This is a genomic window from [Clostridium] saccharolyticum WM1 (genome assembly GCF_000144625.1).
In the GTDB taxonomy this organism is placed as follows: Bacteria; Bacillota; Clostridia; order Lachnospirales; family Lachnospiraceae; genus Lacrimispora; species Lacrimispora saccharolytica.
Genome location: NC_014376.1, coordinates 57672 through 115342, shown reverse-complemented (window position 1 = coordinate 115342; position 57671 = coordinate 57672). Strand labels below are relative to the sequence as shown.

General features: G+C 45.4%; 49 protein-coding genes (2 of these 49 cut by a window edge). 9 read left to right on the top strand and 40 right to left on the bottom strand.

Features of this window, described 5'->3' with window-relative positions; translation table 11 throughout:
* The 8 genes from CLOSA_RS00535 to CLOSA_RS00500 all read right to left on the bottom strand — a co-directional run.
* Window positions 1-1697, bottom strand: partial view of a type 2 periplasmic-binding domain-containing protein gene (locus tag CLOSA_RS00535; RefSeq protein ID WP_013270841.1) — the 5' portion only. Its footprint begins 406 nt before the window's first position; the window shows 1697 of its 2103 coding nt (coding positions 1-1697); its start codon is at window positions 1695-1697; its stop codon lies beyond the left edge, outside the window.
* A gap of 36 nt (window positions 1698-1733) precedes the next feature.
* On the bottom strand, window positions 1734-2597 hold the full coding sequence (locus CLOSA_RS00530) for a carbohydrate ABC transporter permease (RefSeq protein WP_013270840.1): 864 nt from the start codon (window positions 2595-2597) through the stop codon (window positions 1734-1736).
* A gap of 18 nt (window positions 2598-2615) precedes the next feature.
* Entirely contained in the window at window positions 2616-3581 is a 966-nt protein-coding gene (locus CLOSA_RS00525; RefSeq protein ID WP_013270839.1) for an ABC transporter permease, read from the bottom strand.
* Window positions 3562-4140: a hypothetical protein gene (locus CLOSA_RS00520; RefSeq protein WP_013270838.1), complete on the bottom strand. Its 579-nt coding sequence runs from the start codon at window positions 4138-4140 to the stop codon at window positions 3562-3564. Before CLOSA_RS00520 ends, CLOSA_RS00525 begins: the two co-directional genes overlap by 20 nt.
* A 327-nt stretch (window positions 4141-4467) precedes the next feature.
* On the bottom strand, window positions 4468-5223 hold the full coding sequence (locus tag CLOSA_RS00515) for an IclR family transcriptional regulator (RefSeq protein ID WP_013270837.1): 756 nt from the start codon (window positions 5221-5223) through the stop codon (window positions 4468-4470).
* A 214-nt stretch (window positions 5224-5437) separates the two neighbouring features.
* Window positions 5438-6250, bottom strand: coding sequence for a MurR/RpiR family transcriptional regulator (locus CLOSA_RS00510; protein WP_013270835.1), 813 nt, complete (start codon window positions 6248-6250; stop codon window positions 5438-5440).
* 171 nt (window positions 6251-6421) lie between these two features.
* Complete coding sequence (locus CLOSA_RS00505) at window positions 6422-7069, bottom strand: N-acetylmannosamine-6-phosphate 2-epimerase (RefSeq protein ID WP_013270834.1); 648 nt, start codon at window positions 7067-7069, stop codon at window positions 6422-6424.
* A gap of 15 nt (window positions 7070-7084) precedes the next feature.
* Window positions 7085-8578 carry a PTS transporter subunit EIIC gene (locus CLOSA_RS00500; RefSeq protein ID WP_013270833.1) on the bottom strand — a complete coding sequence of 498 codons (1494 nt, stop codon included), beginning with the start codon at window positions 8576-8578 and terminating at the stop codon, window positions 7085-7087.
* 356 nt (window positions 8579-8934) lie between these two features.
* Between CLOSA_RS00500 and CLOSA_RS00495 the strand changes: the two genes are divergently transcribed.
* Together CLOSA_RS00495 and CLOSA_RS00490 are read left to right on the top strand one after the other, a co-directional pair.
* Window positions 8935-10902 (top strand): methyl-accepting chemotaxis protein, encoded by a 1968-nt coding sequence (locus tag CLOSA_RS00495; RefSeq protein WP_013270832.1) that lies wholly within the window; start codon window positions 8935-8937, stop codon window positions 10900-10902.
* Window positions 10903-11220: 318 nt separating this feature from the next.
* Window positions 11221-12900: a methyl-accepting chemotaxis protein gene (locus tag CLOSA_RS00490; protein ID WP_013270831.1), complete on the top strand. Its 1680-nt coding sequence runs from the start codon at window positions 11221-11223 to the stop codon at window positions 12898-12900.
* A gap of 83 nt (window positions 12901-12983) precedes the next feature.
* On the opposite strand, the gene CLOSA_RS00485 is transcribed toward CLOSA_RS00490, so the two are convergent.
* The 4 genes from CLOSA_RS00485 to CLOSA_RS00465 all read right to left on the bottom strand — a co-directional run bounded on the left by CLOSA_RS00485 (window position 12984) and on the right by CLOSA_RS00465 (window position 19693).
* The gene (locus tag CLOSA_RS00485; protein ID WP_013270830.1) at window positions 12984-13511 is read right to left on the bottom strand and encodes a shikimate kinase; all 528 of its coding nucleotides are present in this window, start codon (window positions 13509-13511) and stop codon (window positions 12984-12986) included.
* Window positions 13508-14146: a flavin reductase family protein gene (locus CLOSA_RS00480; protein WP_013270829.1), complete on the bottom strand. Its 639-nt coding sequence runs from the start codon at window positions 14144-14146 to the stop codon at window positions 13508-13510. Before CLOSA_RS00480 ends, CLOSA_RS00485 begins: the two co-directional genes overlap by 4 nt.
* Window positions 14147-14161: 15 nt before the next feature.
* Window positions 14162-15832: a putative manganese-dependent inorganic diphosphatase gene (locus CLOSA_RS00475; RefSeq protein WP_013270828.1), complete on the bottom strand. Its 1671-nt coding sequence runs from the start codon at window positions 15830-15832 to the stop codon at window positions 14162-14164.
* Window positions 15833-16417: 585 nt separating this feature from the next.
* Window positions 16418-19693 (bottom strand): DUF5107 domain-containing protein, encoded by a 3276-nt coding sequence (locus CLOSA_RS00465; protein WP_013270826.1) that lies wholly within the window; start codon window positions 19691-19693, stop codon window positions 16418-16420.
* 162 nt (window positions 19694-19855) lie between these two features.
* On the opposite strand from CLOSA_RS00465, the gene CLOSA_RS00460 reads away from it, so the two are divergent.
* The gene (locus tag CLOSA_RS00460) at window positions 19856-20704 is read left to right on the top strand and encodes an AraC family transcriptional regulator (protein ID WP_013270825.1); all 849 of its coding nucleotides are present in this window, start codon (window positions 19856-19858) and stop codon (window positions 20702-20704) included.
* 53 nt (window positions 20705-20757) lie between these two features.
* Here CLOSA_RS00460 and CLOSA_RS00455 read toward each other — a convergent pair whose 3' ends face one another.
* The 4 genes from CLOSA_RS00455 to CLOSA_RS22505 form a co-directional block, all read right to left on the bottom strand.
* Complete coding sequence (locus CLOSA_RS00455; protein WP_013270824.1) at window positions 20758-21834, bottom strand: arabinose ABC transporter substrate-binding protein; 1077 nt, start codon at window positions 21832-21834, stop codon at window positions 20758-20760.
* 68 nt (window positions 21835-21902) lie between these two features.
* Window positions 21903-22889, bottom strand: a complete 987-nt coding sequence (locus CLOSA_RS00450) for an ABC transporter permease (protein WP_013270823.1) — start codon at window positions 22887-22889, stop codon at window positions 21903-21905.
* Window positions 22889-24394 carry a sugar ABC transporter ATP-binding protein gene (locus CLOSA_RS00445; protein ID WP_013270822.1) on the bottom strand — a complete coding sequence of 502 codons (1506 nt, stop codon included), beginning with the start codon at window positions 24392-24394 and terminating at the stop codon, window positions 22889-22891. The genes CLOSA_RS00450 and CLOSA_RS00445 overlap by 1 nt, the downstream gene beginning before the upstream one ends.
* A 107-nt stretch (window positions 24395-24501) precedes the next feature.
* On the bottom strand, window positions 24502-24645 hold the full coding sequence (locus tag CLOSA_RS22505; protein WP_013270821.1) for a hypothetical protein: 144 nt from the start codon (window positions 24643-24645) through the stop codon (window positions 24502-24504).
* Between the two features lie 112 nt (window positions 24646-24757).
* On the opposite strand from CLOSA_RS22505, the gene CLOSA_RS00440 reads away from it, so the two are divergent.
* The 4 genes from CLOSA_RS00440 (at window position 24758) to CLOSA_RS00425 (ending at window position 28675) form a co-directional block, all read left to right on the top strand.
* Entirely contained in the window at window positions 24758-25855 is a 1098-nt protein-coding gene (locus CLOSA_RS00440; protein ID WP_013270820.1) for an aldose epimerase family protein, read from the top strand.
* Window positions 25856-25969: 114 nt separating this feature from the next.
* On the top strand, window positions 25970-26659 hold the full coding sequence (locus CLOSA_RS00435; protein ID WP_013270819.1) for a Crp/Fnr family transcriptional regulator: 690 nt from the start codon (window positions 25970-25972) through the stop codon (window positions 26657-26659).
* 118 nt (window positions 26660-26777) lie between these two features.
* Window positions 26778-27482: a DUF542 domain-containing protein gene (locus CLOSA_RS00430; protein ID WP_013270818.1), complete on the top strand. Its 705-nt coding sequence runs from the start codon at window positions 26778-26780 to the stop codon at window positions 27480-27482.
* The gene (locus tag CLOSA_RS00425) at window positions 27479-28675 is read left to right on the top strand and encodes an oxygen-binding di-iron domain-containing protein (protein WP_013270817.1); all 1197 of its coding nucleotides are present in this window, start codon (window positions 27479-27481) and stop codon (window positions 28673-28675) included. The genes CLOSA_RS00430 and CLOSA_RS00425 overlap by 4 nt, the downstream gene beginning before the upstream one ends.
* 46 nt (window positions 28676-28721) lie before the next feature.
* Here the strand turns inward: CLOSA_RS00425 and CLOSA_RS00420 are convergent, their stop codons facing one another.
* The 6 genes from CLOSA_RS00420 to CLOSA_RS00390 all read right to left on the bottom strand — a co-directional run bounded on the left by CLOSA_RS00420 (window position 28722) and on the right by CLOSA_RS00390 (window position 36644).
* On the bottom strand, window positions 28722-29666 hold the full coding sequence (locus CLOSA_RS00420) for an ROK family glucokinase (protein ID WP_013270816.1): 945 nt from the start codon (window positions 29664-29666) through the stop codon (window positions 28722-28724).
* Window positions 29667-30037: 371 nt separating this feature from the next.
* A complete protein-coding gene (gene tkt / locus CLOSA_RS00410) occupies window positions 30038-32017 on the bottom strand; it encodes a transketolase (RefSeq protein WP_013270815.1) in 1980 nt (659 codons plus the stop codon).
* Window positions 32014-33288, bottom strand: coding sequence for a DUF5711 family protein (locus CLOSA_RS00405; protein WP_013270814.1), 1275 nt, complete (start codon window positions 33286-33288; stop codon window positions 32014-32016). The genes tkt and CLOSA_RS00405 overlap by 4 nt, the downstream gene beginning before the upstream one ends.
* Before the next feature lie 73 nt (window positions 33289-33361).
* On the bottom strand, window positions 33362-34612 hold the full coding sequence (locus CLOSA_RS00400) for a LysM peptidoglycan-binding domain-containing protein (protein WP_013270813.1): 1251 nt from the start codon (window positions 34610-34612) through the stop codon (window positions 33362-33364).
* A 62-nt stretch (window positions 34613-34674) separates the two neighbouring features.
* The gene (gene yyaC / locus CLOSA_RS00395; protein ID WP_013270812.1) at window positions 34675-35274 is read right to left on the bottom strand and encodes a spore protease YyaC; all 600 of its coding nucleotides are present in this window, start codon (window positions 35272-35274) and stop codon (window positions 34675-34677) included.
* 278 nt (window positions 35275-35552) lie between these two features.
* Window positions 35553-36644 carry a hypothetical protein gene (locus CLOSA_RS00390; RefSeq protein WP_013270811.1) on the bottom strand — a complete coding sequence of 364 codons (1092 nt, stop codon included), beginning with the start codon at window positions 36642-36644 and terminating at the stop codon, window positions 35553-35555.
* Window positions 36645-36813: 169 nt separating this feature from the next.
* Here CLOSA_RS00390 and CLOSA_RS00385 point away from each other — a divergent pair, with 169 nt between their 5' ends.
* Complete coding sequence (locus tag CLOSA_RS00385; RefSeq protein ID WP_013270810.1) at window positions 36814-37080, top strand: hypothetical protein; 267 nt, start codon at window positions 36814-36816, stop codon at window positions 37078-37080.
* Window positions 37081-37170: 90 nt separating this feature from the next.
* Here CLOSA_RS00385 and CLOSA_RS00380 read toward each other — a convergent pair whose 3' ends face one another.
* From CLOSA_RS00380 to CLOSA_RS00325, 12 genes are all read right to left on the bottom strand, one after another.
* Window positions 37171-38178 (bottom strand): LacI family DNA-binding transcriptional regulator, encoded by a 1008-nt coding sequence (locus tag CLOSA_RS00380; RefSeq protein WP_013270809.1) that lies wholly within the window; start codon window positions 38176-38178, stop codon window positions 37171-37173.
* Between the two features lie 120 nt (window positions 38179-38298).
* On the bottom strand, window positions 38299-38940 hold the full coding sequence (gene pgmB / locus CLOSA_RS00375; protein WP_013270808.1) for a beta-phosphoglucomutase: 642 nt from the start codon (window positions 38938-38940) through the stop codon (window positions 38299-38301).
* Between the two features lie 12 nt (window positions 38941-38952).
* The gene (locus tag CLOSA_RS00370) at window positions 38953-39813 is read right to left on the bottom strand and encodes a DMT family transporter (protein WP_013270807.1); all 861 of its coding nucleotides are present in this window, start codon (window positions 39811-39813) and stop codon (window positions 38953-38955) included.
* A gap of 13 nt (window positions 39814-39826) precedes the next feature.
* Entirely contained in the window at window positions 39827-42148 is a 2322-nt protein-coding gene (locus CLOSA_RS00365) for a glycoside hydrolase family 65 protein (protein WP_013270806.1), read from the bottom strand.
* Between the two features lie 25 nt (window positions 42149-42173).
* Window positions 42174-45164, bottom strand: coding sequence for a glycoside hydrolase family 2 TIM barrel-domain containing protein (locus tag CLOSA_RS00360; protein WP_013270805.1), 2991 nt, complete (start codon window positions 45162-45164; stop codon window positions 42174-42176).
* Between the two features lie 97 nt (window positions 45165-45261).
* On the bottom strand, window positions 45262-46083 hold the full coding sequence (locus CLOSA_RS00355; protein WP_013270804.1) for a carbohydrate ABC transporter permease: 822 nt from the start codon (window positions 46081-46083) through the stop codon (window positions 45262-45264).
* Window positions 46084-46085: 2 nt separating this feature from the next.
* On the bottom strand, window positions 46086-47003 hold the full coding sequence (locus tag CLOSA_RS00350) for a carbohydrate ABC transporter permease (RefSeq protein WP_013270803.1): 918 nt from the start codon (window positions 47001-47003) through the stop codon (window positions 46086-46088).
* 103 nt (window positions 47004-47106) lie between these two features.
* The gene (locus CLOSA_RS00345) at window positions 47107-48345 is read right to left on the bottom strand and encodes an ABC transporter substrate-binding protein (RefSeq protein ID WP_013270802.1); all 1239 of its coding nucleotides are present in this window, start codon (window positions 48343-48345) and stop codon (window positions 47107-47109) included.
* Window positions 48346-48825: 480 nt separating this feature from the next.
* Complete coding sequence (locus tag CLOSA_RS00340; protein WP_013270801.1) at window positions 48826-49596, bottom strand: DUF6612 family protein; 771 nt, start codon at window positions 49594-49596, stop codon at window positions 48826-48828.
* A 196-nt stretch (window positions 49597-49792) separates the two neighbouring features.
* Window positions 49793-51139 carry a glucose-6-phosphate isomerase gene (locus CLOSA_RS00335; protein WP_013270800.1) on the bottom strand — a complete coding sequence of 449 codons (1347 nt, stop codon included), beginning with the start codon at window positions 51137-51139 and terminating at the stop codon, window positions 49793-49795.
* A gap of 205 nt (window positions 51140-51344) precedes the next feature.
* Window positions 51345-52286: a hypothetical protein gene (locus CLOSA_RS00330; protein ID WP_013270799.1), complete on the bottom strand. Its 942-nt coding sequence runs from the start codon at window positions 52284-52286 to the stop codon at window positions 51345-51347.
* Window positions 52287-52413: 127 nt separating this feature from the next.
* Window positions 52414-53112 carry a 5'-methylthioadenosine/adenosylhomocysteine nucleosidase gene (locus CLOSA_RS00325; RefSeq protein WP_013270798.1) on the bottom strand — a complete coding sequence of 233 codons (699 nt, stop codon included), beginning with the start codon at window positions 53110-53112 and terminating at the stop codon, window positions 52414-52416.
* Window positions 53113-53263: 151 nt separating this feature from the next.
* Between CLOSA_RS00325 and CLOSA_RS00320 the strand changes: the two genes are divergently transcribed.
* Window positions 53264-53512, top strand: a complete 249-nt coding sequence (locus CLOSA_RS00320) for a TIGR03905 family TSCPD domain-containing protein (RefSeq protein WP_013270797.1) — start codon at window positions 53264-53266, stop codon at window positions 53510-53512.
* 78 nt (window positions 53513-53590) lie between these two features.
* Here CLOSA_RS00320 and CLOSA_RS00315 read toward each other — a convergent pair whose 3' ends face one another.
* The 6 genes from CLOSA_RS00315 to CLOSA_RS00290 all read right to left on the bottom strand — a co-directional run.
* The gene (locus tag CLOSA_RS00315) at window positions 53591-53986 is read right to left on the bottom strand and encodes a cupin domain-containing protein (protein WP_013270796.1); all 396 of its coding nucleotides are present in this window, start codon (window positions 53984-53986) and stop codon (window positions 53591-53593) included.
* Window positions 53987-54001: 15 nt separating this feature from the next.
* Window positions 54002-54928 (bottom strand): transketolase family protein, encoded by a 927-nt coding sequence (locus tag CLOSA_RS00310; protein ID WP_013270795.1) that lies wholly within the window; start codon window positions 54926-54928, stop codon window positions 54002-54004.
* Window positions 54928-55728 carry a transketolase gene (locus CLOSA_RS00305; RefSeq protein WP_013270794.1) on the bottom strand — a complete coding sequence of 267 codons (801 nt, stop codon included), beginning with the start codon at window positions 55726-55728 and terminating at the stop codon, window positions 54928-54930. The genes CLOSA_RS00310 and CLOSA_RS00305 overlap by 1 nt, the downstream gene beginning before the upstream one ends.
* 26 nt (window positions 55729-55754) lie before the next feature.
* The gene (locus CLOSA_RS00300; RefSeq protein WP_013270793.1) at window positions 55755-56591 is read right to left on the bottom strand and encodes a carbohydrate ABC transporter permease; all 837 of its coding nucleotides are present in this window, start codon (window positions 56589-56591) and stop codon (window positions 55755-55757) included.
* Window positions 56592-56594: 3 nt separating this feature from the next.
* Window positions 56595-57467 (bottom strand): carbohydrate ABC transporter permease, encoded by an 873-nt coding sequence (locus tag CLOSA_RS00295; protein ID WP_013270792.1) that lies wholly within the window; start codon window positions 57465-57467, stop codon window positions 56595-56597.
* A 63-nt stretch (window positions 57468-57530) separates the two neighbouring features.
* On the bottom strand, window positions 57531-57671 hold the 3' end of the coding sequence (locus CLOSA_RS00290) for an ABC transporter substrate-binding protein (RefSeq protein ID WP_013270791.1). 1218 nt of this gene lie beyond the right edge of the window; only the last 141 of its 1359 coding nucleotides appear in the window; the start codon falls outside the window, past its right edge; its stop codon occupies window positions 57531-57533.

Here is a 57671-nt window from a genome sequence, read left to right as displayed (position 1 = left end):
ATCAGACAGCCCATCCAGTCTCTTAAGAACGTTGACAAATCTCCTTTTGCCACTTTGCCTGAGGTTTCATATACCCAGCTGGTGAATAAGGGATATTTTAATCCATCCGGTCCTGTATAATCTTTTCCTTCCTCCAGATTCATAGGTAAGCCGTAATTCTGCAATCTGCTTCCTTCCTTTGTAAAAAGGTAGTCCATAACTGCACATGCCCTGTGGATCTGATCTTCCGTAGACCCGGCTACAGAAATAGCCCAGCCATCGGGCTTAATGGCTCTCCCGTTATCCAGATAATACTGCCATGCACCATTCACCTTGGCAACCGGAGGCAGGATCACAACCGTATCAGGATTTAAGGAGTCAGAAGTAGATGAAGCAATCCAATCGTAAGTCATAAAACCAAAGGAAGGGGCTTCTCCGTCGTCAGTTCCCCATAAGGTGGAACGGTAATTGGTCTTTTCCGTCAGATCATAAGCGTCGGAATAGATCAGTCCTTCTGCTTCCATCATGGATAAATACTGTAAGACGCGGTATACGCCTTCTTCTGAATAGGAATACTGGATATGCCCGTTCTCGTCTATATACCACCTTGCGGTATAGGAGTCTGCTCCATGGACCTTCACACCGTCAAAATAGGTAGATAACCGAAGCAAATCCTCACGGTAGTTGGACTGTCTCACAAAAAGAGGCCATACAACATCAGCTTTCCCCTTGGTCAGCAGGGCTGGGTTGGCTTTTATGCAGCGCATCAGCGCAATCATCTCATCCATGTCATAGGCTGCCTTTTCCCCAAGGAATAATTCCGACGGACTGCTGTAATCGTAGTTGTCTTTGATATACTGAATCAACGCCCTGGTTAAGGTTTCCCCATTTTTTACTTCCAGTGCATTCTGAATTTCAATAATATCCTGGTCCGTTTTCTTTACAATATCGATTCCTTCTTTGGGAGTAACTGTTCCACCGTTTTCCCCTGTTCTGCGGTTGTTATCCACATAAAAGCCTTGATAATGCACATCAAAGGGATTCTTATCATAGACTGCGTCTTTCGCATCTAACAGCCCGGTCACCCAGGATTCCCGGATAACAAAGGTTCTTGCGATCTGATTCAGTTCTGCAATATAAGGCACATGATAAATGTTTCCGTCGTAAGCGGTAATTGCAGTTTTAACGTCAGGATTCTTTGATAAATATTCCTTGAAATTAGGCATATAGCCGGTTTTCATCATTTCGGTCAGATTCACGAATTTTCCTTCGGTTCCATAAAACATAAGCCGTTCTGCAATTGATTCTCCTCCAAAGATATTGGCTCCGGAAAAGTTAGATGTAGATTCTGTCTGAATCATATCGCTGGCCTTCACATCCTGTACCGTTACATCGGAAAACTTGCTGTTTAATTCCTTTTCCATATAAGACCACATTGGTTTCAGCATACCGGCGGTTACAACCGAACCATCCGGCAGGGTCAATGGAGACTCCTGATTATAAGTCATGGTTCTTGACTTATTTCCATTGGCAACGTTAAACTTCAGCTCCACCGTTTCAGTTAAATCGGTTTTATCACCTGCTGCCTCACTGGTTTCCTGCTGCGTTTCCGCTGCTGCCCTGGTTGAGGCCTGATCCACAACGGATGTACCGCATCCGGTCAATGCCGATGCAAGTATTGCGGCGCACAGGATACCCCCTGCTACTTTGTTCCTCATAAAATCCTCCTTCTGCCTTTATGGCGAATAAAACATTTATCCTTTTACTCCCCCCATATTCACACCTTTTGCAAAGTACTTCTGAATATACGGGTAAATAACTAACACCGGGATGATCGAACATATAATAATGGCATAAGCCAGACTGTCTGCGGAATATGCAAGATTAACCGGAGACTCATCATATAGTTTCTGATAATTTTCAATCAACTGCCGCAGATATACCTGAAGCGGCTGCTCGTAGGGGTTTGCCAGCAGCATCCTTGACCAGTAATAACCATTCCATCTTGAAATGGCATAAAACAAGGTTACTGTCGCAATGCTGGCAGTGGACATTGGTATGTAAACTTTTCCAAGCATCTGAAACTCATTGGCTCCATCCATGATTGCAGCTTCTTCAATTTCTTTTGGAATGCTGCTGAAATAATTTCTGAGAAGAATAATGTTATATGCTTGGACACCGAAGGCTATAATCATTCCCCACCGGTTATCCACGTGCATGGTCTTATAATTTAAATACAGAGGAATCATCCCGGCACTGAACCACATGGTAAATACCAGCAGAAAGTTCCATTGCCGTCTGAACATCAGCTTTGTTTTCTGCAATGCATAAGCACCGGTAATGGAAATTGCCATACTCCAGGCAGTACCAAGCACGGTATAGAACAAGGTATTGGTATACGCAATCCAAAATCCTTTGTTGTGCAGCACCATATCATAGGCCTGAAATGTCACTTCCTTTGGAAGGAGTACAATCTGGCCGCTTTCATACGCTACCTTTCCGCTGATTGAAACGCTGAAAGCGTACAAAACCGGATACAGGGCAAGCAATGCAAAGATGATAATCATCGTATAGGAAAACACCTTAAATATCTTTTCACTTCTGTTTAAGCGCTCCATTGTTTCCGCCTTTCTAATCTACCACAGGGATGTTTCTGATATATTTCTGCTGATCGTATTGGCACCGATCACCAGTGCAAACGCAATCAGGGAATTAAACAGGCTGACTGCAGCTCCGATTCCGTAATTGCCTGACAGAATACCGATTCTTTGTTCAAAAGTGGAGAGCACATCTGCTGTCACATAAATATTGGCATTGTATAAAAGCAAAACTCTTTCATAGCCAATGGTCAGCATACTTCCTATCCTCATGATGATCATAATGATCAGAGTCGGAGCCATACCCGGAAATGTGATAAAGCGGATTTCCTGGAATTTGTTGCCCCCATCCACTTTTAAAGCCTCATACAGTGTAGGGGAAATCCCCATAATTGCTGCAAAATAAACAATGGAATTATATCCGCTTTCTTTCCAGATCCCTACCATAATATAAAGGGGCCTGAAATAATTGGATTTCTGCATGATGGATACTCCCGGCTCAATAAGCCCTATTTGCTGGAGCAGAGAGGCGATAATTCCGGTTGAGCGGACACCGCTGTAAACCAGCATAAGGGCAATTCCAGTAATTGTAACCTCAGAAAGGAAATGAGGCAGATAGGTTGCTGTCTGCGTCAGCTTTCTCACCGTATCATTTCCTATTTCAGCAAATAATAAGGCCAGTATAATCGGTACAGGGAATCCAAAGATCAGGCTGTAAGCACTGATTATAAACGTATTTCTGAATGCCTGCCAAAACTCAACCTTATTGACTCCGGAAACAAGGTTGATAAAATTGTCAATTCCTTTAAATTCACTTCCCCAGACCCCAAATTGAGGATCAAACCGTTTAAACGCAATGAGAAGCCCTCCCATTGGCTTATAAGCCCACATCGCAAACCAGATCACCAGGGGAAGCAGAAGTACGTATAAACGCCAGTCCTTCCTCAAAGCTTTCCATATCTTTTTTGTCTGGGGCTCCCGCATTTTAATCTCTTCCGTTTCCATTCCCTTCTCCTTCCATTTCAGTAAAATAATATCTCATATCGCAAATCAGCCCTTTCCGCATTTGCAGCACACAGCATACAATGATATTGATCATCAAGGTAAAAAATGTTGCCCCAAAATAATCCTTAGCTCCTGTTGTTTCTCCGGTCAGTAAAAATATCATCACTCCCTTTCCAGCAGACAGACTGCAGTGAGAAAGAAGGATATAAAGCAGCAAAAACACATGCCCGTCGGCAATTTTGTCCCTGTTTCTGTCTCCATAAACCAGCATGGGAATTCCTACAAATGCATTTGACAGGACATAAAATAAAATTCCGGACCAAAGCGGCATATCAGAAAACAGGATACCGGGTATTCCTCCGATCATGGCTACTACAACACCCGTCGCTCCCCAGCGGATCATGGAAATGAGACAGAGGGCCATGGAAAAGCTGAAATAGAAACTGCTGTTCCAAAATTTCAAAGTCTCATAGCTCATAATCTCTGAAACAGCGGCAAGTATGGAAAAAAACAATAAGTCCAAATAGGGAAATAAAAAAAGCTCTTTTGTCTTGTTCATAATTACGAACTCCGTTCACAGTACTGTTTATTAAATGAGATCTCTTATGAGAGATCTTAAGGTTAAAAGTTCATATATAAGAACTAAGTTTTCAATATGAGCATATTATACATTTCATTTTAATTCTTGTCAACATAAATGTGCAATTTATATTGATAACCTGATTTTCAATCGGGCAGCATTGAAAAACATACAAATAAAAAAATGCGAGAATGCTCTTTGTACTGTAAACTTCATGGTAAACAAAGGATTTGCTTCTCGCATAAGAAAATCTCCGTGCAGCGGCTGGAGTTATAATCTGAAATCATCCATAAAAAAACGATTTCATTATGGATTGGGATGATATCCTAAATTTTTTGAAATGTGCAGCGCTGCTTCTTTGAGTTCTTTCGCAACCTGCTCATCATCAAGCGTTTCATCATAAATATCGGACAAAGAAACAGCCGCTACCACTTTTCCCGTATAGTCAAAAACAGGAGCTCCGCAGCAGCTGGTGATGTCCTCCAATTCCCTTTGATCCAAAGAATACCCCCGCTCCTTCGTTCTTCTCAATTCTTCCAGCAGCTGTTCTTTGGAGGTAATGGTATAGTCTGTTAATGGCTTAAAATCAATCTTATCTAAAATTGCGCTCTGTTCTTCCTTCGATAAAAATGCAAGAATTGCTTTTCCCAGGGAAGTTGCATAGGCATCCTTTCTGGTTCCAATGGCACAGGAAGCCAATCTTGCATTCTGAGCCACGTATTTATGGACATATACGATTTTGGTTCCATTTAAAACTGCAACAAAGGCTGTCTTGTTATATTTTTCAGCTATGGGCTGCAGGTTTACGGTACATTCTTTTATCAGACTCATATCATCTACATATTTCATACCTAAGGAAAAAGTCTCTATCCCTAAACAATATTTCTTATCATTCTCCCGGAGTGTTGTAATATAGTTCAACTCCAATAATGACTGCACAATGACAAAAACGCTGCTCTTAGCCATCCCCATTTCATTGGTAATCTCCTGTAAGGTGATCCCCCTTTTCCTGTCAGCGATCAACTGCAAAATCATAAATGTACGTTCTACGGTCCGATTCATTTCATACCTCCGAAAGTTTATATATACGAATCAAATTCATAATTAGATTGATTGTATTCTTTTTTTCCCCCAGTGTCAATATGTAATGCAATGTTCTGTTCAGCCAGGCACTGGACAGAAAAAACAAAACACCGCAGAAATACTGAATTCTCAGCACTCCGCGGCATATCAAAGATTCCTCTCCTCTAAACACCGGAACCGGCTATCCGATCGGCTACTTCAAATGAGACTGCTTAATGATCGTTTCCACCGTAATATTCATCTTTTTCTTCCGGGACTCATCCTTTAAAAGCACCAGGCAAAGAAGATCGATCACATAAAGCGCCGATAATTGGCTGTTTACAAATCGTTCCTGGTCAACAAAAAGAGGATTTACTACGGGGAAGCAAAAATCAGAGCACTGGGCGATGGTGCTGTTGGTAAAGCTGGTAAGGCAGATGGCCTTTGCCCCATTCTGCTTCGCTACCCTGACCGAATTGGCAACCTCGGCGGTTTCACCGGATATGGAAATTGCAATGATCAAATCTCCGGCTCCCAAAATGGAGCTGTAAATCAGCATCAAATGGGAATCTGTCACACTTTGCACATGGAATCCCATTCGTGACAGGCGAAGCATGAATTCATCGGCAGTCAGTCCTGACGACCCGACTCCAAACACATAAATATTTCCTGCCTGAACGATCTGGTCCGCCAGATTCCCCAGGGCATTCATATCCATCATCTTATTAGAGTTTTCAATTACCGTTTTGTAAAAATCATAAACCTCCGTAACAAGGTCGTTGGAGTGGGCAATTTTATTTCCAGCTCCTGCGCTCCCAAGCTGGATTTTCAGTTCTGCAAAGGATGCGCTTCCTATCTTCTTGCAGAACCGGGTGATGGTACCATCGGAAACACCCACGGTAGCCGCCAGCACAGAGATATTCATATTCCGGATGTTATTGCCCTCCTGCAGAATATAATCTGCAATGCTTCGTTCTTTATCTGTAAATGTCTGATATTCTTTTTGAATCGATGTCAGTATATCCATATTGGTACCCCTTGCACTCTTTTTGTTAATTAAAACACTATGCCCGCCAAATACTTTTCTAAATGCTCATATTATATCATAAACAAAATAAAAACACAAAAAGGTTCCGCAGAAAGACAAAAAACGCCCTTCCCAGGCTTTTTTAACAGCCATAGGAAGGGCGGCATAAATTTATTCAGAAACCTTTGACACTGCCTGGGCAAATCTTTGGGTGATGCACTGAGGGCGTGTGATCGCAGTTCCAACCACCACTGCGTAAGCACCCAGCCGGATCGCCTGAGCGGCCTGCTCCGGTGTGTTGAAATTTCCTTCTGCAATGACAGGATGTTTACACTTTTCTATCAGGGACTGAAGCACCTGAAACTTATCCAGTCCCTGGGACTGAGGCGTATATCCCAGCAGGGTCAGGCCCACAAAGTCAAATCCCATTTCATCCGCCCGCAAGCCCTCTTCTTCCGTTGAAATATCCGCCATAAATTTCTGCCGGGGATACTTATCATGGAGCTTTAGGAGAAAATCCACATCCTGACTTATGGTAGCATCCACTGCAATCACATCCACGCCGGTCCTGACTAAGGCGTCCACCTCAGTCATTGTGGGCGTTATAAAGGGCTTGCCCTCTGCGTATACTTTTTTGATAATTCCAATAATCGGGAGATCCACATTTTTTTTGATCTCTTCGATATCTTCAACGCTGTTGGCACGAATACCGATTGCGCCGCCTTCCTTTGCCGCCACTGCCATACGTCCCATGATAAATGAACTGTGCAGGGGTTCCTCCGGAAGCGCCTGACAGGATACAATTAAACCTCTATTCATAAGTAACACATCTCCTTAATCCTCACCGATTATTTCATTTATTTTTGATTTGATTAAATCTGCTTTTGCACCGAATATCGCCTGAATGCCTCCCTTTACCTCCAGCACGGCCGCTGCTCCTTCCCGCTTGATGGCGTCTTTGTCAACCTTGCTTATATCCTTTACTGCCACACGCAGACGGGTGATACAGGCATCGCAATCCTCAATATTCTCCTTGCCTCCAAGGGCTGCAAGCACACGAACCGCAGTTTCCGCTATGGTGCCCTTTGTTTCTACATTGATCTCATCATCCTCCCCCTCTTCACGGCCTGGAGTCGGGATATTAAACTTCGTAATCAGGAAACGGAACAGCACATAGTAAAGGGCCGCCCAGAATACTCCTACCACCACCACATAAATCCAGTGGGTCTTTGCATTGCCCTGCAAAACTCCAAACAGGGTAAAGTCAATAATACCGCCGGAAAATGTATTACCGATACGCACGCTGAGAAGGTCAGCGATGGCAAAGGACAGACCATCCAAAAATGCATGAACCACATACAGCCACGGAGCTACAAACAGGAACATAAACTCAATCGGTTCGGTAATACCAGTTAAAAAGGATGTCAGTGCTGCTGAAAAGAATAAACCAAATACCATCTTACGCCGTTTGACCGGTACGCTGTGGTACATGGCAAGACATGCTGCCGGCAAACCAAAGATCATGGTATCAAAACGTCCGGCAAAAAACCTGGTCCCCTCCGTATACATTCCTGTAAAATCAGGATCCGCCAGCTGGGCGAAGAAAATCTTCTGGGCGCCTGCAATCTGCTGGCCGCCTACAGTGGCAACTCCGCCTAGTTCAGTATACCAGAACATAGGATAGATCATATGATGCAGTCCAACCGCCCCGCAAAGTCTCATTAAGAATCCATACAAGAAGGTTCCAAATACTCCCATGCCAGCAATGGTCTGCCCGCTGGAGATCAGTAATTTCTGAAATGGCGGCCAGATCAGAAAGAATACCGTGCCAACAAAAATCGCTGCAAAAGAGGATATAATCGGAATGAAACGGGAACCTCCGAAAAACCCTAAAAATGCGGGAAGCTGAATGTTGCGGTACCTGTTATGGAAATAGGTAACCATACAGCCAATTACAATGGACCCAACCACTCCGGTGTCTATGGCACTGCCATCAGGATTAAAGACAGAAAGCAATGCACCGATGGACGCATTCATGACTAAAAATGCAACCGCTGCAGCCAGTCCTGCCGTGCCCTTGTCTTTTTTCGCAAGGCCTACTGCAAGACCGATACACATAATAAGTGCCAGATTTCCAAATACTACCTCTCCTGCCTTGCTCATAACGGTAAATAAGGCCTGAAGTGCGAAAATGTTCAGAAACGGATAGGCAGCCACTGTGTTTGGATTAGACAGCGCTCCGCCGATTCCCAGCAGAAGACCTGCCGCCGGAAGAATGGCGATCGGAAGCATAAATGCCTTACCCAATTTTTGCAGTTGTTTAAACATAAAAAATACCCCCTTTTCTACGTGCATATTGCACAATTAACATTGAAACTTTTTATACCATTTAGGTATTTTCATTATATTATATAAAATCATTTTAGTCAATACTGTTTTAATAATAATTATTTTAATACTTGACCCATTATCATTCTGCTGTCTCCTCATAAAATTGTGCCCTCGATCAGGTTATTGATTTGCTTCCTGAAACCTTTCATATTCATTTACTTATTGATCCCTTCCATATCCATCAGAAAAGGAATTAGACATTTTTTCCAATATAAAGTATACTCAAATCATAGTAATTCCGCTGACAGCTCCTGTTATTTCCGGCTTAAGCGAAATACGAAGGAGGAATGATAATGAAGAGTATAAAAACGAAAATATTGCTTAGTATGGCTATGACGGTTTTTCTATCCCTGTGTGCGGTTGGAGGCACAAGTATTTATTTAAACTATTCCAGTATGATCGGGACCATGAACCAGACCATGACGGAGCTGGCCCGCACCGCCTCACAGAGAGTTTCCAAAGAACTGGATATTTATACGAATATTGCCTATGAAGTGGGCAGCATCAGCCGCCTTTCCAGCTCAGAAACCAGTGTGGAAGACAAAAAAAACATCATAGACCAGAGAGCCAGGACACACGGTTTCCAGCGCGGTAACATACTGGGAACGGACGGAGTCAGTATATTTGACGGAAAAGACTATTCTGACCGGGATTATTTCCAGAAATCCATGAAGGGAGAGACCGTGATTTCCGATCCTCTGATCAGCAAGGTCACCGGACAGCTTACCATCATAATATCTGCCCCATTGTGGGACAAGGGCATTCCGGATTCAAAAGTAGTGGGCGTCGTATATTTTGTCCCCACGGAGACCTTTTTAAATGATATTGTTGCCAATATAAATATAAGCAAGGGAAGCAGCTCCTACATATTGAACAGAAACGGAGCAGTCATTGCCGATGTGGATATGGAGAAGGTAACCAATGGAATAAATATCCAGGACACTGCAAAGACAGATCCCGGGCTGGCAGCCCTTGCCGCGCTTGAAAAAGGAATGACGGAAGGAAAAAGCGGCTTTGGCCGTTACAACAGGGGCAGTGTAAGAGAATTTCTGGCTTATGCCCCCATTGAAGGAACCGACGGCTGGAGCTTCGGGCTGAAAGCACCAATGTCTGATTTTATGGGAGCTACCATGACCGGAATCGTTATTTCGTCTGTACTGCTTATTGCAGCACTGCTTGTGGCCGGAGTTATATCTGTTGTTCTGGCAGGAAAAATCGGAAATCCCGTGACTGCCTGTGCCGAACGCTTAAAAAGGCTGGTACAAGGAGATCTGGATTCTCCGGTTCCTGAAATTACTGCCCAGGACGAAACCGGTATCCTGGCAGGAGCTACCCGTGAGCTGGTGGATGGGTTAAAAATGATCATCGGTGATGTGGATCATATTCTCAATGAAATGGCAGACGGCAGCTTAACAGCATCATCTGCCTGCGAATCCGCCTATGTGGGTGGATTTGGAGGAATCCTTCAGTCCATGACCCAACTGCGGACAAGACTTAGTGAGACGCTTTTAAAGATCAGTCATTCCTCAGGGGAAGTGGCCTCAGGCGCAGAACAGGTTTCCGCAGGGGCGCAGGCTCTCTCCCAGGGAGCTACGGAGCAGGCCAGCTCCGTGGAAGAACTGCTGGCTACCATAAGCCTGATTTCTTCTCATGTGGATCAAACTGCAAAAAATGCAGAAGAGGCCAAACTCCAGGCAAAAGAAACCTCTTCTCATCTGGAAAGCGGGAAAGAGCAGATGGGGAGAATGACGGATGCCATGAACGAAATTAACCAGACTTCAGGGGAAATCAGTAAAATCATTAAAGCCATCGAAGATATCGCCTTTCAGACCAATATTCTGGCTCTGAATGCGGCGGTGGAAGCCGCCCGCGCCGGGGAGGCCGGAAAAGGATTTGCTGTAGTTGCGGATGAAGTACGCAATTTAGCATCAAAGAGCGCAGAGGCATCAAGGAATACCGCCATCCTCATTGAAAGTTCTGCCCATTCCGTACAGAAGGGAACCGATATCGCTGGAGAAACAGCGGATTCCCTGGACCGGATCGCAGCTTCCTCCGAAAAAATGGCCTCCCTGATCTATGGGATCGCCACAGCCTCCCAGGAACAGGCTGATTCCATTGCTCAGGTGGCTCAGGGTATCGACCAGATATCAAGTGTGGTTCAGACCAATTCCGCAACGGCAGAAGAAAGCGCCGCCACCAGCGAAGAGCTCTCCGGACAGGCCCAGATTTTAAAAGGGCTTATGGACCAGTTCCGGTTTTGATCCATCAGGAATAGGAAAAAAGGTGCCGCCTCAAAGCGGTACCTTTTTTCCCCCTTATTCTTTCCATGTCCCGCCGGTTTCCAGGTTTTCATTGCGCCGGAAGATACCTCCTGCAGGGATATTTTACGGAATGATCAACCGTATTGACTAAATTCGTAGAAATAACTATAATTATTAATAATTCCAAAATTTGGAATTTTACTAATAGAAGGAATATTGTATAATAATGTAATTAAATGTTTAATTTGGTAACTTTCCAAAAGTACATGGAAGCAAGCGTTTTACGGAAATATATTCTAAAATCAGGGAGGAAGCTATATGTTAAAAAAACGAAAGGTAGGGAACCGGCTGCTAGTTGCATTTCTCATTGTAGTATTGTTTGCAGGTCTGGCCGGAACCATTGGAATCCTGCTCATTCGTACCGTTAATGAGGAATATCATGCGGAGCTGCAGGATTATGGATTTGCCCAGGGGGATATCGGAAGCCTGGGACAGGCGTTTCAGGCACACCGGGCCACAGTCTTATACATCATCTTTTCAGAAGACGACGCGGAAACTGCCAAGCAGAAGGAAAACCTTACCAAACAGATCGATGTCATAAACGAAAAGATGCAGCTGGTTCAGGCAAGGATGAAAACAGCTTCAGAAAAGGAGCTTTACAGCCAGCTTACAGAAAAGATGAAATCCTATGAAGACATCCGCAGCCATACGATTGAGCTTGCATCAAAATCCCCCCAGGAGTCCATGGAATTTTTCCGAAGCTATGCAGCTCCCCTGGCAGCAGAAATCGCCAATACCATCAATACCATGCTGTCTGACAAGTCAACCGCCGGAGATATCAAGTCTGCGCATCTCTCCCGTCAGACCTCCGTATTCATTGCAATTATGGGTGCAATCATCTTTATTTCCATTGTTACATCCGTTATGATTGCAATCGCAATTACAAGGGGAATTACCCGTCCCATCGATGAGCTGAAAAAGGTTGCGGACCGTATGGCCCAGGGAGATTTGAAATGCCGGCTGGAATACCGCTCCAAGGATGAACTGGGTCATCTTGCTGACAGCATGAGGACCATGATGGAGCGTTTATCTTACTACATGGATTATATCTCTTCCACCACAAGCCAGATGGCACAGGGGAACTTTCACATTCCCCATGACCCGGAGGAGTTTAAGGGGGAGTTCCGTTCCGTGCAGATCTCCATACAGAATCTGACGGATTCCTTAAATGATGTTATGGCAAAAATAACCCAGTCTTCCGACCAGGTGGCATCAGGAGCCGAGCAGGTGGCAAGCAGCGCCCAGGCCTTAAGCCACGGTGCGACAGAGCAGGCCTCATCCATTGAAGAACTGGCCGCCACCATTAACGATATTTCCAATAACATAAACCAGAATGCGGAAAATGCGAAAGAAACCAACCAGCAGGTAAGCAATACTGCGGCAGAGCTGGAATTCGGAAAAACCCAGATGCAGGAGCTGACCAATGCCATGGCTGACATCAGCAGCGCATCATCAGAAATCGGAAAGGTAATCAAAACCATAGAAGACATCGCCTTCCAGACCAACATTCTTGCTCTTAACGCAGCCGTGGAGGCAGCAAGGGCAGGTGAAGCAGGAAAAGGCTTTGCCGTGGTGGCTGATGAAGTCCGGAATCTTGCCAATAAAAGCCAGGAAGCTTCCAAGAATACGGCCGCATTGATCCAGCGTGCTTTGGCTTCCATCGAATCCGGGAACCACATCGCCAAGGAGACTGCCACATCCATGGACCGCATAGTCCAGTCTTCCAAAATCGCGGCGGACTTAGCATACCAGATCTCCACAGCATCCAAGGACCAGGCCTTTGCAGTAGCCCAGGTGACTCAGGGAATCGACCAGATATCCAGTGTAATCCAGACCAATTCCGCCACATCGGAGGAAAGTGCTGCAGCCAGCCAGGAAATGGCCGGACAGGCCCAGATGCTGAAGCTTTTAATGAAGAAGTTCCAATTAAAGATTTAAAGAAAAGGTGTCCCAAAGCCGGAGTGTGGCTTTAGGGACACCTTTGCTATATCATCCTTATAAGCTTCTGTTGAAAACTGCTGCTATGTTGTCAGACCAAACTTTTCCTCCATAATGGATCTCAGCATGTCCACCGTTTTTCCAGCATCAAGTCCGTTCTCATCCATGATTATATCCGCATATTTCTCATAATAAGGGACTCTTTCCTCATATAAGTCTCTTAAGGTCATTCCATCCTTTAACACGACTCCCCGGTCTACCAGATTCCCCAGCCGTTCTTCTATGCTTTCATAGCTGAGCTTTAAATACACCACTGTACTGATCTTTTTTAAATGCTCCATAGCTTCTTTTCCATAGATCACACTTCCTCCCGGGGCAATGACGCTATGGTGGGCCTTTAACCCGGCATTGATCCTGTTTTCCACAGCCATAAAGCCTTCCTGGCCCTCCTCCGCGATAATTTCCTTTAACAGGCGTCCCTCCTGTTCCTGGATTACAATATCCACATCCACAAAGGAATATCCAAGGCGTTTTGCCAGCAGAACGCCCACCGTGCTTTTGCCGGAAGCCGGCATGCCGATCAGCGTAATGTTATCAAGCTTACTTATCATTTGTTTTTCCTCCTGCCAGACGGCCTTTTTTCTGCCTTTTTCACAGAATAGCCGAAACTTCCAAGTTTTTTCCCCAGTTCAAAGTATTCTCCATGGGAATAGGCGATAAGTCCTGCCTCATTCAGGCGGAATTTCCCCTTTTCATCCAAGTACCTGCTGTTTACAGACACTCCGGTCACCTCAGCCAGAAACAGGTCATGGCTTCCCAAATGTTTGATTTCCACTACCCTGCAGGCTAAACTCACCGGACTTTCCTCTATACCGGGGGCTTTGATATGTTCCAGGAAACACGGAGTCAGCTTCATTTCCTTAAATTTATCCACTTCCCTGCCGGATTTTACCCCACAGTAATCCGCTGCCCGTACCAGATCCTTTGTTACCAGATTTACCGCAAACTCTCCCGTTTCTTTTATGATCCCATAGGAATGACGCTCCGGGCGGATAGAAATGGACAGCATGGCAGGAGATGAACATATGGTTCCTGCCCATGCCACGGTAATAATATTGGGGGCTTCCCCCTCTCTCTGACAGCTTACCATGACCGCAGGAACCGGGTAAAGCATATTTCCCGGCTTCCAGGCAGTCCTGGAGCTTTTCAAAGAATTTTTATTTTCAATGGTTTCCTTCTTTTTCATGGATCCGGCCGCCCCCTATTCCTGGACTGCCAGCATGATGCCAGGTATCAGCTGTTTCTTTCTGGATACCACCCCGGGCAGGCTTACGATGTGGTCTTCTGCCCCAGACTCTTCCTCTTCTGCCCGGAAAGCTACTGCAATCATCTGCTTCGCTCCCTGTCCCTCGCACAGCAGCTCAGTGGATTCCGTCAGAATGTTGGTAAGCATAAAAAACATCATGTCCATGCCATGTTCTTCTCTGGCCTTTTTCATGTAAGGCAGCATCCGGCCCTTCAGCTCCTCCAGCTCCTTGGCGTTTAAGGAACTGATTTGTCCTACTCCGAAGGACACCTTTCCGACCATGAACTTCTTGAAATCCTGATAAAAGATCTCTGCATCTGTTTTTCCCTTTAAGTTGCTTCCTGCCGCAAACATGGAGGAAGCGTATTTCTCCACCTGAATGCCTGCTATATCAGAAAGGGTGAGAGCTGCCTGTTTGTCTGACTCCGTACAGGTAGGAGAACGGAATAACAGGGTATCAGAAATTATGGCACTGCACAGCAGTCCTGCAATCTTTGGCTCAATCTTCACCTTGTTTTCCTGATACATCTGGTATACGATGGTAGCCGTACAGCCTACCGGCTGATTACGGAAAAATACAGGGGCAATGGTTTCCACCGTCCCGAGTCTGTGATGGTCGATGATCTCCAGGATCTCTGCACTTGCCATGCCTTCCACAGCCTGTGTTTTTTCATTATGATCCACCAGTATCAGGCGTTTTCCCTTTGCGCCCAGTAAGTTCCGGCGGGAGATCATTCCCATGTACTTCCCGTCTTTATCAAGAATGGGAAAATCACGGTGGCGCTTGCTTGCCATTACGTCTTTTATGTCATCAATGTAATCTTCCTCTTCAAAGGATATCAACCCTTCTGTGGTCATGAAATAGCTTATGGGAATGCTCTGGTTCACCAGACGGGCGGCCGTATAAGTGTCATACGGGGTAGTCATAACGGTACAGCCCCGTTCCTGGGCCAGCTTTTTGATGGTCATGGATACCGCCGCACCCTCGCAGACAATGATGCAGGCCGCCTCCATCTCAATGGCGCACAGCTGGGATTCATAACGGTTCCCCAGGATCACAAGGTCGCCCTTGGAAATGTAATATTCCATCATATCTGGGTTTGCTGCCGCGATAAGTACCTTTCCATGATTAAAATATTCATTCTTCCCGCCGACTACCATGGCCCCTTCCAGGGTTTCCACAATATTTTCGTACTGGGTATTTGCCTTTGATAAAATGCTGCTGTCATATACATTCATATAGGATCTGGCAATATCTCCTACAGTGATCAGCCCTTCCAGCATTCCATCGTCGGTCACGGCAGGAATGGTCACTACATTCGCTTCCTGCATTAAATTCCACGCTTTTTTCAAGGACAGGTTTTTCTTTACGCCCTTTGTTTTACGTATTTCAATGTCACGGACCTGGGTTTTCACATTCTCCACTAGCTCCGGAGCCTCTATGCCAAAGTAATGAAGAACGAATTGCGTCTCTTCGTTGACATGACCCGCCCGGCCCGGCTGATAATCTTCTCCGGTGAGCACTCTTTTTAAATTTGCATAGCAAATGGCAGAACAGATGGAATCTGTGTCAGGATTTTTATGACCTATTACGATTGTCTTTCTGTTCTTATAATTTTCTCCCATATTTTCCTCCCTTTTTCATAATGTGTTTACAGGCCGTTCATATTCCGTTCACATATTTTTTTTATACTAAATACATAGAAAATATATGAGTCAAATTGATTAAATCGTCAAATTGCACATAGATTTTTCATAATTGCCCCGGTTGCCTGTCAACCGGGGTCTCCTCATTTTATGGCTCTTTCTTTGTTAAGTATTCCCATTATATCATAATATAGTAAATTGTAAATAAGAGGAAAGGCTGTTGCTGTCCCTTCAGAAACTTAAAGATCAGGATACAAAGGAAAAAGGGAAGAAAGGATGCCATAAAAACCTCCTCTCTTCCCTCTTCTTTTCCCTCTTCTTTTCCTTAAACCGGAACGCAAATACCAGGGCACGAAACGCCCAGTCCAGGCACATGGCAATCCATACACAAATGGCTCCTGCCTAAAACCCTCACCAGGAAATTGCTGTAATACAACCGAAAGCGCCTTACCCGGATTACCCGCAAGGAGAAGCAGCTCCTTATTTTCATCTATAAAGGCATCTATGTATTTTAAATACATGTTTTAAAACAGTACCTTTTAGCTATCATACCGCCTAGGGGGGTTATATCATGTTTAAATACCGGATTGCGTTTAAGTGAGTATGATCCAGCCTTATGGTCTCCAAGAAGGCCTCTCTTGCCTCCGCCATGTCTCCAAGACCCATTTTTCCCAACCCTATGAGATAGTTGCAATGGGCTTTGTTCTTCTTATCCAGGTCTTCTTCATAAATCAGAAAATCCGGAAGGGATACGGCGAAATATTCGATCTTCATATGATCAGGCATATGCTTTGCCCCATAATCCAGCAGCTTATCGAACCTGGCTCTGGCTTCCACCGGTTTCCCCAGCTTTTCCTTTGCCAGACCCTGGTAATAAATCATATCCGCCGGCTGGTCATTGTAATACATCATGCCCGACGGTTCATCGGTTCCTACGCAAGCCATTTCAAAATATGCTCTTGCTTCCTCTGCTCTTCCCAGGTTTTCCATAACCACGCCCAGATAGTAGTTGATATGATTATCCTTGGTGCCTTCCAGTTTCCCTTCTCCCAGGTTCTCCGGGTACTTTAGGGCCTTTGTCAGGTATTCTTTTGCCCTGTCCCATTCCTTTTCATCCATAGCCTGCCTGGCCAGCTCCACAAGGGATACCACATACTGGGCGGTCACCTTTCCTTCCCCGCCTTCCCAGGGATGGAATTTGTGGTTCATAATGAATTCATACGCCTCTCCGTAGCGGCCCAGAAGATTTAAAAGGGTCGCATATTCAATCATCAGGTCGTCACGCTTCATAAATACATCTCTTGCGGCCTCATATCTTTCCAGGCGTTCCGCTGCCGGCATATCCAGCTTTTTGTAAAGCTGATCCAGCTCCAGAAAGATCCTGGCATCGGCGGGATTTAAGCCATAGGCCGTTTCCATGGCCGTTTTGGCTCTTTCCCTGTCCTTTTCCTTGTTGTAATAAGCCAGTGATAAATTTCTCCATACCGTTGGGAACCGGGGATTTAACCGGGCGGACTGTTCCCAGTAAGAAAGAGCGGTACGGTACTGAAGCTTATCATAATATAAATTCCCAAGATAATAATAGGCATTAGCCCCTTCCGGGTTCTTTTCCGTTGCAAGCTTTAACACCAGAATGTCCTCCAGCTTATTGGGAAAACAGTAATCCGTGGAGCAGTCCTCTGCCTGCTTTAAGGCTTCTGTACTGTCTCTTCCCATAAGCTCCTGATAATAAGCCTTATAGTAATAGACCATGGGCCATTTCCGGGAACACTGATCCAGAGTCTGGACAGCGGCTTCATATGCGCCAAACTCCCCATAATGCCGGGCTGCCATTAAGTAGTTTTCGTGAAAGCCTCTGGCCAGCCGGCTGATCTTTGTCCTGATTTCCGCCTGACGGTCAGGTTCCAGATATGCAGACTCCAGCCGGGATACATAATCAAAGGAATCCACCTTCAGATTCTCCCCAATGAGGGCCCTGGCCTCTGCGGTCCTGCCCAGCCTGCGAAGAAGATAAGCTTTTAAGGCTCTGGCCTTTACATTATGGGTATTTCTCACCAGTCCCTTTTCCACAAGCTCCAGGGCGCTTTCGTAATTTCCCCTCATAGATTCAATACAGGACAGGTAATAAAAGCCCATCTCCTGCTGCTGGCCGGACCAGGTGGCCTTATAAAAAGCGTCAAAGGCTTTCTCCGTCTTCCCCTGATACAAAAGTGCAAGGCCCAGATTGTAGCAAGGTTCTGAATCGTAAGGATTGGGGTTTTTCCAGACTGCCCGTTTCAGTGCTTTCTTAAAATGCTCCTCAGCCTCCTCAAAACAGCCTCTGGCCAGAAGCAGGGAGCCGTAAGCGTTATTAATGCGCATATCCCCAGGATCCCTTTTTAAGCCTTCTATGTAATAGGGGTCCGGCCGGTAAGTGGCGTGGCGGTACTGCTCAATATGAAGCCCGGTCAGATACAGTTCTTCATTTGTCATGATTTTTTCCGGGTCACCGGCCGCCTTGGCGGGACTTGGCAGCTCTGGGACTTCTTTCTTTAAAGGCGTATAGGAAACCAGCTCCCTTCCGCCGGAAAGCACCTTAAGGGTCAGCCTTGTCTCATCCTCCACATAGGTATGCAGCGTCTTTTCATAGGTATGAACCGGAGAAAGGAGGGTAGTCTCATCTAGCAGCGTCTCCTTGCCGTAAGTCAGCAGTATTCTCCCATGAGGATACTCCTGAGTTCCGTATGCCAGGATATGGATCTCATTTTCCCTTGTCTCTAAGTTTATGACGGCGTGAATGGAGGCGTTTTTTACAGGGCCAACGGCTTTATAAGGCATGAAATACTGGGTAAAAGTTTTTTCCTCCATGGGCTTTAGCCAGGTGAAATCCGGCTGGTTATCGGTGTAGACTCCGGTCATCAGCTCAATGTAAGGACCGTCTTCATCGGTTAAATTCCGGTCCCAGGCCTTTCCGAAATCGCCGCAGCCCCAGGTCCACTGCTTCTTGCCCGGGGAAATGTGATGGTCCGCCACATGAAGTATACCTGCCCCTACCTGGTAATCATAGCCGCCTACAAAGTTAAACTCACTCTTTTCAGCCATGTAAGAGGTGGGGACCGGGATATTTTTATAACGGGAAATGTCTACGCCTTGGCTGTAGTCATGCTTATAATATACGCCCGTAGCAATGGGAAAACGGGATACATCCCGTTTTCCGTGGTCCATGACAGCATGGACATCCGGCGGGAAAACAGACTGGGTGTAATCATTGACCGGGACTGCCGGATTAGCCCACCATAAAAAGGTCTGGGGCAGCGGCGTTGGATTGTAAAGCTGGCCCTTTATTTCTATATAAGCCTTTCCCGGATACAGAGTGAAACTGGCCTCCCCCTTGGTTCCGTACATTTGGTCCACGTCGCAGACCCGGCAGGTTTTGGAACCATCCTCATTTTCTATCAGCATATAGTCCACAGGGGAAAAGGTGGTAGGCCGGTGGTGCTGGGGCCAGTTAAATTCGATCCCGCCGCTGATCCAGGGGCCGCAAAGCCCTACCAGGGCAGGTTTTATAACGTGATTGTAATAGACGAAATCATAATGGTTGGTTTTATCAAAGGCCCGCTGGATCCTTCCGCCCAGCTCCGGGAGTATCATTACCTTCAAATATTCATTTTCCAGCCATACTGCCTGATAGGCTTTATCTATCCTGGTATCATAGATCTTCTCAATGGTAGGATACGGATAAATCTTTCCCGAGCTACCCTGATAAACACGGCTTTCCAGAAACATCGGATTTTTATCTGCTTCCCCCACCTCATAGGTGGGTATGACCATGGATTCCTCCCAAATTTTTACTGCTTCCATTCTTAGACCTCCTTTTTAGTTCTTGCCTATACTATATAACCTTTTATTCTTATTTTCATTACATTTAGTTGCCTATTCATTTATAAAAATTGCTTTAATACAATTGACGAATTACCGTTTTTTTTCTATAATGGTTTCATAGAAAGAAAGGAGGGCCCATGTATGCTGTCTACAGAACGAGGGGTCATTTCAGGATCTGATTATTATGTATACACCCCCAGTGCCCTGGCCAAAAAAATCTTCTTATATCCTATCAATATGGGACTTTTCCGGTACGAACCCGGCTATTCCCTTCATCGGAATGCCTATGACAGTTTCCTCATCATGTTCATCCGAAGGGGAGAATGCCAGGTGGAGACAGGAGGACGAATCTATAACGCAGGCCCAGGACAAGTAGTATTATTAAACTGCTATGAGCCTCACGCCTACTGGACATCAAAGGGCTGGGAAGCGGAATGGCTTCATTTTGACGGCAAAGGCGGGGCAGGATATTATGAAGCAATCCTGGATGGCGGCCCTCCGGTCATCTCCTTAAGGGATACCTACCGTCTGGAAAAATATCTCCACAAAATTTATCTGCAGTTCCGGGAATGTATTTCCACAAAAGAGGCCTGGCTGAACAATTACATTGTTAATATCCTAACGGAGCTTTTGGTTAACAGAGACAATGAGCATTCCGAAAACGTCTCTTCCAGCATCATTGAGGATACCATTGCCTACATCAGCGAACATCTGACCGATCCCCTCACCCTGAAGGATATGGCGGACCAGGCCTCCTTAAGCCCCTTTTATTTCAGCAGGCTGTTTAAAAAGGAATCCGGATTTTCACCTCACGAATATGTGATCGCTGCCAGGGTCAACAATGCCAAGTTCCTTTTAAAGTCCTCTGACATCTCCATTAAGGACATCTGCTTCAGCACAGGCTTTACCAGTGAAAGCAGCTTTTGCACTACCTTTAAGAAAGAGACGGGAATCACTCCTTCCCAATACCGTTTTTCTATCAGAAACTGAAAAAGAGCCTCTGCATTGCAGAGGCTGCTTTTTTCATCACCGGGCAAATCGGTTTATTCCGCTGCTTTCCCCATCACTTCCTTGTAATTTTCGGGGGTAACGATCACTGCATCTACGGCTGTCTCCATTGGAACCTCTTTTCCGCTGACCACATCGTATAAAACATTGACCGAGCCTGCTCCTACAGAATCGGAAGAAAAGTAAGCGGCTGCCTTCATACAGGTTCCGTCAGCTCCCTTGTTGTTCCATTCATCCTTTGCCATATAAGCTCCCAGGCCTACTACCGTTGCATTGGCATCCAGGCCTGCGCTCTCTAAGGCGCGGACTGCACCGATGGTGCCTTCCTCATTGGCTCCTGTTACCAGCCATTTCTTGATTTCCGGATGGGCGGTAAAGACGGATGTGGCGGCTACATTTCCCTTATCCGTGGTTCCGTCATAATCCGCTTTGAAAATCTTCTCTTTCCCAAAATCAGGGCAGGCTTCCGTAAACTTGTCATATTCGCCTTCCGCCCGGGGAACACAGGAGGAAACCGTGTCCATGGTGAGAATCAGCAGTCCGCAGTCCGGATCTTGTGCCAGATTATTTTTATTGGCATAATCCGCCAGCCACTGGCCGTTGGCCTGTCCGATTACGTAAGCGTTAATGCCGACCCATGGAGCGATTTTTTCTCCCGCCTCCGTCTGAAGCGCGTCATCAGCCGCTATAATGGGGATGCCCGCTTCCTTGCATTTATCAACAACGGCCTGGGACATGGTTTGGTCCGGGATGCAGGTAACGATTCCCTTGGCCTTATTGGCAATGGCATTGTCAATGGCCTTTAAGTATTCTTCCGGGTTCATTTTCGCATCTACATAGATAAACTCGTCGCCCTTTTCCTCCACCACTTTCTGGGCCGCCGCCCCTTCGTCAATGAACCAGGTCTGATCCCCGGCCTTGTAAATTCCGTAAACAACGCCCTTCCCTCCTGCCTGCGCCTGGGTCTTTTCTTCCGCCTGGGTACCGGCTGCCGTTGTCTCTGTGGTACCTGCCTTTGTGGTTGCCGCCGGCTCTTCAGCGGAAAATCCGCTGCAGGCTGTCAACCCCATTGCCATTGCTGCTGCCAAAATAATGACTGCTGTTTTTTTCATGATTTGTAATCCTCCTGTTATAGTTTTTGCTTTATTGAAAGAAAACCTGCAGGTTTTCTATGGAACACCTATAAATTCTTCATGGATGCTGCCAATAAATCCCTCTCTCTTTTCTGCTTTCTCATATAATCCGTTGCCAGAGCGAATAAGAGAAGGCCTCCCTTTGCCACAAACTGCCAGAAGCTGGGGACATTTACCATGGTAAGACCCGTATTAAAGGACTGGATCAATATAATACCAAGAATGGTTCCTCCCATATTTCCCACTCCGCCAATAAAGGATACACCGCCTAAAATTACCGCTGTAATGGCGTCAAATTCCAGATTCACATTGGCTGCCGGCTGGCCGGAATTCATACGAGCCGCAAATATAATCCCGCCGATGGAGCAAAGGACGCCCATCATTACATAGCAGGTGGCAATGATCCTTTGGGGATTTAATCCGGCCAGTCTGGCGGCCTCCATGCTGCCGCCGATGGCATAGACGCTTCTTCCGAATTTGGTTTTGGACAGGATGATCCCGAAGATGATGATGCAGATCACCATAATCCATACGGAAAGGGGAATATTCAGTATCCTGGCCTTTCCCAGAATAAGAAAGGTTTTGTTGCTGATGGAAATTGGTTTTCCGCCGCATATGATATAGGCAAACCCCCTGATAATGGACTGGGTCACCAGAGTTGCAATAAATGCCTCCAGATGAATCCTGTTTACCATAAAGGAATTGAAAAGTCCCATGAGAACCCCGCCAGCAATGGTCAGAAGCACCGCAGCACCGAAGGGAACCCCTTTTCCCACCAGCAGAGCCGCCGCAACGCCGGAAAATGCTGCCACGGAGCCGGGGGACAAGTCATTTTGCCCTGCAATGATCAAATATGTATGACCCACAGCCACCAACCCCACCAGGGAAGCCGCCACCAAAATATTGATCAAGTTGGTAACCGAAAGAAAATTCCTGTTCAGAGAGGTGAAAAGCCCGAATACTACTACGATTGCTGCCAGCAGTACGATCTTGTCACCGTTAATTTTGATTCTGTTTTTGATGTTTTTTTCCATTATTCCTGTACCTCCCCAATCATACCCAGGCTCAGAAGCTTGCTTTCGGTCGCTTCCGCCGCCGCTATTTCTCCTGTGATTCTCAATGATTTCATCACAATGATCCGGTCTGACAGGCCGATCACCTCAGGAAGCTCGGAGGATATCAGAATGATCCCCAGTCCTTCCCTGGCAAATTTACAGATCATATGATAAAATTCAGATTTGGCGCCTACGTCAATTCCCTTGGTGGGTTCATCTAAGATCAGCACCTTTGGATTGGTGCTGATCCAGCGGGCCACAATGCATTTCTGCTGGTTTCCGCCGGAAAGCTCCACGATTTTTTTGTCAGGAGACGAAGTCTTGATCTTAAAGTCCCGGATTCCGTTCAAGGCCAGCTTCTCTTCCTTTTCCCGGCTGACAAACCCCAGCTTGCTGGAATTGACATCCAGCATGGCAATGTTCATGTTGTCGCTGACGCTTAAATTTGAAAGGATGCCTTGCATCTTCCGGTCCTCCGGCACCAGGACGATCCCGTGCTCCATGGCTTCATGAGGGGAACGGTTGTGAATTTTCTTTCCTTCCAGATAAATCTCACCGCTTTTTGCCTCATCTGCTCCGATAATGGCCCGCATAAGCTCAGTCCTTCCCGCCCCCACAAGGCCGGAAAAACCCAGCACCTCTCCCCTTCGCAGCACAAAGGAATTCTCTTTCACATAGTCTGAGGATAAGTTTTTCACCTCCAGAAGCACTTCGCCCATAACCTTGTTCCTGTCCAAGTTTCTGTAGATATCTCCCAGGTCACGGCCCACCATCATGCGGATCAGTTCCGCTTCCGGCACCTTTCCCGTCTCTACCGTAGCCACATATCGGCCGTCCTTGAAAATTACCGCCTTATCGGTAATCCGCCTAAGCTCGTCCATGCGGTGAGACACATAAATGATGATCTTTCCCTCTTCTTTCAGCTTCCCGATAACCTTAAACAGGGATTCAATTTCCGAATCCGACAGAGAGGCCGTAGGCTCGTCAAAACAGATCACTTTTAAATTTTCTCTGGAATAAGCCTTCATAATTTCCACCATCTGCTGATAGGCGATGCTTAAATCCTTCACCTTTGCTGTGGGACTGATGGGAAGGCCAAAATCCGCGATGATTTTTGTTGTCATCTCATTTGCCTTACGGGCATCGATGAACCCCAGCCTGGTCACAGGCATCCTTCCCAGATAAATGTTTTCCGCTACGGACAATTCCAGAAGAATCTGCCGCTCCTGATATATGACGGAAATCCCTTCCTCAATGGCCTCATGGGGGGACTGGAAATGCTTCTCAACCCCATCCAGAAGATATTTCCCTCCGGTAGGCTGGTAATCTCCATTAAGAACCTTTAACAAAGTGGACTTTCCTGCCCCGTTTTCCCCTAAAAACGCCAGAACCTCCCCGGAGTTCGCCTGGAAGGATACCTGGTCCAGCGCCTTTACTCCGGGAAAATATTTGGATATATTCTGAAATTCCAATACACTCCCCATGCCTTGCCTCCTTTTTATTCCAGCAATACGTTTTCATAGGTTAATTATATCATGTAATCAAAATTCATCATTACGTAGGCTTGCTCAATCATTGTAAAAAATTGCTTTCATCTTATACCAGCCCTCCTGCCAAAACAACAAAAGGGCTGGTATTCATTCAAAAACTTGCCATTCATTACCTCTTTTATCTTAAACCTGCCCCGAAACTTTCTTTCCATACCTGTTTTTTCTGTCAGGCCGTTTATTTTCATACGTCCATTGCTTCCTCTTGCTCTGTCATTTTGAAAAATTGCTCTTCTTATCTTTTCCTCTTCATCTTCTTAAGGAGAATCCTTATACTGGTTCTAAATGGAGGATATGCTTATGAAGATCAAAACCAGAGAATTATGGAATCAGGAGGGAACTGCTTATAAGGTTTATGACATGGTCACCAGCCTGGGCATGACGGTCACCGTAACGGCGCTGGGAGCAGCCATTCAAAAGGTAGCCATAAGGGATGAAACCGGCAGGGAGCTGCCCGTTACCCTGGGTTTTGAAGATATGGGTCAGTATGAAAGCTGCATCTGCTATGCAGGAACCACTCTTGGTCCCAATGCCGGAAGAATTGGGGAAGCCCTTCTTCCTGTAGGGTCCCGGATATACCGGCTTTCCAATAACGACGGAAAAAACCAGCTCCACGGAGGAGTTAATCATCTGTCCTCCCGCCTTTGGCAGGCAGAGTCTGTGGCATCCGGACTGGAATCGGCCTCCATCCTCCTGTCTGCCTTCCAGCCTGACGGCCTGGACGGGTATCCGGGCAACAGAACCTATCACACCAGATATACCCTGGAGGACACCAACTGGCTTACCATAGAATACACTGCCGCAACGGACGCTCCTACCTATATTAACATGTCCAATCACACCTACTGGAATCTTTCCGGTGATTTTTCCGTCTCCGGACTGGAACAGGAAATCCAGATTTTTGCCAACAACGTGTGCATAAATAATAAGGAGCATCTTCCGGCGGATCTCATTCCCGTGGCAGATACTGTCTTTGATTTCCGCTATGCCGGGCAGCTCCTTTCCCGGATCCGGTCCGCCAAAAGCCCGGTCTGCAAGGAGCAGCTTTCCATTGGACGGGGATATAATAACGCCTATATTCTTAATAGAAACCAGACGTTCCGGCCTCTGAGGTTTGCAAAACGGCCCGAAGAGCTAAAAAAGGCCTGTATCCTGCGGGATAAGAGGACGGGCCGGACCTTGAAAATAATGACGGATGCGCCTGCCCTTGTTTTATATTCAGGCGGGTTTTTGTCCCATGGAATGGCCTTGTCCGGCGGCGCACCCTCTTTCCCCTCCTGTGCCGTTGCACTGGAACCACAGGATATTCCCGATGTAATGCACCTGCTGCCTGAGAGTTACCGGCTCACCACTCCGGACCATCCCTTTAGCAGGACCATCCGGTACCATATTTCATAGTCCAGGTGTCCGAAACACGGTCAGAAGGAGAGATCCTGCCCTCTTGCCATACTCGTCCTATTTGATATAATACAGATATCCAACAAATATTCCATCACCCGAAAGGAGAATGGTATGGAACTGAAGTGTAATTTTTGCAGCAAATTGTGCACATCAAAAATCCCCCTTTTCGAGCCCCTCTCCTTAGAGGAACAGAAAGAGCTGATATCAAAGGCCCGGCATTTGGATTACAAACGGGGGGAAACAATTTTTTATGACAATGACCCGGCAGATAAAATACTGGTCATCCGTTACGGAAAGGTCAAGGTCAACCGCTATTCCCTGGAAGGAAAGGAATCTGTGCTTGATATCCTGACAGAAGGCGACATTTACGGCGAACAGAACATATTCGGCGGAACAGACTTTGATGCAAATGCCGTTGCCCTGGGAAAATGCGGGGTATGCCTTATCTCCTTAACAGACATACAGGAGCTGATATTGAAAAAGCCTGAAATAGGGGTCAAGCTGTTAAATGCAGTAGGGCAGAAGCTGTCCGCAGCAAATGAGCTGGTGCAGCTATTATCTGTGAACGATGCGAAGGCAAGAGTCGCCGGTTTTCTATTATTCAGAAGCAGCCGGATTAAGGGTGAAACCATAGAATTGACCAGAGATGACATATCCGCTTATATTAATGTCAGAAGAGAGACCATCAGCAGAAAGCTGGGGGAACTGCGCAGGGATGGAGCCATTGAGCTGGAAGGAAACCGCAGGATCCGCGTCAAAAATAGAGATATGCTAAGGGATTCGTTTGAAAACGAAGCATAAAAAATTTTAAATAATGATTCAAATCACATTTTTCCATCTCTTTCCCGGTTATACTAGCCTTACAAACAGAACAACAATTTCTGAAAAATCATGATCTTGGGAAAAGAGGAGGGAAATTATGATTACAGGTAAAATGAAAGTAACTGATGTAGTTAAAGCTTATCCGGAAGCCGTTGAGCTTTTCAATGATTTTCATATTGATTACTGCTGCGGCGGAAAGGATGAACTGGAGAAAGCCCTGCAGCAACTGGGAATCGAATCAAAAAGCTTTATTGAGGTCCTGAATAAAAAGATTGTGAATCAACCTCATAAATCAAATAAAGGACACGTGCTGGCGGTGGAACGGCTGGCGGAAATGGATATCCCGGTTCTGATCGATTATATTATTGATACCCATCATTCAAAGGAGAGAGTCCTGCTGGCAGAAATCGACGAATTGATCAATAAGGTACTTCTGGTACATTATGAACACCATCAATCACAGCTGGTTCCCTTGCACCGTCTTTTCTCAGATTTGAGAAAAGAGCTTCAGGAACATTTTGCAAAGGAAGAAAAGCTTATCTTCCCCTTTATGAAAAATAGCTTTACAGAGAGTAAGAGTACCGGATTCGTAAAAGAACTGGAGGATGAACACGAAGGTGCCGGAAACCTGATGAAAGAGATCACGGCCTGTACCAATGATTTCACTCCGCCGGAAGACGGCTGTGCTTCTTACCGAATGGTTTTTCAGAAGCTGGAGGAACTTGTTAAGGATGTATATATCCATATATTTACAGAAAACTCTCTGCTGTTTCCAAAGTATGAAGGAGGTATCGGACAATGAAAAAACTTGTAAAAAATAATGTATACTGGGTGGGCTTTATGGACTGGGAGCTGGAATCCTTCCATGGAGCGGATTATTCCATTAACCATGGCTCAAGCCAAAATGCCTATTTAATTAAGGAAGAGAAAACAGTTCTCATTGATACGGTCTGGAGGCCCCATTCCACGGAATTTATGGACAATTTGGAAAGAGAAATCGACCTAAAAGAAATTGATTTTATTGTTGCCAACCACGGAGAGGTGGATCACAGCGGTTCTCTTCCCGCATTGATGGAAAAAATACCCGGCACCCCAATTTACTGCACTGCAAACGGGGTGAAATCCCTTACCGGGCAGTATCACCACCCGGAGTGGAATTATCAGGTAGTGAAAACAGGAGACTCCATTGATATCGGCAATGGAAAGAAGCTGGTATTCGTGGAAATGAAAATGCTCCACTGGCCCGACAGCATGGCCACTTATCTGACCGGTGATAATATCCTATTTTCCAACGATGCCTTTGGACAGCATTATGCCGTAGAGGAATTATTTAATGACAAGGCTGACCAGTGCAGACTTTGGGAAGAGGCCATCAAATATTATGCCAATATCCTGACTCCATTTTCCCCTCTTGTGAAAAAGAAAATAGAGGAAATCCAGGGACTGAACCTGCCCATCGATATCATTGCTACCAGCCACGGCTCTATCTGGAGGGAAAATCCGCTGCAGATCGTTGAAAAGTATTATGAATGGTCCCAGAACTATCAGGAGGACCAGATCACCATTGTTTATGATACCATGTGGGATGGAACGAAACAGCTGGCCCATAAGATCAGTGCTGAAATTGCCCGGATATCGCCGGACACCCGTGTAAAGATCTACAATATTTCCAAAACAAATAAGAACGATATTATGACGGAGGTTTTTAAATCAAAAGCAATCGCCCTCGGCTCACCCACTGTGGGGGGCAGCATCCTTTCCTCTGTAGGGGGATGGCTTGATTTCCTGAAAGAATTGAAATACAAAGGGAAAAAGGCGGCTGTGTTTGGTTGCTACGGCTGGAGCGGGGAAGGAAATAAAGTCCTTCGGGAAAGGCTGACAGAAGCCGGGTTCTCCGTGGTGGAGGCGGAAGCCAAATGCCTTTGGAATCCGGAAGAAGAGGATTTTAACAAGGCGGCTGATATTGCCGGAGCCCTTTGTCAGAAAGAAAGTTAAAGAGCAGTTAAAAAGGCGGATTCCAAAGAATCCGCCTTTCTTTCATTTAATCCAGGATGAGCCTGGCCGCACCATATATTCCTGCATCATTTCCCAGCTTCGCCAAAACGATTCCGCTCTTATTTTGGGAAATAGGAGTGTACTTATCAAAATGCTTATAGAGTACATCTATCAGGAAGGCTCCGGCTTTTGAAACGCCTCCGCCAATGACAAAGACCTCCGGGTCTGTGACCATGGAAATCTGAGCCAGGGCAAGGCCAAGATAATGGCCTACCACATCCATGACCTCACAGGCTAGTGAATCACCCTCCTTGGCAGCATCAAGCACATCTTTTGCCGTTACCTTGTCGCCGAATGTTCTGAGAACCGAGGGCGTATCAACGGCAGCCATTTTTCTTCTGGCTTCCCGTGCAATGCCTGTGGCGCTGGAAATCTGTTCCACACAGCCAACGCCGCCGCAGTTGCAGCTTTCCGTTTCATCATCACGGATATGAATGTGTCCGATCTCTCCGGCCAGGCCATGCTTTCCGGCTACAATCTTCTGGTCAATGATGACGCCTCCGCCCACTCCTGTGCCAAGAGTGACCATCACGATGTCATCATAACCTTTGCCGCCTCCTTGCCACATTTCACCAAGTGCTGCTACATTGGCATCATTGCCGCTTTTTACAGGAATGCCGTCTAGCATTTCACTCAGTTCTTTTTCCGGATACATATCACGCCAGCCTAAATTTACGCATACCTCCACATATCCGCTGGGCATGACAGGCCCCGGAACTCCCATACCTACTCCCTTTACCTCTTCTAAGGGAATGCCAAGCTCTTCCAGGGTTTTCCGTATGGAAGCGGCAGTATCATTCAGGATGTATTTTCCTCCCTCTTCCTTTCTCGTGGGAACCTCCCACTTATGGAGGAGCTCCCCCGTCACTTCAAATACTCCGATCTTTACAGATGTACCGCCGACATCAACGCCAACACATTTCATTCCCATTTTGTATACACTCCTTTTTAACTGTCGTACCATAAATCCGCAGGGGAGCTGGTAAAAACAGTAGTTTTTCCAGTCCGCTCCTTTTATATTGCTGTATCATGACTCCGCAGTGGAGCTGGTAAAACAGCGGTTTTTCCAGTTCGCTCCTTTTATATTGCTGTATCATGACTCCGCAGGGGAGCTGGTTAAACAGCGGTTTTTCCAGTTCGCTCCTTTTATATTGCTGTATCATGACTCCGCAGGGGAGCCCTCAAATCCTTCGGCTTTGCGGGCTCACGGGCATTCGCCCTATGAAATAGGCCATGAGAAGATTTTCTTATGTGCAAGCACAACGAAAATCTTCTCCTGCCCTATTTCTCACTGCTCATTGCTTAGATGGATAATGCAGCTTCTGCTATGCGCTCTGCGGCAAATCCGAAATGTTCAAATAATAGATTTGCAGGGCCGCTGGCTCCGAAGCCGGTCATGGTTACATAGGTTCCGTCAAGGCCTACATATTTGCCCCAGCCGAAATCACTTAATGCCTCTACTGCCACGCGCCTGCGGACTGCCTTTGGAAGAACGGATTCCTTATACTCCTCTGTCTGCTCCTCAAACAGATCCATACAAGGCATGGAAACCACACGTACCTTATTACCGGTTAAAAGGGTTTTCGCTTTGACTGCCAATTCCACCTCAGAACCGCTTGCCATCAAAATAATCTCAGGTGTACCTTCGCAATCGTCGATCACATAGCCTCCCTTTAAGGCTTCCTTGCTGCTTCCTGGCATAGGAGTTAAGTTCTGCCTTGTAAGCACAAGGGCGGTAGGTGTTTTTTTAGAGGTCAGCGCTGAATACCAGGCTGCTTCTGTCTCTGTCTCATCGCAGGGACGGAATACATGGAAATTAGGCATTGCCCTTAACATAGCAAGCTGCTCAATCGGTTCATGGGTTGGTCCGTCTTCTCCTACCCCGATGCTGTCATGAGTGAATATATAGGTCAGGGGAACGCCCATTAAAGCGGATAAGCGTGCCATTGGCTTTGTATAATCACTGAACACAAAAAAGGTTGCCACATAGGTACGAAGGCCGCCATGAAGCATCATTCCGTTTCCAATGGCCGTCATACCCAGCTCTCTGACTCCAAAGTGCAGATTGCGGCCGCTGCTGTCTTCTCTAGAAAAATCACCCATGTCAGTCATGTTGGTCTTATTGGAAGGAGCAAGGTCCGCAGAACCTCCGATTAAATTAGGCATATATGTTTTTAAACGGTTTAATACCTGACCGGACAAGTTTCTGGTGGCATCCGCCTTTTCAGACCGCTTCCAGAAGTCTTCGCATTTTTCAATGGCCTTTTCTCCCGCATCCGGATCATGGTAGGCATTCCAAAGCTCTTCCATATCAGGATACTCCTGGCAGTATGCGGCAAACATCACGTTCCACGCCGCTTCTGTCTCCGCCTTTTCCTCTGCAATCTTTCTGTAATTGCGGTACACTTCTTCCGGAACGAAGAACGGCTCCATGGAAGGCCAGCCTAAGTTTTCCTTTAAGGCCGTCACATTATCGGCTCCCAATGGCTCCCCATGGGCACTGGCTTTTCCCTGCTTTGCCGGGCAGCCATAGCCGATCTGGGTCTTTATGGTAATAAAGGAGGGATGCTCCGTATCAGATTTTGCTTCTTCAATAGCCCGTCCAATGGCTTCTAAGTCGTTTCCATCTTCCACCGTAATAGTCTGGAAATGGAATGCTTCCATGCGCTTTTGAACATCCTCGGTAAATGCAATATCCGTGCTCCCTTCTATGGAAATTTTGTTGGAGTCATATAAAACAATCAGTTTCCCAAGGCCAAGAGTTCCTGCCAGGGAAAAGACCTCAGAGGAAATCCCCTCCATCATGCAGCCATCCCCGCCAAGCACATAGGTGTAGTGGTCAACAACCGGATAATTCTCCTTATTGAAAACGGATGATAGATGCTTCTCGGCAATGGCCATTCCCACCGCCATACCCATACCGGCCCCTAAAGGTCCTGTGGTTGCTTCCACACCGATGGTATGGCCATACTCCGGATGACCTGGAGTTTTGGAACCATGCTGGCGGAAATTCATCAAATCCTCTTTTGATAAATTCCCATAGCCGAACAAATGAAGCAGGGAATACAAAAGCATGGAGCCATGGCCTCCGGATAAGATAAAGCGGTCTCTGTTGGCCCAGTCTGGATCAGCCGGGTTGTGGTTCATGTGGTTTGCCCATAATTCATAAGCTGCCGACGCGCAGCCTAATGGAAGTCCCGGATGGCCGGAATTGGCTTTTTGGATGGCATCCGCTGATAGGACACGGATTGCATTGACTGACATGGTATGGATGTTGCTCATTGGTATTGTCCTCCTATTTGTAATCTTATTTCTTTCATGTTTTGGGGGCCGGTTACGATCAGAGTATTGGGAAACCTGCCGTTTCGGATCTTAGATATCGGAAAATCAAATGTACCGGCAAATTTAAGCCTTCCGGACATCTTATAGACTCTGCAAGAATCTTCATTATACAAAATTACATGGTCCCCGTCAATATCAGCATGGGTGTACTGATATTGGAAACCTTTGGAAAAGACAAGGGCTCCATTAGGTTTGTATACATCCAGCCGGTAGGGATTCTCCCCTTCCTGATTATCCACAATAAGACCCACATATTTCTCGGAATAAAACACACTCTTTATCTCCTCTTCCACCGCTACCTGCCGGATCAGTTCCGGGGAAAGCTCATTTTTGGTGGAGTAAAAGGATACGCTGTTATCAGCAAAGGCACAGGAGTATGTATTGTCCAGAAAATGGACCTGGGCAACCAGTGAGGCATCATAGGGCTCGTCAAAGCCGCCCACCAGCCTGTCCGGAATGCTCTTTCCGATTTCCGCAAAATTGTGGAACGCCACCCTGCCGTTTAAGGTTCCGTTTTTCAAATATGCGTAAGCACCGATCAGCTGGTTGCCGTCGGGAGACAGGCTGATATCCACCGGATAACCGGAATCACCGCCTAAAAGCGCCTTGATCTTCACATCCAGGACGCTGCCATCTCTTTTAAAGAAATAAATATAATTGGATGTGGAGTCCTCCAGGATAGCCGCCACCACTCCGTAGGAGGACACCGTCGCCTTTACAATAGGTAGCACGGTGGTCGCTATGCCCGTATTTCCCGTTTTATCAAAGATATAGATGGAATTCCCCTGCTGGTCTGCAATAGCCGCATAATTCCCGCTTACCCAAGCCTTGGGAGATTTCATCTCATAGCTTTGAATCCACACTTCTTTGCCCTGGGAATCCAGATAGGAGGCACCATCCTTGCTGTATTTCAGCACATTGGAGCCAAAGCTTAGATATCCCACATAACTTCCTTCATTCATCTGCTTATCCCAGACCACGCCGTATTGGGTATATTGATAAAGTGTAAAATATTCATACACCCCTATGGCTCCTGCAAAAAGCACCAGAAACAATACCAGGGCTATCTTGATTTTTCTTTTTCTGACCCTGGTGAGAGCTTTTTTAATGATCTCCTGGCTGTCTTCCACCGCCTCAGGAGAAGAGGAAACAATTTGCCGCCGAAGCTGGTTTTTCTTAATCTCTCTATTCATAGAGTCCCTGTCACTCATGCTCTTTTCTCCCAAAAATGCCCATATATATTGGTAGTATACATCATTTCAGGAAGAAACGCATTATATTTTTCTAAGGAAGAAGTAATTTCTGTCCCGCAACGATCTTATTTTCATCGTCCAGCCCGTTCAGCTCGCAAATTTCTTTCATCTTATTCATCGTTTGATATTCAGCGATACAGATCCCGTAAAGAGTTTCCCCCTCCTGAACCACGTGAACCCGCGGATCCCCGCTTACGGCTGCTTCTGTTTCCTGGCTGGCCGGCTGGGTTGCCGCCTCTGTGGCAGGCTGGGTTGCCGTCTCTTTGGCAGGCTGGGTTGCCGTCTCTTTGGCAGACTGGGTTGCCGGAGGTAAAGTCTCTGCCGCCTTGCTTTCTGCCATGGTATCCCCCTGGGCCCCCCTTGGCATGGTTTCCGACATGGTTTCCTTATTTACTGCCGTCGTAGGATAAACACCGCCCTCCGCCTCCTCCACAACCACCTTGGATTCGCCCTTGCTCTCCTTTTCTAATCCCTTTTTCCCGATGAGGATCTGTTCCGCCTTGGCCGGAATGGCTGATGCGATCACGCTTTCCATATCCCGCATCCGCTCATAGTTATTAAACATAACAATTCCGCCAGCTAATATGACGACTGACATGGCCATACACATGCCCCGGAGAAGTCCCACCGTCTGATGCCGGTCCGTCACTTCTACCTTATGCTCGTCCATCCGCTTGCGGAATTCCTCAATAACCTTATCATTTGTATCTGTTTCGATACGTTTTACATCCTTTCGCAGGACCATATAATCCTGCATCATCTGGTTTCGTTCATAATAAATGCTGTATCCCTGCAGCTTGTAAAATCCATCCTCAGATGTTATGTAAATGTTTTCCTCTCCGTCTGTACCGTTGCTTAAATACATCAGCTTGTTTGGCTCCCCAAAATACTGGATATGCTGTTTCCAATAATTAATAGGGCTTAAATCATCCCCGGGCCTGCCGCATATAAACCAGCCCTGAATGGTCCTCTTGGGAAAAAGCTGCTCCATGTTCCGGTAGGCTCTTTTCCAGGCCAGCTCGGAAAACATCACCCGCCTGCCTGCATCCGTCACATCCTCCATTTCCAAAGCTCCGTCAATGAAGATATATGGCGTTCCGTCGTTGAATTCCATACCGCCTAACAAAAGACCAACCCGCAGTTCTTGTCCACCCGCAGGATACAGACGTTTCAAATAAGTATTTACATAATCTTCCACATAAAGTTTTACAATCTGGTCCCTTTCCCCGATCTGCCTGATATTCTTCGGCAGCTTCGGGAACGGATTATATAATTCACCCATTGGCTCACCCCGCTATTCTTTTTAATCCAATGAATCATAGCATACAATGGGTGAAAATCGTGTCAAAGCAGGGCAGTGTTTTCCCATAACTTTTCGACAAGATAAATACTGTAACTGATGCAGTCAGCCATTCGCATGACAATGGAAAGCCGAATGCTCTGCAGCATCAGAGGATCGTAATTCCCGCAGCTTCCTACGATGCCGGTAATAAAAATATCCCCCACCGCACGAAGCTCCTTGCTGACTCCAAGACCCGGCTTTAAAGCTCCTTTTCCCAGGGTCACATAGCCAATGTGTTCCATGCTTCCCACGGAAGCATCCACTGCCACCACCACATGATTCGGATAACGAAGCTTTAATATCGCCTGGTATGTCTCCAGATTCATGGCGTGGACCGGCCGTTCCAGAGTTCCCAGGATCTCGATATTTTCCAGTTCCCTTTCCTTCAGCTTGTAGCCGATCAGAGGCCCAAGACTGTCCCCGGTGGAACGATCTGTTCCAATGCATAAAAACAGCACCCCCGCCGCCTTTCCGTTTTCCATTTCTGTTCGTATCATGTCGTAAAGCCTTGAAGCAAACTCCTCTGCTTCAAAGGTCTGCTTTGTGTCATAATAAAAAACGTCCCGGTTTCCGCGGATCGCAATTCTTTCCCATAATTTCATAATATCCTGCCTTGCTGTCCTTATTATGCAGGCAATGAACCAAGCGCAGGTTATTTTGTTCTGCATTTGGCGAATGCTGCAGGAGTCAAATAACCCTCAGCCGGCTATGGATTATTTGACTTTCCATGTTCTATTATAAGCCGCCATTTATGGAATTATTCACCACACACCCGGGGAAAGTTTTGAAAAAAACAGGTGCAGGGAAAAAGCACATCAATGCCTTTTCCTGCACCTTGATTCTCATGAAGCCAGCAAGCCTGGGAAAAGCGTGCTTGCCCTTATTCCTTAAGACTTTTATAAAGGGTTTTTGCTTCACTGATGGTGGAAGCCTTGCCCATCCGGATCATATCAGCCAGTTCATCAAGCCTTTCCGGAACCATAAATTCTTTTCCAATATAGGATGCATAGTTGTCATTGATAAACAATGTCTGCTCTTTTACCCTGATTTCCGCCTCCTTGGCATTGGCTGCTGCCCCTTCATAGTCTTCCTCAAGCTTTGCGATTTTCTCCCTGCTGTTGCTTGCGATCTCATCCGACAGAATGGTCCTGGTCACCTTATCAAAGGTGTTTAAGGCTTCCCGCTTCTTATCAGCAATGTCTGCTAAATCCTGGTCGATCTGGGCGATTTCGTCATCGTATTTTTCAAGATTGTAAACGGCTTCATCACGGTCCCGTTTTATGGTCCGGACAATCACCCGGATCTTTCGGTTGTTCGCCTTTATAAGATCCCTGATGGATCTTCCTTTCTTCAGGGCACTCTGATGCCTCACCTTGGTAAGATTATTAATAAGGATATAAATACCCCCGAAAAACAGGATGACAGCAAAATATATCCCCATCAGGTAAAAAGGAGATTTATTCGGAAGGAACAGATAAACGCCGCAGGGGATTGCAAGAAAGAACAGGAGTATATTCAGAAGCAGCACCATGGACTCAGTAAAACCCCTGGGAAAATACAGGGCATAAAACCAGCCGCTTTTGCAAAAACCAGGAACCCGGTCCTGCTGAAAAACAGCCTTCATCTGAAGCTTCAATTCCCGGTTGTTACCCTTAAGTTCCGCTGTCTCCTCCTCGATCCGTTCCCTGATGCCCTGGGTTTTCGCCTTCTCCCGCTTACTTCTCACCCGTTTTAAGCGCTCCTGTTCCCTGGCAATCTCCCTGTCATAGGTGTCGTTTATTTCCTCCATTCGTTTCTTCACCGTAAGGCTGATGGCATCTGTCACAGCCTTTCTCTCTGCTTCCAGTTCCTTTTCCAGACGTCTCTCCTCCAAACGGAACTTTTCCAATAAATTCCTGCTTACAGATAACTCCTGGACAGCCCTGCAGGCCTCTCCAAGAAAACCAACCTGATCCGATATGGGTTGCGCCATCTTAAGTCTTCCTCCTTCGGTTTTTCCTACAAAGATTCTATCATATTTTTCATTGTTTTACAATGTCCGGCATTTTCCTTCTTGCCTTTCTCTGTGCAATAATGCTATAATCGTTGCATTATAAAAGCAACTGACGGCAGACGCTTATTTCAGAAAGGAATTACCGTTTATGTTTCGCATGTGGGCAAAATTAATAAAAGATACGAGAATCGTGAAAGATACCGTCATCTCCATCTCAGATTACAGCCTTTCCAGGACTTCCATGGTCTTTCAGGCGCTTGATGATATCTGCCTCCAGTTTGATCTTGGGAAACCCATATGGCTGGATGCCACCATCCATGGGTTTCAAAAGCATTCCAAGGTCCGGTTTACCCAGGATAATTTTATTGAGCAGATTGAATTTGATTTTCTGGAAATCCAGGTTATTGAAGAATAGTGGCATATCCCACTATAAGGAAATTTATCTCATCCCAAAAAATGCTGTCCCTTTCGCTCTCTGCGAAGAAACAGCATCCTTAATTGGCCGCTAAGCCTGATTTTCACCCTTCCATTTACTGACACTTCCCCGGACCATCAATTTTGTAGGCAAGGAAATATGCATACTGATTTCACGGCCGGAATAAATCCTTTCCGCCAGTACACTTACCGCCTGAGAGCCCATAAAATCCATATAAATATGAACGGTGGTAAGCGGGGGAATCAAATATTTCGCTATGGAGATATCATTAAATCCGATCACGCTGATATCCTCCGGAATTTTCAGCCCTGCTTCCTGTATGGCCTTATAACAGCCGACGGCCAAAGAATCATTGGCAGTAAAGATAGCGCTTGGCTTATCTTCCATGGCTAAGAGTTCCTTTCCAAGCCGATATCCATGCTTAGGGGTATAGCCGCCTATTTTAATATATTCCTCTTTTAAAATCCCTCTATCTTCCATGAATGAGCGAAAAATAGGAATCCTTAAATCCACAACTTCTTTTCCATCCACATCTACATCACGGCCGCCAATGAATGCTATTTTTCTGTGACCTTCCTGCATAAAATAGCTGAGTACCTTCTTTACAGAGTGTGTTAAATCTGTCACCACAGAATCAAATAAATCCAGGTCGCCTAATGCATCCACAAAAACAGCCGGCTTATGAAAGGCTTTTACCTTATTTACCATGGATTCACTGAAGGTTCCCAGGCAGATCAGCCCATCTAAATTGGAAGTGCTTTCTACAGAATCCCCTATATTCACCGGGAACCTTTTAAACCCTTCTTCTTCTATTTTCCTCTCTATGGCAATGCGTACTGACAGATAAAAGGTATCTTCTAACTCCTCTTCCAGGGAATAGGAAGATATCATACCAAGCTTTAATTTCTTTTTATATTTTTTCTTGTCCCGCATCTGATATTCCAATCGTTCTGCGGCCTCAAACACCCTTTGTTTCGTCTCGTCCTGTACATTTAACGTGTCATCAAAATTAAGGACACGAGATACGGTCGCAGCAGAAACACCTGCCATTTCAGCTATTTCTTTAATTGTTGCCACTATTTTATCCTTCCTCGCTTCTTATATTGTCCTTATTTTATCATATCTGATTTTGTGCCGCAACCACCATCATAAGACTGCCGCCATCACAAGCTGGCTGATCCCCGGTCATATGATCCATTATCCTTCTACGATTTCCAGAAGATCTGAAAAACGGTCCAATTGATAGGTTGCAATGTTACATGTTTTCCCATCCCCAATAGCTCCGCAGTCCATATTTCCGGCCTTTGCAGCTTCCAGTCCTGCTTTGGCATCTTCCACCACAAGGCAGTCTATGGGGGCCTCAGAAAGAAACTGCGCTGCTTTTAAAAACACTTCCGGATCAGGTTTGGAATATGTAATATTATTTCCGTCTGAAATGGCGTCAAAATACCCGGAAAGGCCAAGGCGCTCCAGAATAAAGCCTGCATTTTTGCTGGACGAGCCAATGGCAAGCTTTAATCCTTTCAGGCGGAGGGCAGCCAGGGTTTCCTTTACTTCCTGAGAAAGATCTTTCGGGCTCATATGTTTCAGTAATTCCTTATAGACCTCATTTTTCTTTTCTGCATAAAACGTCTTTTCTTCCTGGCTCATGCTCCCATAATAATTTTCTAAAATAATCTCAAAGCTTTCCATGCGGCTTACCCCCCGCAGACGGTTATTGATTTCTTCATCAAAATAAATCCCAAGATCATCTGCAACCTGCTTCCATGCCTGATAATGGTATCTGTCTGTATGGCAGATCACCCCATCCAGGTCAAAAATTACTGCCTTATATTTCATAAGATATTCCTCCTATTCTACCTGTCCGGACTCTGAAAGGTTTGATATTACAACTGCTGCCAGGATGATCATGCTGCCTGCCAGCATGCGGGGAGTGACTACTTCCTTAAGAATCAGAATGGAAAACAAGGTTCCAAAAACGGATTCCAGAGACAAAATAATGGCCGCTTTTGTTTCATCCACATATTTCTGGCTGGCTGTCTGAAGCAGGTAACATACTGTGGTGCTGATCACTCCTAAATAAAGCACACTTAATATTCCTTTTCCAGTCACGTGGAACTGTGTCTCTCCAAAGGCGATCAGGCTGATGAAGGATAAAAGGAATGCGGTTATCATCTGAATAAAGTTCAATACAGTAGCGCGGTATTTCTTTACAAATTCACTTGTAAGAAAGATTTGAAATGCAAACCCAACAGCGCAAATAAGGGTCAGCCCGTCCCCAAGGCCTAAAGAAAAATTACGATCCAAGGACAGCAGAGCCACGCCTGCTACGGACATCACTGCCCCGGCTATCCCTCTTGCTCCTATTTTCTTTCTTAAGATCAGATATGAAATAAACGGAACAATCACTACATTTAATGCTGTTAAAAAAGCATTTTTAGAGGGTGTTGTATATTGAAGCCCCACAATCTGAAATGCAAATCCGGCAAAGAGGGCAAGCCCCATAAGCCCCCCTGCCATTACTTCTGATTTTGTGATTCCCCCCAGGGACCGGATGCTGATCAGCCCCATGAATACCGTGCCTAACAGGAACCGGACCGCCATAATCTGGAATGGCCTCATGCTCTCCAGTGCCATGTCGCTGGCTACAAAACCGCCGCCCCATATAATGGTTACTAAGATAAGCCCCCCGATTGCAAGCCTTTTTTTCATGAATATGTCCTCTCTATTCCCTTACTGCCTTTACGATCTGTCCATTCACATTTACTTCCAGAGCTTCTCCTTCCAATACCTTCACTGAGACGCTGTTATCTCTGCTGATGGTGATCCTTAACCGGGAATTCCGATGGCGGAGGCAAAAATCCAGTCCTTCCCACTCTTTTGGCATGTGAGGACGTACCGTCAGCATACCGTCTTCCCCAATGGAAACCCCGGCAAAGCCAAATACCACGGTCTGCCATACGCCTCCTGTATTGGCGGCATGAATCCCTTCCCTTGTATTTTTCTGTAAATTCAGCAAATCAAGGAAGGCTGCTCTCTTTAAATAACGGTATGCCTTGGAGTCATCTCCTACCTTTAATCCCATAACAGAGTAAATGCTTGGGCTTAAAGAAGAGCCATGAAGGGTACGTTTCTCATAATACTCGTAATTTTTCCGGATCTCATCTTCCGTAAATTCCTGTCCCATCAGATGGAGCAGCATGACAACATCCGCCTGCTTAATAATCTGTGTCTGGCTCGCTCTCTTGGTTTTCAAGGCTTCCGGGCGAACCGGCCAGTCATGTTCGTCGTATTTCTCAATCACCACATCTTCCAGCTTAAAGTAACCTTCAAACTGCTCCAAAAGGTCTGTGCCTTCTTTTCTTGGAAGATATATTTTTTCCTGGACGATCTCCCAATCTTTGATTTCCCTGGCAGTCAGCCCTGTTTTTTCCATCAGCGTATCATACTCTTTGGAATGTCCTTTCTTAAGAGTATCAATTAAAGAAATTACATACCGCAGATTCCACTTGGCCAGATAATTGGTATAAAGATTGTTATTTACCGGCTCATGCCATTCATCAGGTCCGGTTACCTGATTGATCTCATAGCGGTCCTTTTCTGCCACATATTCACACCGGCTAGCCCAAAACCTTGCTGTCTCTGTTAAGATCTCCGCTCCCTGATTCAGTAAAAAATCCAAGTCCCTGGTGATTTTCACATAATTATAAATGCCATAAGCAACTGCTGCTGTCACATGATGCTCATACACGGCCACATAGCAGCGGTAGCATGAACCATCCGGCTCAATGGTCCAGTCCGGGCACTGCTCTGTGCCGTCATCCGCAGATTCCCAGGGATATTGGGCGCCTTTAAAGCCGTTTTTCCTGGCATTTGCCTTTGCCGCTTCCAGCAGATGATACCGGTAGGATTCCAGGTTTTTGGCTGTTTCAGGGAAAATATATGCAAAAAAGGGAAGCATGAAAATTTCCGTATCCCAAAAGGCATGCCCTCCGTATTCTTCACCGGAAAGGAGCTTTGCCCCCACATTGACCCGGGAATCGTTCTCATTGCCCGTGCTCATTAAATGGAAAACATTAAATCGGATTGCACGGTCCAGTTCAAAATCTCCTGCAATACGGATATCCGCAGCTTTCCACATCTCTTCATAAACCGTCTTATGGGCTTCCAGCTCTTCTAAAAACCCCTTTACCATAAAACCATCTATTTCTTCTTTTACCTTTGTATGAAGGGTGTATCTTGCAGCCTCACGTTCCGTATACATGGACACGTATTTTATGATTTCTACGGTTTCCCCTTCTGCGGCATCAAAATCACCAAACTCCACTCCCTGTTCCCCAAAGGCATGGAACATCCTGTTTTTTAAAATACTCTTGCCGTTTTTATAAGCTTCGATCCGGCAGCCAACTCCTGTATGAAGATGGTTATCCCTGGTGGCAACCTCCATATAAATACCATCTTTATCAAGGGGTTCATTTGCTGTCATATATGTGTGCTTCACTTTAAAACGGGGGGCATCATAGAAGTTAATGATCGTGCCGTCGATGATATTTTCCACTTCTATGATCCCGCTGTAATTTAACGGTGTGACATACAGTTTGATTCCCATGCGGTGTACATTGGCACGGCTTACAAACCGGATCCCTTCCACCAGGGTTTCTCTTCCCTTTTTGTCCCGCAGTATCAAGCTTTTTGCAAGAAGGGCCTGTTTCATATCAAGAGCTCTTGAAAACTTAAGAATCTGGCAGTTCTCTATTCCTATCAGCTCTTTTTCAATAAAAAGCTTTATCCCAAGCCAGTTAGGAAGGGCAGCAAGCTCCCGCATAAAGGTCTCTGATTTATCAAATACCCCGTTAATGTATAAATAGGGAAGGGTTATTTTCCCTCCTTCTTCATGACTTCCCCGGATCCCCAGATAACCATTGGATAAACTGAATAAGCTTTCAAACTTCAGATTTTCTTCCGGATCATATTCCGGCTGCAAAATCATCCATTCATCGGAGCTTAACATCTCTTTTAATTTTCCTGAAAATCTGTCTTTTATCATACTTTGACTGCTCCTTTATCTCTTCCTAGTCCAAATAATGCTTCTTTGCTTCCTTTCTTACTTCCCCATCATCAACAACCTGCATCACAAATGCCATAGAAAAGTCCTGAAGCTTTACTTTATATTCTTCTAACTGTTCCTCTCCGCAGCTATTGCTTCCAAGTCCGGATTGCAAATAATCCAAATGGATCTCCACATGGTCTGCCCTTTGTATCTGGAATGGGTGTTTTGCCTCTTCCAGGCTTTCATCTGTATAATTCCCAAGATTCAGTCCCATAGGTGCTTCCATCTTACATAACAGGCTCTTGTTCCCGTCTCCTATCCCAAACCACTTTACTTCTTCCCTGTGGCCGTTTTCCTGGGGAAATACATAATTGGTTCCCATCTCATCCACAGAGCTGGAATAAATCCCCATAAGGCTGGCAGCTTTGCTGTCAGAATAGTTTTCACCGGGGCCAAGTCCGTACCACACTGCATTTTGCAGGGACTTATTCCCCTTCATAACCACACCGATTCTGGGAAGAAAAGAAGGTTCCAGTTTTCCTCTCTGAACCGCCTTGCCCTTCAAATCCACTTTGACCTGACCGCAGGAATAGATGGTATATTCATAGTCACATTCAAAGCCCCAGGACTGGTTTAAGCATCCAAAATACTTTCCTATAGAAACAACTACTTGATCCGCCTCTGTTTGATAAGTAAAATATTCTGTCTGTTCACTGGATTTCTGAATGAAATATTTATTCAGCCAATCCTCTTTTTTATACATGTCATTATCAATGGTGGCACGGTATACGTTCATTACCGGACCTTCATTTATATATACCTGATCTCCTGCTCCAACAGAAAGCAGTTTCCCAAATATTTTATGGAAGGTTACCGTAACCGCCCCATTTTCTACCTTAAGGAGATCCGTGGTTTCAGATACTTGTAATGGTTCTCCTTTTGGACGTTCCTCCAATACATCACAGCTTATATTCAATGGAAACTGTACTTTTGAAATTTCATGGCCGGCTTTTGCAAAATTCGTATCTTCTTTCTGGCATACCGTTATATTCAGATAGTAATCGGTATTTGCCTCAGGCAGGAACGGAAGGAAGGGTATGGTTACCTTTTCTTCTTCATGAGGGAGGGCGGTCATATGGGTAATGGTTCCTTCCTGAATATTATGTTCTTCCGTCCGGATCTCCCACTTTAATGTAACGTGACCCAGTGTCAGGAAGTCATAATGGTTCCTTACAAGAACCTCCCGTCCTGTACCTGCCCTTATCACTTCCACCGGGGCAATGACCTGTTTGTATTCCAGCATAGCGGGGGAAGGGGTTCTATCCGGCATCAGCAGCCCGTCGATACAGAAATTCCCGTTGGTAGGAAAATCCCCGTAATTGCCTCCATAACGGTAATAGGTTTCTTTGCCTTCTTCCGTATAAATTCCATGATCATACCATTCCCACAGAAACCCGCCTTGAAGCCGTTTATATTTGCGGTACAGCTCCTGATATGCCTTTAATCCGCCCGGTCCATTCCCCATGGCGTGGCCATATTCACACATAACATGAGGTTTATTCCCTTTTATATCTGATTCTCCAATCTCCTTTAACCGATTCAGCCTTGTGTACATAGTGGAATACACATCAGCCACTTCTGCTTCATAATCTCCTTCATAGTGAAGCAGCCTTCCAGGGTCCAGCTCTTTCACCGCCTCAGCGGCACTTTTAAAATTGCAGCCGAAGCTGGATTCATTTCCCATGGACCACATGATAATGCATGGATGATTCCGGTCCCGCTTTACCATGCGCACACTTCTGTCCACATAGGCTTCCTTCCAGGACGGGTCATCTGTAATCCAGTCATACCGCTCTACCCATTCAAATCCATGGCATTCCAGATCTGCCTCATCAATCACATAAAGCCCATATTCATCGCATAAATCATATAAATATCCATTGGCAGGGTAATGAGAACAGCGCAGTGCATTGATATTATTCTGTTTCATAAGCAGGATATCAGCTTCCATCTGTTCCCGAGTGACGCAGCGTCCTTCTTTTGGGTGAAAGTCATGATGGTTCACACCATTTAACAGAATCACCTGGTTGTTTACTCTGAAGTTATTATCCTTTATTTCCACCTTACGGAATCCCACACGAACCACAATTTCATGATTGCCTGCAGATACTGTTAATTCGTATAAACCAGGGGTTTCTGCCGTCCAAAGCTCTGCACCGGGAATCGTCTCTCTTACTTGTGCCTTCCCTTCTTCTGCCTGAAAGATGCCACGAGTAACCACCTGGCCATCTCTCTCTAATTTCCATATACCTTCACACGTTTTCTGTTTTGTGGTAATATTGGCTTTTAAGATCCCATTTTTATAAGTACTGTCCAGATCTCCCTCCACCGTACAATCAATGATACTGTCTTTTGGCTCATTGATTAATTCCACATCACGGTAAATCCCGGAAAGCCACCACATATCCTGGTCTTCCAAATAAGTACCATCGGACCATTTATAGACCCGAACTGTAATGTCATTGTCCCCTTCCTGTACATAGCCGGTAATATCGAATTCACTTGGAAGACGGCTGACCTTGCTGTATCCTGCATGGGTCCCGTTGACCCATACATCAAAGGCACTGTCCACACCGTGAAATTTTAAAATCGTATCCTTCTGAATCCACTCCCTGTTTAAATGGACTGTTTTTTTATAAATTCCTGTAGGATTTTCCGAAGGTACAAAAGGCGGATTGATCGGAAACAAATATAACACATCCGTATAGTGCATCCGGTCATATCCTCTTAACTGCCACACAGAAGGCACATCAATCAAATCCCAATCTGTTCCTGTTTCTCTGTTCATAAATCCTTCCGGGGACAGTTCCGGCGCTTCCAGATAGAGGAATCTCCACTCTCCATTTAAATTAATTCTGGAAGCAGAATCTTTATAAAACTCTGTACGGGCTTCCCTTCTTCCAATATGCCCCAGGGTCTGGTCTTCCCATCTCTTTTTTGTTCGCCTTGTCATCTTTGTTTCTCCTCTATGTGTTTATGTCAAACAAATATATAGCCGGGAAGAAAACAGTGCGTAGATGCACATGAAATACTCAACCCGGCTGCTCTTTCTATTTAATAGAACCACTTGTCCCTTCTACAATATACTTTTGCGCAATAATGAATATAATAATTGGCGGGATAATCATAATGATCGTAATACAAAGCATAGGGATAATCCGTGTGCTGTGAACTCCCTTAAAGGTTGCAAGTCCTAACGCAAGTGTATATTTACTTCTGTCATGAAGGAAAATCAATGGTCCCAGATAATCATTCCACACCGTAATCATATTTAAGACGCCTACCAGAATCAGGGAGGGCTTTAAGATCGGCATGAAAATTTTCCAATAAATCTGAAATGCATTGGCACCGTCAATTCGCGCCGCCTCTTCAAAATCCTTGGGAACCCCCATTAAGAATTGCCTCATTAAAAAAATATAGTAGGCAGAGCCAAACCATGCGGGTACGATCAGTGGCTTTAACGTGTTAATCCAGCCAAATAAATTAAATTCCATATATTGAGGAATCATGGTAACATCCCATGGAATCATCATCGTTGAAAGCAAAATCATAAATAACAGATTTTTTCCCTTAAATTCAAACCTTGCAAAACCGTATGCCACCAGAGAACAGGAAAGGATCTGTCCTGCAGTTGTCATAACCGTAATAATAATAGAATTTTTTAAATACGTACCAAAGGGCTGTGATTGCCATGCATTTTTAAAATTATCAAACAGCCATTTGGAAGGAAATAACCGGGGCGGATAAGCAATGGCTTCTGCTTCCGTCTTAAAGGCAGTAAAGAACATATAAATAAAAGGGGCAAGAAAGTAAACTGCAACAGCAGTCAGAAGGGCATAGATCATAACTTTTGATTTTTTGGACATCTTCATTATTATTTCCCTCCTTTTTTCTTCTTACCATTTTTTGCTTCCGTTTCATAAAATACCCATGTAGAAGAAGACTTGAAGATCAATGCCGTCAGAATTAAGATAATAATAAACATCACCCATGCATTGGCACTTGCATATCCCAGCTTATGATGCTTAAACGCATTGTTATAAGTATAAAGCCCATAGAAATAGGTGGATTTTAGCGGACCTCCTCCGGTCAGCAGCATGACCAGCGTCACCTGCTGGAACGAACTGATGACAGAAGTGATTAAATTAAACAAAATAGTAGGTGTAATAATCGGCAGTGTAATGCTGAAGAACTGTTTTACAGGACTGGCTCCATCCAAAGAGGAAGCTTCATACAAATCAATTGGTATATTTTTAATATCCGTGTAAAATATCAGCATCATGGTTCCTACGCCAAAAGCACTAGCCAAGACAACTGCAAACAGTGCCCATGCAGGATCCACCAGCCACCTGGGGCCTTTAATCCCCAGTAAGGACAATAAATAGTTTAGTACTCCATAGTCCCCATTTAAAATCCAGCCCCAGATTATGGATACTGCCACACCGGATATAACTGCGGGTATATAGAAGATGGTACGGTATATTTTTACGCCATTCACCGGCTGCGTGATCAGCATTGCAAGGAACAGGGCAATTGCCATATTTAAAGGTACAAAAATTGCTGCATATTTTAAGCTGATTGTCAGGGACTTCCAGAACTGGTTATCCCGGGTAAACATTTCAGCATAGTTGCCAACCCCTTTAAATACCGGATCAGAAGTCAATGGCCAGTCAAAAAAGCTCATGCCCAGGGACAGAATAAGCGGTCCGATTGTAAATACTAAAAAACCAATGATCCACGGAGTAATGAAGAAGTACGGAGTTGCATTCCTTATAAACTTTTTTTGCTTCATAGCGTTTCTCCCATTAAGCTGATTCTTTTTTGTAGCCTTTAAAGGAATCTGGCTGTCCGGGATCTATGAACCAGACGGCCAGATTCTTCTTTGCTATTATGTTTTACTGCTGTGCTGCACTGTTCAATACATCCGGTACGCTTTGAAGTGAACTTGGATTAAATACTTCTTCAAAGGACAGGGACAGGTTTTCTGATAATTCTGACCACTCTTTTATAATAAAGCTGGCAGAAGTATATCCGGTGCTTTGTTCCAGCATTAAGTAGAACGGCGCATATTCCGGTTGATCCATAATCTTTTCCGATTCTACAACGCTGCTCAGTACCGGTAATTCCAGACCAATACGTGCTTTGTTGGATTCTTCATTGGTCCAGAATTTTACAAATTCCCATGCTGCTTCTTTATTCTTACTGTCCTTTGAAATAGAGATACCGGAAGAGCTTAAAATGCTGACGGAATCTTTCCCCGCATTGGCAAAAGCAGGAATGGCTACCACCCCATAGTTTAATCCGTCTTCTTTCAGAGAATTAATTGACCATGCACCATAAACATACATTGCCACTGCTTTGGATCGGAATTCATCGGTTCCGCTTTTTTCCGTAGCGACTGCATACCCTTCCTTCTCCATATCCTGGAACATCTGAAATACTTCCTCTGATGCTTTGGAATTAATATTACCTTCCAGTTTTCCCTCTTTGTCACAATAGGCTGCTCCGTTGCTCCATAAATACATTTCAAAATCATATGGATCCGGCTTCATCGGGAATGCAAAGCCTTTTGCAGAAGTCTTTTCTGATATGGTTTTTGCCGCCTGCCTCAAATCATCCCAGGTCCAGTCATTGGTAGGCTCAGGGATTCCTGCTTCCTGGAATAAATCCTTATTATAGAACAGCGTATGCGTTGTAAATCCGATTGGAATACCATATACCTGTCCTTCCATGGAGTTGTAATTCCATAAGGTATCATAAAAATTTGCCTTATATGCTTCCCCTTCTTTTTCAATGAAGCCATCCAGTGGTTCCAACCCCTGATAATACGCCGGATAATTCCACATATACATGACATCGGGAGTATCTCCGGAACCCATGCCTGCACTGATTTTTGTATCAAAATCTTTTCCGTAGGCTTCCAATGAAACTTCAATGTCTTCATGTGCCGCATTAAATTTATCCACCAGTTCCTGCTGGCGGTCTACATCTTCTGCCACATCCCAGGACGCAAACCGGATTTTAGTTTTTCCGTCTTTTGCTGTGTCCTGGCTGGCTTTTCCGCCGCCACATCCACTTAATACAGCCACTGCTGTCAAAGATAGCATACACAATGCTGCCAACTTTCTTTTCATAAATTACCCTCCTGTTTACTTGATAAAATCATTATATAATTTACTAAGTAATTTTTCAATAGTTTTAGTTAATCTCTTGTATTTTCCTCTGTTTTTAACATTTTTATTCCATTGTTTTTGTGCATAATTACCCAATAGCTTCACTTGCGCATTTCTTTTTCGTTTTTTGCAAATATATAACAAGTAAAATATTTACCTTTTCTAATAAGGATAAGCTTATACTGCTTGGAACAGAATTGATGTTTTTATTTTTGTGATGTGTTTCAGACTTATCATTTGCAGATTTCAGAAGATAAATTCAGACAGGAAGGAAAGAGGCGGCCGGGTATTCCGGTTAATGCCCACAAGGAAAGCATGAAGCAGTCCATCGGACAAAAAACAGGAATCCCTCAATATAAGATGCCGCTGCCCTCCTAAAAGAGCAGCGGCATTCTGAAAGCCGGCTGGGAATCGCCTGGTATGTTTTCTGTTTGAAGCCTTTTACTGGTTCTTCAGGGCGCTGGCATCGATTTCCGTATATCCCTCCAGATCCGGGGCCGTGACTTCAACCGTCTGGCCGGGATTGTTATAGGTGGAATCTGTATCCATAACCATTGTCACCGTCTGATCCTGGTTATTCATATCAAGAGACATTTTTATCTTAGAGTTGGTAAAATACCCTTCCTTATTGACCGTGGCTTCTCCGCTGGCCTCCTTAATGGTATAGGTTACCCCTTCCATGTTGGTTCCAAGCTGGCCCATTAGTTCCTGTACATAGGCATCCATCTTTTCAGCGTCGACCGTAAAGGTTAGGACCTGGTTATCTCCATCCTTTTTTGCCGTGATGTCTTTCAAATAAGAAGAATCTACGCTTGCCCCTTCTGTGCTCTGCTTGATTTGTTTCATCATCGCATCCAGATCCATGGCATACTTGATCTTCTGTCCCATGGAATCCATATAATAATACCCGTTCTCATAATACATGAGTATATCCAGGTTCTGGCCCATCAATGAAGTGGTTCCAGTTGCCAGATACCTCATGTTCTCGGTGTTAATATCTGCCATCTTCATATCCAGGTCCATCTTAATATCCGTGGTGTCTTCCCCCTGAGTCATCTGCATGCTGACTGCAGAGACCACATCCATGGAAGCCAGCTCCGAGGTTTTTTTCGTAGCCTCATCGTAAATCACCTTAGGATCCTTTTCCCCCTTGCAGGCAGCCAATGACAGGGCTGTAGCCAGAGCAAGGAAAAGCATTAAACATTTTTTCATATCTTCCTCCTTTAATCATGTTGTTTTCAGTCATACCCTTTCAGTATACTATACTATACCGCTATTTCATATCAAAGATTTTCTTAAAAATCTCTTTATTATTTCCAAAAAAACCAAAACGTTCAAAAGCGCCGGCACCCCGGTCCGACTCTTTATAAAAGTCTGAACCAGAACACCGGCGCAGTCTGCCGACACCTTATAACCGCTTTAAAAGCTCCTCCCTTTCTTTCTCATATCCCGGTTTTCCAAGAAGTGCAAACATATTCTTCTTATAGCTTTCCACTCCCGGCTGATTAAACGGATTCACGCCCAATATATATCCGCTGATGCCGCATGCATATTCAAAGAAATAGAAGAGCTGTCCCAGACTGTACTCATCCTGCTTAGGAATCCCAACCATCAGATTGGGCACATCCCCGTCGGTATGAGCCAGAATGGTTCCGTTCATCGCGCTCTTATTGACAAAATCAACACTCTTACCAGCCAGATAGTTCATACCGTCGGTATCAACCTCTTCTTCCTTAAGAAGGATCTCTGCCGGAGATGCTTCTACATTCAGTACGGTTTCAAACATAATTCTGGCCCCATCCTGAATAAACTGTCCCATAGAGTGCAAGTCTGTGGTCAAATCCACTGCTGCCGGAAAGATCCCCCTTTGATCCTTTCCTTCGCTTTCCCCAAACAACTGCTTCCACCACTCGGAAACATAATGAAGGCTTGGCTCATAGTTTGCCACAATCTCCACTGTTTTCCCTTTGCGAAGCAGGATATTACGCACAGCCGCATACTGGAGGGAGCCGTTTGTCTCAAAATCCGCTTCCAGAGCTTCCTTCCTGGCTGCCTCTGCACCTTCCATCAATTTATCAATATCAGCGCCGGAAACTGCAATCGGAAGAAGGCCAACTGCTGTAAGCACTGAGAAACGTCCACCTACATCATCCGGTACAACAAAGGATTCATAGCCTTCCTCGTCAGCCAGATTCTTCAATGCCCCCCTTGCCTTATCCGTAGTGGCATAAATCCTTTTATTTGCCTCCTCACGGCCATATTTTTCAATCAGCATATCCTTAAATACCCGGAAGGCGATTGCCGGCTCTGTGGTAGTCCCGGACTTTGATATAATATTAACGGAGAAATCCTTTCCATCAAGCACATCCTTTAAGTCCTGGATGTATTTGCTGCTGATGCTGTTTCCTACAAAATAGATCTCCGGAGTTTTGCGTTTTCCTTTTGGCAATACATTGTAAAAGCTGTGGGATAAAAATTCTATGGCTGCCCTGGCTCCAAGATAGGAACCGCCGATACCGATGACAAGCAGGACCTCAGAATCATTTTGAATCTTCTCTGCTGCCATCTTTATTCTCTGGAATTCTTCCTTATCATAATCCACCGGAAGGTCGATCCACCCCAAGAAATCACTGCCTGCACCGGATTTGTTCATCAGCACATTCCTGGCACACATAACTGTGGCCTTCATATTCTCCATTTCCTCTGCTGATACAAAGCCTGACGCCCTGGAATAATCAAAAATTACATTTCCCATTGCTAATATTCTCCTTTTCCTTTTATTCTCGCAAAGGCAAGTGCAGAAGCCAAGCGAGCCTGACCCTGGCAACTGCCTGCAGTGTCAAATAGCTCGTAGCCTGCTATGGGTTATTTGACTTCAGGTTCCTGACCTCCTGCTTAGGAAAATTATACCACAGAATAGTTCTGAATGCGACATGATTTTCTTTCTGCCTTCCAAAGGTTCATGTCAGGTATTCCTGGAGAATTTCACCGATCAGCTTTAATTCATCAGGACTTAAATCCTTCAGCCAATCCTCTCCCTGCCTTCCTCCCCGCTCTCTTTCCCGGCTGGCGGCAATCTGTTCCAGGCTCCGTTTTAAGTAATCCACATCCCGCCTGGAATTTTTCATATCCGGCTGCCCCTGGATTTCCTTTCTTTCGGCTCCTGCCTCAGACGCTTCTGAAAACGCCTCCATAGACTGCTTTTGCGGCCGGTTCCTTATGGATTTTTCCAGGGAAACATTCCTTTGCCTTGCACTACGCCTTTCCGCCTTCTTGTCCAGCTCCGGTTCGCCTTCTGCCCCTGCCATGGTTGATTGGGGGTAAATAGATCTTATATTTTCACGGGTTTCCATATGAGGCCCCGATATTGCCTGGGATTCTTCTCGATCCATATCCAGCCTGTAAATCAACGTATTTTCCAGATAATTGTCCAGAGACGAAAACAGCTGCTGCCGTTTCTCCGCAATGCCTGCACCGTGGTCCACCAGAATGGTAAACAACCCGGCCATGATTCCTGCAGAGCCATACAAGACGATGTAATAAGAATCGGTGCGGTACCAGTAAGATGCGAACGCCAGCCCGCCTCCTGCCAAAAAGCACCATAGTGTCATCTGGTTGGAAAACATATTCCATCCGTGGAGTGTTATACCCATATGTTTAAAATCATACATCTGCCGTTCCAGATACGGCTTTACCTTTGGGATTCCCTGGTTCATCTGGTACGTAGTTTCCGTCTTCTGCTTAAACGCCCGAAGATTTTTGTTTTTCGTCAGTGTAAGGTTATCGGATTCTTTGATCAATCTTTTGTAGAGGTTACGTGTCAGCCATCTTGTGATAATGCCAATGCCGCATAGGGCTGCAAGCACGTACAGCGCTTTGCCTGTCTGTAAAAATTCCAGCATAATAATAGCTCCCCTTTCTTCCCGGTTTCGACCGGTGATAGGTTTATTATAATCACCTGGTCTGGCTTTGGGAAGATGAGAGAGCCTAGAATCGTTCGTCAAATCCTGTCAGGATTCGATTCTTAACTTAATATGAATCCTGTTCAGCCATGGCTAGAATAAGATTTACGGAGTGCCTGACCGCCTTTTCCTCAAACTCACTGTAGTCCATGTTTGCGCTGTCATCCGCCTTATCTGATATGGCTCTTATAATGAGAAACGGGATGTGGTTTAAGTATGCCGCCTGGGCAATGGCAGCCCCTTCCATTTCCGTGCAGTAACCGCCGAATGTCTCAGAAATCCACTGCTTTTTAACCCTATCAGAAATAAACTGGTCCCCGGAAACCACCCTTCCGGTAAAAACTCCAACCTCAGGATTTACCCTTCTGCAGCATTCTTCAGCCAGATTCCGAAGCCCTTCGTCGGCCCGGAAGGCAAATTCCTTCATTTGGGGAATCTGTCCTGCAGGATATCCAAAGCCAGTGGCATCCATATCGTGGTGCACCACATCCGTAGAAAGCACCACATCCCCGATATTGATCTCCTTCTTCAGGGAACCTGCAATCCCTGTATTTATGACAGCGGTTACATGGTAATGATCTGCCAGGATCTGGGTGCAGACTGCCGCATTTACCTTGCCGATCCCGGAGCGGACCACCACCGCTTCCTTTCCTTTTAAAATCCCTCTATAAAAATCCATTGCAGCTATGGTTTCAACCGTAACATCCTCCATGGCTTTTTTTACTTCTGCCACTTCCACATCCATGGCTCCGATGATTCCCAACATAGTTTTCTCCCTTTCCATGCATTTTTTTATTCTGCTTTCTATTATAACGGCTGACAGCCAGTTTGCAAAGAACTATTGACAACCTCACTGGAATTTCGCTATAATTTTATGGTTCATAATAATAAGGGCTTTTAAATCGGAGGAATCAGGAATGAAATATAAAACACATGGCGTCTGTTCCAGGGAAATTGATTTTGAGGTAGAAAACAACAAACTGGTTCATGTCCAGTTTGTCGGTGGATGCTCCGGCAATACCCAGGGGGTGTCCCGCCTGGTGGAAGGAATGGATGTAGATGAAGCCATAAGGAGACTGGAAGGGATCCAGTGCGGCTACAGGCCCACATCCTGCCCGGACCAGCTTGCGGAAGCATTGAAGCAATATAAAGACGGATTACTATAAACAGAGCGTTGCAGAATGGCGGAATCATCATTCCATCCTGCAACGCTCCTTTTATGGGCCCCGGCGATTGCACCGTCGTTAGGCCAGACTTCTTAATTCAGCGATCTGTTCTTCCTTTAATTCTAAAATATCACTGTTATTCATTGAAGTATTAGAATCTTCTATTAAAATCATTTTAGTACCCTTCCGGGTGATGGTATTATGCCACAAGGCTGCCGGAATGTTATATACCTTATTGGGCTGCATGTGAACCGCACCAAATACCAGGCCATTTTTTTCTTCATTGGCATAAACTAGAGTGCACGCCCCCTCCACAAGCACAAAAAGCTCATCTGTTTTATTATGTCTCTCCAGGCAGTCAATTCCAGTCACATCATTGGCCGGTTTCCAATTTTTGATGCCAACGGTCCATTTTTCATTCTCAAATACTCTTTGCATTCCTTCGCCCGCAAACTCGTAAACCGCGATATTCATAATTTTATCCTCCTATTAATCCAGTAAATTTCTGCAGGCTTTTGCCACGTGTCCGGCGGTGAGTCCATAAGCTTCAAAAAGTTCTTCCGGCTTTCCGGATTTGCCGAATTTATCCTGTATTCCCAATGAAGTGAATTTTGCACCCCCGTGCCCGGCCAGGACCTCTGCTACTGCTGACCCAAGCCCGCCGATCACAGAATGTTCCTCTATAGTCACAATACCTTTGCAGGTTTCATTCATTTTTAAAATAATGTCTTTATCAATGGGTTTGATGGTATGCATATTCACAACCGCTGCATGAATGCCTTCTTTTTCAAGCTCCTCAGATGCCTTTAATGCCTCAGGGATCATCAGGCCGCAGGATATGATGCAGACATCATCCCCTTCTTTCATTACATTGGCCTTTCCCGGTATAAACGGTGTCTCCGGGGTTGTAAGATCCATGCAGACCGGTCTTGCCACACGAATGTATACCGGTCCGTTTATTTCGGCTGCGGCCATCACCGCTTTCTCTGTTTCCGCCGGATCACAGGGAACAAAGATGGTCATATGAGGCATTTCCCTCATTAGTGCAATATCTTCAAAGGACTGGTGGCTTCCGCCGTCTTCACCTACGGAAAGGCCGGAATGGGAAAAACCAAACTTCACATTTGCATTGGTATAGCAGATGGAATTACGGATCTGCTCATAGGCCCGTCCTGCTCCAAATAATGCGAAAGTACTGGCAAAGGGTATGTATCCGGTATTTGCAAAACCTGCCGCAGCACACATCATATTTGCTTCTGCAATTCCCATGTTATAAAAACGATCCGGATATTTTTCCTGAAACATACAGGTCTGGGTGGCATGTGCCAGATCCGCATCCAGCACCACTACCTTTTTATTTTCCGCACCTAATTTTACAAGAGATTCTCCATAAGCAACTCTCAACGACTTCCCCATCACTCTGCCTCCTGTTCTTTCATTGCCTGTGTAAATTCTTCTTCATTCATTGGTTTTCCATGCCATCCAGACTGATCTTCCATAAAGGAAACCCCTTTTCCCTTTATGGTATTACAGCAGATAAATTTCGGCTTATCTCTTACCGGCGCCTTTAAGGCTGCTGTTATGGCTGAGATATCGTGTCCGTCCACTTCAAAGCATTCAAATCCGAACGCTTCAAATTTTTTAACAATATCTCCCAGACTCATGACCTCCGCATTGCATCCATCAATCTGCAGCTTGTTATAATCCAGCAGAAACGTTAAGTTATCTAGCTTATAATGAGCTGCCGCCATGGCTGCCTCCCATACAAGCCCTTCCTGACACTCCCCATCCCCAAGGACTGCATACACGTGATAGGATGCACCCCCATGTTTCGCCGCCAGAGCCAGACCCATTGCCAGAGATGCTCCCTGGCCCAAAGAACCGGTATTCATATCCACTCCCGGTGTTTTTGTACAATCCGGATGCCCCTGTAAGTGGCTGTCAATCTGTCTTAAGCCCCCTAAATCTTCCTTGGGAAAATACCCCCGATCCGCCAGTACTGCATACAATGCCGGACATGCATGGCCTTTACTCAATACCAGACGATCCCTGTCCGGTTTATCCGGATTCTTAGGATCCACATTCATCACTTCATAATAGAGAGCCATGAGCATCTCAACACAGGATAAGGATCCTCCTGGATGTCCGGACTGACAGGCAAATAGCATTTTAAGAATTTCTGCCCGCAGTTCCTTTGCTTTCTTATTGTATTGCATACTTTACTTTCCTCCTTATATAGAACTCAGCCTTTTACGGCTCCTGCTGTTAACCCTTCCACTAACCGTTTCTGTGCAAAAAAGAACATAATACATACCGGAATAATGGTTATGATACCTCCTGCTGTCAGCAAATCCCACTGAACTCCTAATTGCCCGATCAGGCTTTTTAAAGCGACTGGAATGGTACGTGTCTCTGTATTGGTAAACATCACAGCGAATGTGTATTCGTTCCACGATGTCATAAAAATATAAACCCCTGTGGCCACCAGACAAGGTCCGAGTATGGGAAGAATGATCCTAACGAAAGCAATGCCCCGGTTGCAGCCATCTACCAAAGCTGCTTCCTCCAGTGACATGGGAAGGTCATTTAAGAATCCTAACAGCAGCCATACGGAGAATGGAATGGTAAAGGTGGTATAAGATAAAACAAGAGAAGCAGGCGTGAACAAAAGTCCCATCTTACGCATAATAGAATACAGCGGAATCAGCAGCAATACCGTGGGAAACATATTGTTGCAGAGGAACGTGCACATGAGAAGCTTTCTGCCTGCAAACTGGTATCTGGAAAATGCATAAGCCGCAAGGGTTGATGCCGTTAAAGATACCAGAGTCGTTATTGCAGCCACCACAAAGCTGTTCTTAATGGCTGCCAGGAAATTTACCGTAGTGGTAAAAAGCTTCCGATAAGATTCAAATGTAATGGATCTGGGCAAATAGGTAACAACCATGCCGTACAGCTCATCCTGGGGTTTCAAGGATGTGACAAGTGTCCAATAGAACGGAAACAAAATAAAGAGAAGTATTACGATCAGCGGCAGATACACGCACAAAATCCGTTTGATATCCGATAGTTTTTTCATCCTTTACTCCTCTCCTTTAAAGTTCATTCTTAAATACGGGATTGCAGCAAATAAAAGCAGTACTGCCAGCAATATGGCCATTGCAGATGCATAGCCCAGATTCAGCGCATTTCCCTTGTTGAATATATAAACACTGAGCGTCTGGGTCGAATAGGCCGGCCCGCCTTCCGTCATGTTGAAAATTACATCCACTGAATTGGCAACCCAGATGACACGAAGCAGCGCCGTAACAAAAATCGTATTCTTAATGGATGGTATGGTTATATAAAAAAGTTTCTGCCAAGCCGTTGCTCCGTCTATGCTGGAAGCTTCATATATTTCCGAGGATACACCCTGCAGGGCCGCCAGAAGCATAAGTGCGAAAAACGGTATCCCCTGCCAGATGATGGTCACAATGACACTGGGAAATGCAGTCGCCACCTGGGACAGAAAAGGAATTTTATCAGAAATAACGTGAAACTTTAAAAGCAGATCATTCAGAACACCGAAGTTGCCATCATAAATCCATCTCCACATCAATCCGATTAATACTCCCGGAGTAACCCACGGTATCATGCTGACCGCCCTTACCATTCCCCTTCCGAAAAATTCCTGGTTTAAGAGGAGGGCCAGAATGAATCCGAATAAAAACTGAAAACCAACTCCGCATACCACCCATAAAATGGTTCGGACAAGAGCTCCCCAGAACAGCGGATCCTTACAGGCTGAGGCATAATTGGCCAACCCATGAAATGCAATCTCTTTCGGTCTTCGCAGATCATAGTTTTGAAAGCTCATAAGAACTGCATTCATAACCGGTATAAACACCACACACAGAATGATAATCACTGCCGGAGCCACCAGTACATACGGCCATATGGTCCGTTTTTTAACCATCTCAATTCTCCCTCCCAACTGGAAGGGGCTGCTTTTCTTTGCAGCCCCTCATTTTTCGATTCCTTATTGATATAATCCGGCCTGCAAAGTTTTCATGCACTCATCGGCAGTGATACTGCCTGTCAGAGCCTGAGAAACCGTATTGGGCCACAGCGTGGAAATCCATTCTGTAGTTGTATCAAGAATCGGTATGATACCTGCATA

What these genes read in the sequence shown, in the direction of transcription:
- CLOSA_RS00530 (WP_013270840.1), bottom strand. Translation starts at nt 2,597, where the DNA reads ATGGAGCGCTTAAACAGAAGTGAAAAGATATTTAAGGTGTTTTCCTAT.
- CLOSA_RS00525 (WP_013270839.1), bottom strand. Translation starts at nt 3,581, where the DNA reads ATGGAAACGGAAGAGATTAAAATGCGGGAGCCCCAGACAAAAAAGATA.
- CLOSA_RS00520 (WP_013270838.1), bottom strand. Translation starts at nt 4,140, where the DNA reads ATGAACAAGACAAAAGAGCTTTTTTTATTTCCCTATTTGGACTTATTG.
- CLOSA_RS00515 (WP_013270837.1), bottom strand. Translation starts at nt 5,223, where the DNA reads ATGAATCGGACCGTAGAACGTACATTTATGATTTTGCAGTTGATCGCT.
- CLOSA_RS00510 (WP_013270835.1), bottom strand. Translation starts at nt 6,250, where the DNA reads ATGGATATACTGACATCGATTCAAAAAGAATATCAGACATTTACAGAT.
- CLOSA_RS00505 (WP_013270834.1), bottom strand. Translation starts at nt 7,069, where the DNA reads ATGAATAGAGGTTTAATTGTATCCTGTCAGGCGCTTCCGGAGGAACCC.
- CLOSA_RS00500 (WP_013270833.1), bottom strand. Translation starts at nt 8,578, where the DNA reads ATGTTTAAACAACTGCAAAAATTGGGTAAGGCATTTATGCTTCCGATC.
- CLOSA_RS00495 (WP_013270832.1), top strand. Translation starts at nt 8,935, where the DNA reads ATGAAGAGTATAAAAACGAAAATATTGCTTAGTATGGCTATGACGGTT.
- CLOSA_RS00490 (WP_013270831.1), top strand. Translation starts at nt 11,221, where the DNA reads ATGTTAAAAAAACGAAAGGTAGGGAACCGGCTGCTAGTTGCATTTCTC.
- CLOSA_RS00485 (WP_013270830.1), bottom strand. Translation starts at nt 13,511, where the DNA reads ATGATAAGTAAGCTTGATAACATTACGCTGATCGGCATGCCGGCTTCC.
- CLOSA_RS00480 (WP_013270829.1), bottom strand. Translation starts at nt 14,146, where the DNA reads ATGAAAAAGAAGGAAACCATTGAAAATAAAAATTCTTTGAAAAGCTCC.
- CLOSA_RS00475 (WP_013270828.1), bottom strand. Translation starts at nt 15,832, where the DNA reads ATGGGAGAAAATTATAAGAACAGAAAGACAATCGTAATAGGTCATAAA.
- CLOSA_RS00465 (WP_013270826.1), bottom strand. Translation starts at nt 19,693, where the DNA reads ATGGAAGCAGTAAAAATTTGGGAGGAATCCATGGTCATACCCACCTAT.
- CLOSA_RS00460 (WP_013270825.1), top strand. Translation starts at nt 19,856, where the DNA reads ATGCTGTCTACAGAACGAGGGGTCATTTCAGGATCTGATTATTATGTA.
- CLOSA_RS00455 (WP_013270824.1), bottom strand. Translation starts at nt 21,834, where the DNA reads ATGAAAAAAACAGCAGTCATTATTTTGGCAGCAGCAATGGCAATGGGG.
- CLOSA_RS00450 (WP_013270823.1), bottom strand. Translation starts at nt 22,889, where the DNA reads ATGGAAAAAAACATCAAAAACAGAATCAAAATTAACGGTGACAAGATC.
- CLOSA_RS00445 (WP_013270822.1), bottom strand. Translation starts at nt 24,394, where the DNA reads ATGGGGAGTGTATTGGAATTTCAGAATATATCCAAATATTTTCCCGGA.
- CLOSA_RS22505 (WP_013270821.1), bottom strand. Translation starts at nt 24,645, where the DNA reads ATGAAAATAAACGGCCTGACAGAAAAAACAGGTATGGAAAGAAAGTTT.
- CLOSA_RS00440 (WP_013270820.1), top strand. Translation starts at nt 24,758, where the DNA reads ATGAAGATCAAAACCAGAGAATTATGGAATCAGGAGGGAACTGCTTAT.
- CLOSA_RS00435 (WP_013270819.1), top strand. Translation starts at nt 25,970, where the DNA reads ATGGAACTGAAGTGTAATTTTTGCAGCAAATTGTGCACATCAAAAATC.
- CLOSA_RS00430 (WP_013270818.1), top strand. Translation starts at nt 26,778, where the DNA reads ATGATTACAGGTAAAATGAAAGTAACTGATGTAGTTAAAGCTTATCCG.
- CLOSA_RS00425 (WP_013270817.1), top strand. Translation starts at nt 27,479, where the DNA reads ATGAAAAAACTTGTAAAAAATAATGTATACTGGGTGGGCTTTATGGAC.
- CLOSA_RS00420 (WP_013270816.1), bottom strand. Translation starts at nt 29,666, where the DNA reads ATGGGAATGAAATGTGTTGGCGTTGATGTCGGCGGTACATCTGTAAAG.
- tkt (WP_013270815.1), bottom strand. Translation starts at nt 32,017, where the DNA reads ATGAGCAACATCCATACCATGTCAGTCAATGCAATCCGTGTCCTATCA.
- CLOSA_RS00405 (WP_013270814.1), bottom strand. Translation starts at nt 33,288, where the DNA reads ATGAGTGACAGGGACTCTATGAATAGAGAGATTAAGAAAAACCAGCTT.
- CLOSA_RS00400 (WP_013270813.1), bottom strand. Translation starts at nt 34,612, where the DNA reads ATGGGTGAATTATATAATCCGTTCCCGAAGCTGCCGAAGAATATCAGG.
- yyaC (WP_013270812.1), bottom strand. Translation starts at nt 35,274, where the DNA reads ATGAAATTATGGGAAAGAATTGCGATCCGCGGAAACCGGGACGTTTTT.
- CLOSA_RS00390 (WP_013270811.1), bottom strand. Translation starts at nt 36,644, where the DNA reads ATGGCGCAACCCATATCGGATCAGGTTGGTTTTCTTGGAGAGGCCTGC.
- CLOSA_RS00385 (WP_013270810.1), top strand. Translation starts at nt 36,814, where the DNA reads ATGTTTCGCATGTGGGCAAAATTAATAAAAGATACGAGAATCGTGAAA.
- pgmB (WP_013270808.1), bottom strand. Translation starts at nt 38,940, where the DNA reads ATGAAATATAAGGCAGTAATTTTTGACCTGGATGGGGTGATCTGCCAT.
- CLOSA_RS00370 (WP_013270807.1), bottom strand. Translation starts at nt 39,813, where the DNA reads ATGAAAAAAAGGCTTGCAATCGGGGGGCTTATCTTAGTAACCATTATA.
- CLOSA_RS00365 (WP_013270806.1), bottom strand. Translation starts at nt 42,148, where the DNA reads ATGATAAAAGACAGATTTTCAGGAAAATTAAAAGAGATGTTAAGCTCC.
- CLOSA_RS00360 (WP_013270805.1), bottom strand. Translation starts at nt 45,164, where the DNA reads ATGACAAGGCGAACAAAAAAGAGATGGGAAGACCAGACCCTGGGGCAT.
- CLOSA_RS00355 (WP_013270804.1), bottom strand. Translation starts at nt 46,083, where the DNA reads ATGAAGATGTCCAAAAAATCAAAAGTTATGATCTATGCCCTTCTGACT.
- CLOSA_RS00350 (WP_013270803.1), bottom strand. Translation starts at nt 47,003, where the DNA reads ATGAAGCAAAAAAAGTTTATAAGGAATGCAACTCCGTACTTCTTCATT.
- CLOSA_RS00345 (WP_013270802.1), bottom strand. Translation starts at nt 48,345, where the DNA reads ATGAAAAGAAAGTTGGCAGCATTGTGTATGCTATCTTTGACAGCAGTG.
- CLOSA_RS00340 (WP_013270801.1), bottom strand. Translation starts at nt 49,596, where the DNA reads ATGAAAAAATGTTTAATGCTTTTCCTTGCTCTGGCTACAGCCCTGTCA.
- CLOSA_RS00335 (WP_013270800.1), bottom strand. Translation starts at nt 51,139, where the DNA reads ATGGGAAATGTAATTTTTGATTATTCCAGGGCGTCAGGCTTTGTATCA.
- CLOSA_RS00330 (WP_013270799.1), bottom strand. Translation starts at nt 52,286, where the DNA reads ATGCTGGAATTTTTACAGACAGGCAAAGCGCTGTACGTGCTTGCAGCC.
- CLOSA_RS00325 (WP_013270798.1), bottom strand. Translation starts at nt 53,112, where the DNA reads ATGTTGGGAATCATCGGAGCCATGGATGTGGAAGTGGCAGAAGTAAAA.
- CLOSA_RS00320 (WP_013270797.1), top strand. Translation starts at nt 53,264, where the DNA reads ATGAAATATAAAACACATGGCGTCTGTTCCAGGGAAATTGATTTTGAG.
- CLOSA_RS00315 (WP_013270796.1), bottom strand. Translation starts at nt 53,986, where the DNA reads ATGAATATCGCGGTTTACGAGTTTGCGGGCGAAGGAATGCAAAGAGTA.
- CLOSA_RS00310 (WP_013270795.1), bottom strand. Translation starts at nt 54,928, where the DNA reads ATGGGGAAGTCGTTGAGAGTTGCTTATGGAGAATCTCTTGTAAAATTA.
- CLOSA_RS00305 (WP_013270794.1), bottom strand. Translation starts at nt 55,728, where the DNA reads ATGCAATACAATAAGAAAGCAAAGGAACTGCGGGCAGAAATTCTTAAA.
- CLOSA_RS00300 (WP_013270793.1), bottom strand. Translation starts at nt 56,591, where the DNA reads ATGAAAAAACTATCGGATATCAAACGGATTTTGTGCGTGTATCTGCCG.
- CLOSA_RS00295 (WP_013270792.1), bottom strand. Translation starts at nt 57,467, where the DNA reads ATGGTTAAAAAACGGACCATATGGCCGTATGTACTGGTGGCTCCGGCA.